The organism is Kitasatospora sp. NPDC094016, assembly GCF_040304045.1.
GTDB lineage: Bacteria > Actinomycetota > Actinomycetes > Streptomycetales > Streptomycetaceae > Kitasatospora.
In genome coordinates this window covers 172,550-221,302 of the sequence record NZ_JBEOUK010000009.1, presented here as the reverse complement: position 1 = coordinate 221,302, position 48,753 = coordinate 172,550, and the positions used below count along the sequence as shown (strand labels likewise).

The 48,753-nt window shown below is 73.1% G+C and carries 47 protein-coding genes and 1 pseudogene (1 of these 48 running past the window's edge); 27 read left to right on the top strand and 21 right to left on the bottom strand.

Going from position 1 to position 48,753, the window contains the following annotated elements:
• Positions 1–475: 475 nt before the first annotated feature.
• Positions 476–1,435 (bottom strand): GlxA family transcriptional regulator, encoded by a 960-nt coding sequence (locus ABT015_RS12350; RefSeq protein WP_350878758.1) that lies wholly within the window; start codon positions 1,433–1,435, stop codon positions 476–478.
• Positions 1,436–1,575: 140 nt separating this feature from the next.
• Between ABT015_RS12350 and ABT015_RS12345 the strand changes: the two genes are divergently transcribed.
• Complete coding sequence (locus ABT015_RS12345; RefSeq protein ID WP_350878757.1) at positions 1,576–2,532, top strand: proline dehydrogenase family protein; 957 nt, start codon at positions 1,576–1,578, stop codon at positions 2,530–2,532.
• 211 nt (positions 2,533–2,743) lie between these two features.
• Here ABT015_RS12345 and ABT015_RS12340 read toward each other — a convergent pair whose 3' ends face one another.
• The gene (locus ABT015_RS12340; RefSeq protein ID WP_350878756.1) at positions 2,744–3,679 is read right to left on the bottom strand and encodes a LysR family transcriptional regulator; all 936 of its coding nucleotides are present in this window, start codon (positions 3,677–3,679) and stop codon (positions 2,744–2,746) included.
• Positions 3,680–3,931: 252 nt separating this feature from the next.
• On the opposite strand from ABT015_RS12340, the gene ABT015_RS12335 reads away from it, so the two are divergent.
• On the top strand, positions 3,932–4,414 hold the full coding sequence (locus ABT015_RS12335; protein WP_350878755.1) for a hypothetical protein: 483 nt from the start codon (positions 3,932–3,934) through the stop codon (positions 4,412–4,414).
• Between the two features lie 67 nt (positions 4,415–4,481).
• Here ABT015_RS12335 and ABT015_RS12330 read toward each other — a convergent pair whose 3' ends face one another.
• From ABT015_RS12330 to ABT015_RS12320, 3 genes are all read right to left on the bottom strand, one after another.
• Positions 4,482–5,207: a dienelactone hydrolase family protein gene (locus tag ABT015_RS12330; RefSeq protein WP_350878754.1), complete on the bottom strand. Its 726-nt coding sequence runs from the start codon at positions 5,205–5,207 to the stop codon at positions 4,482–4,484.
• 153 nt (positions 5,208–5,360) lie between these two features.
• On the bottom strand, positions 5,361–5,891 hold the full coding sequence (locus ABT015_RS12325; protein ID WP_350878753.1) for a hypothetical protein: 531 nt from the start codon (positions 5,889–5,891) through the stop codon (positions 5,361–5,363).
• A 219-nt stretch (positions 5,892–6,110) separates the two neighbouring features.
• Entirely contained in the window at positions 6,111–7,280 is a 1,170-nt protein-coding gene (locus ABT015_RS12320; RefSeq protein ID WP_350878752.1) for an AI-2E family transporter, read from the bottom strand.
• A 504-nt stretch (positions 7,281–7,784) separates the two neighbouring features.
• Between ABT015_RS12320 and ABT015_RS12315 the strand changes: the two genes are divergently transcribed.
• Positions 7,785–8,207: an STAS domain-containing protein gene (locus tag ABT015_RS12315; RefSeq protein WP_350878749.1), complete on the top strand. Its 423-nt coding sequence runs from the start codon at positions 7,785–7,787 to the stop codon at positions 8,205–8,207.
• A 12-nt stretch (positions 8,208–8,219) separates the two neighbouring features.
• Entirely contained in the window at positions 8,220–8,726 is a 507-nt protein-coding gene (locus tag ABT015_RS12310) for an ATP-binding protein (protein ID WP_350878746.1), read from the top strand.
• Between the two features lie 44 nt (positions 8,727–8,770).
• Here the strand turns inward: ABT015_RS12310 and ABT015_RS12305 are convergent, their stop codons facing one another.
• On the bottom strand, positions 8,771–9,019 hold the full coding sequence (locus ABT015_RS12305; protein ID WP_350878745.1) for a hypothetical protein: 249 nt from the start codon (positions 9,017–9,019) through the stop codon (positions 8,771–8,773).
• A 10-nt stretch (positions 9,020–9,029) separates the two neighbouring features.
• The gene (locus ABT015_RS12300) at positions 9,030–9,353 is read right to left on the bottom strand and encodes a plasmid stabilization protein (RefSeq protein WP_350878744.1); all 324 of its coding nucleotides are present in this window, start codon (positions 9,351–9,353) and stop codon (positions 9,030–9,032) included.
• 297 nt (positions 9,354–9,650) lie between these two features.
• On the opposite strand from ABT015_RS12300, the gene ABT015_RS12295 reads away from it, so the two are divergent.
• The 9 genes from ABT015_RS12295 to ABT015_RS12255 all read left to right on the top strand — a co-directional run bounded on the left by ABT015_RS12295 (position 9,651) and on the right by ABT015_RS12255 (position 19,896).
• A complete protein-coding gene (locus ABT015_RS12295) occupies positions 9,651–10,649 on the top strand; it encodes a SigB/SigF/SigG family RNA polymerase sigma factor (RefSeq protein WP_350878743.1) in 999 nt (332 codons plus the stop codon).
• 103 nt (positions 10,650–10,752) lie between these two features.
• The gene (locus tag ABT015_RS12290) at positions 10,753–10,911 is read left to right on the top strand and encodes a hypothetical protein (RefSeq protein ID WP_350878742.1); all 159 of its coding nucleotides are present in this window, start codon (positions 10,753–10,755) and stop codon (positions 10,909–10,911) included.
• Positions 10,908–11,270, top strand: a complete 363-nt coding sequence (locus tag ABT015_RS12285) for an STAS domain-containing protein (RefSeq protein ID WP_350878741.1) — start codon at positions 10,908–10,910, stop codon at positions 11,268–11,270. The genes ABT015_RS12290 and ABT015_RS12285 overlap by 4 nt, the downstream gene beginning before the upstream one ends.
• Before the next feature lie 182 nt (positions 11,271–11,452).
• Complete coding sequence (locus ABT015_RS12280; RefSeq protein ID WP_350878738.1) at positions 11,453–14,719, top strand: hybrid sensor histidine kinase/response regulator; 3,267 nt, start codon at positions 11,453–11,455, stop codon at positions 14,717–14,719.
• Positions 14,716–17,106, top strand: a complete 2,391-nt coding sequence (locus tag ABT015_RS12275; RefSeq protein ID WP_350878736.1) for a PP2C family protein-serine/threonine phosphatase — start codon at positions 14,716–14,718, stop codon at positions 17,104–17,106. The genes ABT015_RS12280 and ABT015_RS12275 overlap by 4 nt, the downstream gene beginning before the upstream one ends.
• A gap of 140 nt (positions 17,107–17,246) precedes the next feature.
• On the top strand, positions 17,247–17,675 hold the full coding sequence (locus ABT015_RS12270) for a hypothetical protein (RefSeq protein ID WP_350878734.1): 429 nt from the start codon (positions 17,247–17,249) through the stop codon (positions 17,673–17,675).
• Positions 17,676–17,776: 101 nt separating this feature from the next.
• Entirely contained in the window at positions 17,777–18,202 is a 426-nt protein-coding gene (locus ABT015_RS12265; protein ID WP_350878731.1) for an ATP-binding protein, read from the top strand.
• A 253-nt stretch (positions 18,203–18,455) separates the two neighbouring features.
• The gene (locus ABT015_RS12260) at positions 18,456–19,316 is read left to right on the top strand and encodes a YhjD/YihY/BrkB family envelope integrity protein (protein WP_350878728.1); all 861 of its coding nucleotides are present in this window, start codon (positions 18,456–18,458) and stop codon (positions 19,314–19,316) included.
• 121 nt (positions 19,317–19,437) lie between these two features.
• Positions 19,438–19,896 (top strand): SRPBCC family protein, encoded by a 459-nt coding sequence (locus tag ABT015_RS12255; protein WP_350878726.1) that lies wholly within the window; start codon positions 19,438–19,440, stop codon positions 19,894–19,896.
• A gap of 122 nt (positions 19,897–20,018) precedes the next feature.
• Here the strand turns inward: ABT015_RS12255 and ABT015_RS12250 are convergent, their stop codons facing one another.
• On the bottom strand, positions 20,019–22,181 hold the full coding sequence (locus tag ABT015_RS12250; protein WP_350878723.1) for a catalase: 2,163 nt from the start codon (positions 22,179–22,181) through the stop codon (positions 20,019–20,021).
• Between the two features lie 292 nt (positions 22,182–22,473).
• On the opposite strand from ABT015_RS12250, the gene ABT015_RS12245 reads away from it, so the two are divergent.
• The 3 genes from ABT015_RS12245 (at position 22,474) to ABT015_RS12235 (ending at position 23,756) form a co-directional block, all read left to right on the top strand.
• Positions 22,474–22,803 (top strand): helix-turn-helix transcriptional regulator, encoded by a 330-nt coding sequence (locus tag ABT015_RS12245; protein WP_350878721.1) that lies wholly within the window; start codon positions 22,474–22,476, stop codon positions 22,801–22,803.
• A gap of 166 nt (positions 22,804–22,969) precedes the next feature.
• Positions 22,970–23,479: an STAS domain-containing protein gene (locus tag ABT015_RS12240; protein WP_350878719.1), complete on the top strand. Its 510-nt coding sequence runs from the start codon at positions 22,970–22,972 to the stop codon at positions 23,477–23,479.
• A gap of 40 nt (positions 23,480–23,519) precedes the next feature.
• Positions 23,520–23,756 carry a DUF6296 family protein gene (locus ABT015_RS12235; RefSeq protein ID WP_350878716.1) on the top strand — a complete coding sequence of 79 codons (237 nt, stop codon included), beginning with the start codon at positions 23,520–23,522 and terminating at the stop codon, positions 23,754–23,756.
• Between the two features lie 239 nt (positions 23,757–23,995).
• On the opposite strand, the gene ABT015_RS12230 is transcribed toward ABT015_RS12235, so the two are convergent.
• Positions 23,996–25,483 (bottom strand): FAD-dependent monooxygenase, encoded by a 1,488-nt coding sequence (locus tag ABT015_RS12230; protein WP_350878714.1) that lies wholly within the window; start codon positions 25,481–25,483, stop codon positions 23,996–23,998.
• A 68-nt stretch (positions 25,484–25,551) separates the two neighbouring features.
• On the opposite strand from ABT015_RS12230, the gene ABT015_RS12225 reads away from it, so the two are divergent.
• Positions 25,552–26,181, top strand: coding sequence for a TetR family transcriptional regulator (locus ABT015_RS12225; protein ID WP_350878712.1), 630 nt, complete (start codon positions 25,552–25,554; stop codon positions 26,179–26,181).
• A gap of 120 nt (positions 26,182–26,301) precedes the next feature.
• Here the strand turns inward: ABT015_RS12225 and ABT015_RS12220 are convergent, their stop codons facing one another.
• A complete protein-coding gene (locus ABT015_RS12220) occupies positions 26,302–26,532 on the bottom strand; it encodes a hypothetical protein (RefSeq protein WP_350878710.1) in 231 nt (76 codons plus the stop codon).
• Between ABT015_RS12220 and ABT015_RS12215 the strand changes: the two genes are divergently transcribed.
• Positions 26,531–27,769: an SMI1/KNR4 family protein gene (locus ABT015_RS12215; RefSeq protein ID WP_350878708.1), complete on the top strand. Its 1,239-nt coding sequence runs from the start codon at positions 26,531–26,533 to the stop codon at positions 27,767–27,769. The two genes, ABT015_RS12220 and ABT015_RS12215, sit on opposite strands and share 2 nt — an antisense overlap.
• A 59-nt stretch (positions 27,770–27,828) precedes the next feature.
• On the opposite strand, the gene ABT015_RS12210 is transcribed toward ABT015_RS12215, so the two are convergent.
• Positions 27,829–28,734 (bottom strand): LysR family transcriptional regulator, encoded by a 906-nt coding sequence (locus ABT015_RS12210; protein ID WP_350878706.1) that lies wholly within the window; start codon positions 28,732–28,734, stop codon positions 27,829–27,831.
• 138 nt (positions 28,735–28,872) lie between these two features.
• On the opposite strand from ABT015_RS12210, the gene ABT015_RS12205 reads away from it, so the two are divergent.
• Both ABT015_RS12205 and ABT015_RS12200 read left to right on the top strand, forming a co-directional pair.
• On the top strand, positions 28,873–29,685 hold the full coding sequence (locus ABT015_RS12205; RefSeq protein WP_350878782.1) for an EamA family transporter: 813 nt from the start codon (positions 28,873–28,875) through the stop codon (positions 29,683–29,685).
• Between the two features lie 132 nt (positions 29,686–29,817).
• A complete protein-coding gene (locus ABT015_RS12200) occupies positions 29,818–30,468 on the top strand; it encodes a dihydrofolate reductase family protein (RefSeq protein WP_350878704.1) in 651 nt (216 codons plus the stop codon).
• Between the two features lie 268 nt (positions 30,469–30,736).
• Here the strand turns inward: ABT015_RS12200 and ABT015_RS12195 are convergent, their stop codons facing one another.
• Complete coding sequence (locus ABT015_RS12195) at positions 30,737–31,297, bottom strand: TetR/AcrR family transcriptional regulator (RefSeq protein ID WP_350878703.1); 561 nt, start codon at positions 31,295–31,297, stop codon at positions 30,737–30,739.
• Positions 31,298–31,494: 197 nt separating this feature from the next.
• Here ABT015_RS12195 and ABT015_RS12190 point away from each other — a divergent pair, with 197 nt between their 5' ends.
• A complete protein-coding gene (locus tag ABT015_RS12190) occupies positions 31,495–34,314 on the top strand; it encodes a helix-turn-helix transcriptional regulator (RefSeq protein WP_350878780.1) in 2,820 nt (939 codons plus the stop codon).
• 204 nt (positions 34,315–34,518) lie between these two features.
• Here the strand turns inward: ABT015_RS12190 and ABT015_RS12185 are convergent, their stop codons facing one another.
• Complete coding sequence (locus tag ABT015_RS12185) at positions 34,519–35,199, bottom strand: hypothetical protein (protein ID WP_350878701.1); 681 nt, start codon at positions 35,197–35,199, stop codon at positions 34,519–34,521.
• A 519-nt stretch (positions 35,200–35,718) separates the two neighbouring features.
• Between ABT015_RS12185 and ABT015_RS12180 the strand changes: the two genes are divergently transcribed.
• Complete coding sequence (locus ABT015_RS12180; protein WP_350878700.1) at positions 35,719–36,348, top strand: alpha/beta fold hydrolase; 630 nt, start codon at positions 35,719–35,721, stop codon at positions 36,346–36,348.
• A 115-nt stretch (positions 36,349–36,463) separates the two neighbouring features.
• Here the strand turns inward: ABT015_RS12180 and ABT015_RS12175 are convergent, their stop codons facing one another.
• Together ABT015_RS12175 and ABT015_RS12170 are read right to left on the bottom strand one after the other, a co-directional pair.
• Entirely contained in the window at positions 36,464–37,027 is a 564-nt protein-coding gene (locus ABT015_RS12175; protein ID WP_350878699.1) for a hypothetical protein, read from the bottom strand.
• Between the two features lie 204 nt (positions 37,028–37,231).
• A complete protein-coding gene (locus ABT015_RS12170) occupies positions 37,232–37,513 on the bottom strand; it encodes an SDR family NAD(P)-dependent oxidoreductase (protein WP_350878778.1) in 282 nt (93 codons plus the stop codon).
• Between the two features lie 34 nt (positions 37,514–37,547).
• On the opposite strand from ABT015_RS12170, the pseudogene ABT015_RS12165 reads away from it, so the two are divergent.
• Together ABT015_RS12165 and ABT015_RS12160 are read left to right on the top strand one after the other, a co-directional pair.
• A pseudogene (locus ABT015_RS12165) lies at positions 37,548–37,712 on the top strand (pirin family protein); the annotation flags it as partial.
• A gap of 232 nt (positions 37,713–37,944) precedes the next feature.
• Positions 37,945–38,136, top strand: coding sequence for an HAD hydrolase-like protein (locus tag ABT015_RS12160; RefSeq protein ID WP_350878698.1), 192 nt, complete (start codon positions 37,945–37,947; stop codon positions 38,134–38,136).
• A gap of 182 nt (positions 38,137–38,318) precedes the next feature.
• On the opposite strand, the gene ABT015_RS12155 is transcribed toward ABT015_RS12160, so the two are convergent.
• The 3 genes from ABT015_RS12155 to ABT015_RS12145 form a co-directional block, all read right to left on the bottom strand.
• Positions 38,319–39,032 (bottom strand): SDR family NAD(P)-dependent oxidoreductase, encoded by a 714-nt coding sequence (locus tag ABT015_RS12155; protein WP_350878697.1) that lies wholly within the window; start codon positions 39,030–39,032, stop codon positions 38,319–38,321.
• A gap of 167 nt (positions 39,033–39,199) precedes the next feature.
• Positions 39,200–40,645, bottom strand: coding sequence for an NADP-dependent phosphogluconate dehydrogenase (gnd, locus tag ABT015_RS12150; protein ID WP_350878696.1), 1,446 nt, complete (start codon positions 40,643–40,645; stop codon positions 39,200–39,202).
• Between the two features lie 83 nt (positions 40,646–40,728).
• On the bottom strand, positions 40,729–40,992 hold the full coding sequence (locus tag ABT015_RS12145) for a co-chaperone GroES (protein ID WP_350878693.1): 264 nt from the start codon (positions 40,990–40,992) through the stop codon (positions 40,729–40,731).
• A 409-nt stretch (positions 40,993–41,401) separates the two neighbouring features.
• Between ABT015_RS12145 and ABT015_RS12140 the strand changes: the two genes are divergently transcribed.
• Positions 41,402–41,971 carry a hypothetical protein gene (locus tag ABT015_RS12140; protein WP_350878692.1) on the top strand — a complete coding sequence of 190 codons (570 nt, stop codon included), beginning with the start codon at positions 41,402–41,404 and terminating at the stop codon, positions 41,969–41,971.
• A gap of 220 nt (positions 41,972–42,191) precedes the next feature.
• Here the strand turns inward: ABT015_RS12140 and ABT015_RS12135 are convergent, their stop codons facing one another.
• A complete protein-coding gene (locus ABT015_RS12135; RefSeq protein ID WP_350878776.1) occupies positions 42,192–42,356 on the bottom strand; it encodes a cold-shock protein in 165 nt (54 codons plus the stop codon).
• A 966-nt stretch (positions 42,357–43,322) separates the two neighbouring features.
• Between ABT015_RS12135 and ABT015_RS12130 the strand changes: the two genes are divergently transcribed.
• Positions 43,323–43,877 carry a hypothetical protein gene (locus ABT015_RS12130; protein WP_350878691.1) on the top strand — a complete coding sequence of 185 codons (555 nt, stop codon included), beginning with the start codon at positions 43,323–43,325 and terminating at the stop codon, positions 43,875–43,877.
• A 293-nt stretch (positions 43,878–44,170) separates the two neighbouring features.
• Positions 44,171–44,518, top strand: coding sequence for a hypothetical protein (locus tag ABT015_RS12125; protein WP_350878690.1), 348 nt, complete (start codon positions 44,171–44,173; stop codon positions 44,516–44,518).
• Between the two features lie 2,549 nt (positions 44,519–47,067).
• On the opposite strand, the gene ABT015_RS12120 is transcribed toward ABT015_RS12125, so the two are convergent.
• Together ABT015_RS12120 and ABT015_RS12115 are read right to left on the bottom strand one after the other, a co-directional pair.
• On the bottom strand, positions 47,068–48,711 hold the full coding sequence (locus tag ABT015_RS12120) for a LamG-like jellyroll fold domain-containing protein (protein ID WP_350878689.1): 1,644 nt from the start codon (positions 48,709–48,711) through the stop codon (positions 47,068–47,070).
• On the bottom strand, positions 48,675–48,753 hold the final stretch of the coding sequence (locus ABT015_RS12115; protein ID WP_350878688.1) for a LamG domain-containing protein. It continues 2,843 nt past the right edge of the window; the window shows 79 of its 2,922 coding nt (coding positions 2,844–2,922); its start codon lies beyond the right edge, outside the window; its stop codon occupies positions 48,675–48,677. The genes ABT015_RS12120 and ABT015_RS12115 overlap by 37 nt, the downstream gene beginning before the upstream one ends.

The following is a 48,753-nucleotide window of genomic DNA, read 5'->3' as shown; positions in this document are numbered from 1 at the left end:
CCCCCCCCGCGCCGGGGGGGGGGGGGGCCCCCCCCCCGGGCGCCCCCCCCCCCCCCCCCCGACGCCGTACGCGGGAACCAACTTCGGTGCCGGGCTCGTGGCTGCGGCCGCCGTCTGGCGGCCCGTCGCATTCGCCGCGGCAGCGAGAACGCCGTCAGTGGTCGGCCCAGGTCTTACGAGACGATGCTGGAACCGGTCACCCAGCCACCCAGCACTGCGCCGGGCAGGATCTCCTCGTCACGGTCGACGCTGTCGGCACGTCCGACGAGATCACCAGGCGCGTGCCCACAGCGTCCCGGGAGCAGAGCTTCTGCTGACCGCGGGTGCGGTGGCGATTCAGCGGGGGTGGCTCTGTTCACGAATCTGGACGGCAAATGTTCAGTACTTCGGGAGGCGCTGGGCGGGTGCTCTGTTCGATGTTCACGAGAATCGACAGCACCTGCGCGAACCCTGTGGAGCTGTGGACTTGGGCGGGTCATCCGCTGGTGGGCGGGGCTCCGAAGGTACGCCGGTAGGCCTGCGGCGTCGTGCCGAGGCGCCGGGCGAAGTGGTGGCGGAGGGTGTCGATGCTGCCGAAGCCCGCGCGGTGGGCGACGACGGTGACCGGCTCGTCCGTGGTCTCCAGGTGATGCTGGGCAAGCAGGACGCGCTGTCCGGTGAGCCATTGCAGCGGGGTGGTCCCGGTCTCCTGCCGGAAGCGTCGGGCGAAGGTCCGCGGGGAGAGGTGGGCTTGGCGGGCCATGGCCTCGACAGTCAGGTCCTGGTCGAGGTTGGCTTCGATCCAGGCCAGGACGGGGGCAAGGGAACCGGTCCCGTGCCGAGGGAGGGGGCGTTCGCGGTACTGGCGCTGGCCGCCGTCGCGGTGCGGGGGCGCGACCATGCGGCGGGCGATCGCGTTGGCGACGGCGCTGCCGTGTTCCTTGCGGATGAGGTGGAGGCAGGTGTCGACGCCGGCGGCGGTGCCGGCGCCGGTGATGACCGGGTCCTCGTCGACGTAGAGCACGTCCGACTCGACCCGGGCGCGCGGGTGGCGGCGGGCGAGTTCGTCGGTGTAGCGCCAGTGGGTGGTGCAGCGCCGCCCGTCCAGCAGCCCGGCCTCGCCGAGTAGGAAGGCCCCGGTGCAGATGCTCAGGACGCGGGCGCCGCGTTCGACGGCGGCCCGTAGTTCCTCCGCCAGGTTGTCCGGCTGCCGCACGTACGGGTCGTAGGCCGGGACGCAGATGAGGTCCGCCGAGGCCAGCCGCTCCAGGCCGTGCCGGGTCCGGACCTCGAAGCCGTGCCGCATCGGCACGCTGTCGCCGGTTCCTGAGACAAGAGCGAAGTCGTAGACGGGGAGCGCATCGTCGCTGCGGTCGATGCCGAAGACCTCGCAGAACACACCCAGTTCGAAGGCGTGGGCGCCTTGAAGGGCCAGGACGGCGACATCGCGAAGCACCGGCTCCCGATCTCCTCTCACGACAGTGGCAGGAACTTCAGCCTATCCGTCGTTTCTGCCACTCCCAGCGGGTGCTCCGTCCTGGAAGGCTCGAAGGCGTTCCCTCTCAACCTCAACCGCGCGAACAGCCAGGAACCCGGATGACCACGCACATTCCCGCCACCAACGCCGCCCTCTTGTCACAGACGGCCCAGATCCTGCGCGCACTCGCGCTCGACGAGGAGCTGAAGTGGCGCATCCCCGGCGACCCCGTCCTGGGCCCCCTGGCCCGCAAGGTCGCCCGGCGGTACCTTGCCGGCGAAACCCTCCCCGACGCCCTGGACCGCGCGCAGCAGATCCTGGCCGCCGGCCACCGCGTGAATGTCGAGTACATGGGCGAGAGCTGCCGCGACCCGCAGCGGGCCGCCGAAGAGACCGACACGTTCCTCGCCGCCGCCCGGCTGCTGCCGCCCGAGTGCTCGATCTCCCTCGACCTCTCCCACATCGGCCTCGCCGTCGACGCAGAGCTCGCGCTGGCCAACGCCACCCGCATCGCCCAGGCCACCGCTGCCACCGGGCGGGAGATGATGATCTCGGCCGAAGGCTCCGACCGTACCGACGCGGTCCTGGCCCTGCACCGCACGCTGTGCGAGCGGTTCGACCACGTGGGCATCACCATCCAGGCGCGCCTGCACCGCACCGCAGACGATCTACCGGAGCTGCTCACCCGTCCCGGTCGCATCCGCCTGGTCAAGGGCGCCTTCCTCGAACCCGAGACCATCGCCCACCGCCGGGAAGGACCGGCCCTGACCACCGCCTACCTGAAGTACGCGCAACAGCTGGCCGACTCGGGTCACCTGTGCTCGTTCGCCACCCACGATTGGGAGCTGATCGACCGTATCGACCACTACGTCGGCAGGAAGAACCAGGGCTCTGCCCCCTGGGAGTTCGAAACCCTCCTCGGCCTCGGGCCCGACCGCCTCGACGCCATGGCCGAGCGTGGCCACCCCACCCGCGAGTACATCGTCTTCGGCACGGAATGGTGGCTCTACATCTGCAACCGACTCGCCGAAGACCCCCAGCGCCTGCTCCAAGCCCTCGTCGACGCGGCCGCATGAACCCCGATCCGGACGAACGCCACCGTGCCCCGGCACGCTGCCGTGCGCACCGCCAGCCAGCCCCCGACGACAAGGGCCATCCCACCCCGGGACGACAACACCCGGGCGTCGTTGCCGCTGCTGTCGAAACTCGTGAACATTTCGAATCAGCTGCCAGTGGCGTCCGCTGCCCAAACCGGTGAACAAACGCTGTCCCTTGTTGTGAACAGAATCAGCGGGGGCGTACCCAGTCCGGTGTCCAGGTGCCCGGGGCGTCGTGGCCCGGCGTGGTGGCGGCGAGGTGGGTGCGGAGGGTGGCGAGGGCTGGGTGGGGGTTGTCGCGGTGCCAGAGGAGTGAGTGGGGGTAGACGGGCGTCGGGTCGGTCACCGGGATGCGGCGCAGGCCGTGGTCGGCGGGCCAGACGAGGCGGGTGTGCTCGCCCATGAAGGTGGCCAGGGCCGGGGTGTCGGCGATGGTGTCGAGGAGCGCGTCGGAGCCGAAGTTGGGGCCGGTCGCCTCGATGGTGAGGCCGAACTCGGCGACGAGGTCGTCGTAGTAGGCGCCCCACTCGGTACCGGGGACGATGCCGGGCATCCAGATCCGGTGCCCGACGAGCTGGGCGACGGTCACCGACCGGGCGCCCGCCAGCGCGTGGGCGGGACCCGTGAGGAGCTGGAGCGGTTCGTCGATCACCCGGACGGACTCGATGTCCTCGGGAAGGGGCCGGCCGGGCGCGACGACGGCGCGGAAGGATGCGTCGATCGCACCGGATCGGATGGCGTTGATGGCCGTCTCGATCTCGAACAGCATCATCACGTCGAGGTCGATCTCGGGGTGCGCGCGGTGGAAGCCGCGCATCAAGCCTGACGCCGAGCCGCGAAAGTTGATCACGTCGACGCGCAGCGGACGGCGGCCCGGGCGCACGGACTCGACCGCGCGCTCGGCGGCGCGCAGCAGCTCGCGCGCGTGGGGCAGGAACGCCTGCCCGTCGATGGTGAGCTCGGCCCCGCGTGCGGTGCGGGTGAACAACCGCACGCCGAGGTTGCGCTCCAGCGCGGCGATGCGCTTGGAGACGGCCTGCTGGGTGACGGCCAGCTCGGCGGCGGCCTCCTGGAACTGCCCCGCGTCGGCGGCGGCGACGAAGGTCCGAACGGTGTCGAGGTCCATGGCGGCACTCTATAGGCACAACTGGTAGTTGTGGCTTGATGGTCGTTTGGTTGTTCGATCCCCGGGGATGAGGCGCGCTTTGATGCTTCTGATCGCCGATCGGTTGTGCAGAGGGGGTCGCCGTCGGTCCGCCGAACCGCCGGGTTCGTGCGGGTCACGGTCATGGGAGCCGGCAACAGGGGTGCCCCGTCGAGGTGGCCGCCGGGGCCGATCAGTACAGTCGGCGTCCTTCGTGAGACCTGGGAGGGGTGCATGGACATCAGCACGATACGTGCGGCGGTCGGGCCGGAGAGTCCGGACGAGGTGACCGGATCGGGCATCTACGTCTGGGTGGACGCGGGGGCGGTCGGTCATCCGGTGCTGTACATCGGCAGGTCGGGCAACGTGGCCAGGCGAACGAGGAACGAGAGGACGTGGACCGAGCAGTTCCGGGACGCGCGGCGCCGTGGAAACACCCTGTGGTACTCGGCCGGATGCGGGCTCTCCCCGGTCCTGGCGGCCGCCGCGGATCCGCAGGTGTTCATGTGGGCCCTCGGGATGGAGGACGCGAGCGCTACCGAGACGGCGCTGATCCGCTTGGCCGCGATGACCGGGGGCACGCCGCCCGCCCAGGGAGCCGGCTGGGGCTGGGGCCGTGGAGACCAGGCGGGGAGTGCGGACCCGGTTCACCGGCTGTTGAGCCGCTGGTTCGAGGGCGATCACCTGGTGCGTCGGATCGCAGAACCCGACGTATGACTCGCCTGACTCGCCTGACTCGCCGGGCAGGTCGGGCAGGTCGGGCAGGTCGGGTCCGCCGACCGGGTCACTCCGTTACGGGCAGGCACTCGGTGAGCAGGGCGACGATGTCGCGCCAGGCGCGCTGAGCGTGCCGGGGGTGGTGGCCGACGCCGGGGAGCACGGCGTGGCCGACCGTCGGGTGGTGGAAGGCGTGCAGGGCGCCGCCGTAGACCATGAGGCGCCAGTCGACGCCTGCGGCCTGCATCTCGGCGGCGAACGCGTCCCGTTGCGCGGGCGGCATGATCGGGTCCTCCGATCCGACCCCGGCCCACACCGGGCAGCGGATGCGCGCGGCCTCGCCCGGCCGGCCCGTGGTCAGGGCGTTGACCGTCCCGATCGCGCGCAGGTCGACGCCGTCGCGCCCGAGTTCCAGTGCGATCGCGCCGCCGGTGCCGTAGCCGATGGCGGCGATCCGGTCGGGGTCGGTCCGCGGTTCGGCGAGCAGCACGTCGAGCGCCGCGTGGCCGATGCCCCGCATCCGGTCGGGGTCGGCGAGTAGGGGAGTGATGCGCGCCAGCATCTCCTGCGGGTCGGTGAACCAGCGCCCGCCGTTGATGTCGAAGGCCATTGCCACGTAGCCGAGTTCGGCGAGGGCGTCGGCCCGGCGGCGCTGGAAGTCGTTCAGCCCCGGCCCCTCGGGCCCGACCAGGACCGCGGGTCGGCGGCCGGTACCGGCCGGGAGCGCGAGGTGCCCGATCATCGTGAGGCCGTCGGCCGGGTACTCGACCGTGCGCGCGGTAACCGTCGTCATGGGACCGGACTGTAGTGAGCGTCGAGCCCGGCCGGGCCGGTTTTTCGCCGGTGGCAGAACGGCGCGAGTGCGCATCGGACGATGCGGCGACGGCAGTGGTGGGACCGGCTCGGGAGCCGGTCCCACCACGGACGGCAGTCGCCGGGAGCCGGGTCAGTATCCGGCCGGGGCGTCCTCGATGTCCGAGATGAGCTTGGTGCTCAGGTCGCTCTGCACGGCCAGCCTGGTGTGCGTGGCGTTGGGGCCGGTGCCCCAGGTGAGCGTGACGGTGGTGAAGAGGTGGCCGGCTCCGGAGTCGTGGTACCGCACCTCCCAGTGGGTGGGCACGTCCTGGGCGCGGAGGACGCCGTCGGCGTGGTTGGCCTGCTCCCAGGCGGCCAGTCGCTGCTGGAGGTCCGCCGTGAGGTAGTGGGCGCGCAGGCCGTCCGACAGGTTGTCGGTGCCGTCGGAGACGGCGTCGATGTAGGCGCCGTAGAAGTCGGCGACCCGGTCGACCGCGGAGTCCGGGCTCCCGTCGCGGACCGGGTCCCCCGGCGCCACCCGCTGCCCGCCCGCCTGCTCGGTACTGGTGGTGGAGGTGGGGTGCTGCGGGCTGGCGGCCGTGGCCTGCGGCGCGGCCGCCGCCAGGATCAGGCCGACCGTGGCGGTCGCTGCCAGCAGTCCGCGTCGAACACTCAGCTTCATCGTCAGTCTCCCTCGTCATGCCGATTGGTCGAGCCCTGGGCGGGTCACCTGGCAATGCGCGGACCGTCCGGGCCGGGTCGCATCGATCACCTGCCCAACGACGCCCGGGCGGGAAGGGAACGGGTCGCGTGCGACTCTGGCGCGAATCCGACCGTTCGGCGGCGACCCCGTAGGTGCAGGGGGTGCCGAGGTGGCGGCGGTGTGGTGCGGTCCGGCCGGTCACCGGGTGTCGCGGCCGGGGGTGGGGCGGTGCGGGTGTCGGTGTTCGGCGGGGTGGTGGGGCGGTTGACCGTGGGGTGCCGTTGGAGGGTTGGTTCGTGGGCCCGGGCGGCGGGGTGGCGGGCCGTGGTCGCGGAGTTCGCAGACCACCGCCCAGGCGACCGACACCACCGGCACGGCCACCACCGCGCCGAGGACACCGGCCAGTACGGCGCCGCCGATCACCGACAGCGCGATCGCCACCGGGTGGATCCGGACGGACCAGCCCATGACCAGCGGGTGCAGCAGGTGGCCCTCGATCTGGCCGATGACCACGATCAGCCCGAGCACCAGCAGCGCGACCAGCGGGCCGCGGGCCGCCAGGGCGACCAGCGCGGCGACGGCCAGCGCGATGGGGGAGCCGATCAGCGGCACGAGCGCCGCGACGAACTCCAGCACGATCAGCGGCAGTACGAGCGGCACCCGCAGGACGGCCAGTGCGACGCCGACCAGCACCGCGTTGGTCGCCGCCACGATCAGCACACCCCGGGTGTAGCCGGCGAAGGTGCGCCACGCGGCGTGCCCCGCACGGTTCCAGGCGGGTCGTGACCGAGCCGGGAGCTGGTGCTGCGCCCAGCACCACATCCGGTCGCCGGAGTGGAGGAAGAACACCGAGCAGAACACCGCGAGTGCCAGGCCGGTGAGCATTTCGACGACCCGGCTCGCCCCGCTGAGCGCGGTGCTGAGCAGCGCCGAGCGGTGGGCGGTGATGAACTCGCTGAGCTTGGCCCGCAGGTCGGTGATGGTGCCGGCGCGCAGATGGAAGGGGGCGCCGGTGAGCAGGTGGTCGATCCGTCCGAGGCCGCCGTGCAGTTCGGTGCCCAGCCGGCCCCACTCGCCGGCGACGGTCGTCCCCACCAGGGCCAGAACGCCGCCCACGACCACGATGGCGCACACGAGGGCCAGCAGGACGGCGATCGAGCGGGGCAGCGCCCGTGCCAGCAGGTCGACGAGCGGCCGCAGGACCGAGGTGATGACCAGCGCCAGGAACACGGCGATGACGGGCAACTGGAGTCGGCCGAGGACGGAGACGGCCAGGTAGGCGGCCACGCCGAGCAGGAGCAGCCGCCAGGTGTACCCGGCGGCGGTCCGCAGCCCGGCCGGCACGCGGCCCTCGGACCCGTCGGACACGACGGGGCGCGCCCGGGGCAGGACCACCCGGGTCGTCGGGTGGCGCCGCCGGGCCGGTCTCGCGCCGTTCACTCGCACGGGCGGCCTCCCTGGCGTCTGCCGGGCTTCGTCCGGCGTCGCGCGGCTACCCGGGCCGACGGGCCGGAAACGGGCGAGGGCACGAAAACGGTGAGGGTGAGGAAACGGGCGGCGGGCCGCGAGCGCTCGCGTTCACAGCCGCGCCGCGAGCGCGACCCGCAGCGCCGCGAGGCCCTGCGGCGCGGGCATGGTGATCGCCTCCTGCTCCCTCACACGTGTAGCCGCCGCGGCTGTGGGCACACGCGGGGCATGGACGAGGAGCGGGTGGTGAGCCCGGGTCTGCCCGGGGCGGCGGTCCTGCCCGGGGCGGTAGCTCTGCCCGGGGTGGCGGTCCGTCCGGCCCGGGCCGTCCGCGCGACCCGACCTGCCGCACGGGATGGTGGTCGCAACCACATGACGCCGCCGCGACCGGACCGGGAGCCCGCCGTGCCACGGCCAGCCGAGCAGCCCAGCGGGGGCGAGGGGGAGCAGCGATCCGGCGGCCTGCGCGTCGCGGTGCGCCGGGAGGGCCGCGCGCGGGTGGGCTCCGTCGAAGGCGAGCTGGACCACGGCAGCGCGAACGGTCTGTGGACGGCGCTCTCCCGGCCGGTGGCCGGGGGCGAGGAACGGATCGTCGTCGATCTCACCGGCCTGCGGTTCTGCGACTCCACGGGGCTGAACCTGCTGCTGCGCGCACGCCTGGACGCCGAGGCGGCCGGTCTGCGGCTGGAACTCGCCGGTCCGAGGCCCGTGGTGGCGAGGCTGTTCGCGATCACGGAGGCCGACACGGTGCTGCGCATCCACCCCGACCTCGACGCCGCTCTGAGGACCGCGGACCCGCCGCAGCGCGGCCGCGACGACGTGGAGTGAGGAGAACCCGGCATGAAGAGCCCCGGGGAAGGAGCGTTGCCGAAGGACTTCGGTCGGAGGAACACGGCTTCCGGCCCGGGGCGGAGCGGCTCCGACCGGACCAGGCGGCTCGTGCTGGCCGGCAGTGAGGGCGCGGTCCAGCGGTCCCGGGACTTCAGCCGTGCGGCGCTGCTCGCCTGGCACTGGCTGCCCGCGCCGGATGTCAGGCGGCTGGCGGCGGCGGAGGACGTCCTGCTGATGGTGTCGGAGCTGGTCACCAACGCGTGCCTGCACGCGCCCGGCGGTCCCCGGGAACTGCGGCTGGGCTGGGACGGCGAGCGGCTGCGGGTGGAGGTCTCGGACGCCAGCCCGGCCGCGCCGCAGCTGCGCCCGTTCGCGGATCCGGGCCGTCCCGGCGGCCACGGCCTGCGGGTGGTAAACCGGCTGGCGCGCGGTTGGGGCTGCCTGCCCGAGGGCGAGGGGAAGCTGGTCTGGCTGGAGGTCGCGGCCCCGGTGGACCCCGGCGCACTCCAGGGCTGAGCGGGGTCCCAGGGCCGAGCGGTGTCTCAGGGCTTAGCGGGGTCTCAGGCCTGACCTGGGTGCGGGACCGGCGGCGGTGCCGGGTCGGGGTCGGAACCGGGGCCCGGGAACGGGTCGGGATCGGGGAAGGGCGGGATCGGCGGCGGTGCCGGGTCGGGGTCCTCGCCCGGCTTCGGGGCGGGGTTCGGGTGGGGGACCGGTTCGGTGTCCGGGCCCGGGGGAGCCGGGACGGTCATCATCACCGGCGTGGTCGTCATCAGAGGTGTGGTCGTCCGCACCGGCGTCGTCCTCATGACACCCTCCTCAACGGCCCAGCGCATGTGACAGCTCGCTCTTGTTCATCTTCGAACGGCCCTTGACGCCGCGCTGCCTGGCCTCGTTGTAGAGCTGGTCGTAGGTCGGGCCCTGGGCCCCCGTGTGCGAGCGCTGCCCGCCGCGGCGGCCGGAGGAGATGTCGTGGATCGAGCTGCGGCTCGCGGTCTTCGACTCGCCGTGCCGGGCGCGTTCCTTGTTCACCGTGCGGGCGGCGATCTCCTCGGCCCGCTTCTCGCTCTCGCCCCGGTCGAGCGCGCTCTCCTTGATGTGCTCGTACTGGCGCTCCCGTTTGGGGCTGGATCCTCGGGGCATGGCGGCGCTCCTTTTCGCGGTGGGAGGGCGTTGCCCGAGCGCGTGTACCCGTGGACAAGGTAATAAACCACCCAAAACATGAATCGGAAGTCGTGTGTCGGGTAGAGAACGCATGACGCGGCCGTGGATCTCAGCCAGTCGCGTCCGCACCCCCGCCGGGTGCCACCGGGACCGTCGCCCGACCAAGCCGGGCTCAGGTCCTCCGGAAAGTCCTCCGGAAAGCAGCCCCGTCGCGTTCGGCGCGAGCCGCTCGCGGCGCCGGGCGTTCGCCCCGATGCCCCAGGAGAGAGAGCCACCGTGTCCACCACGCTGGAAACCGGTCGCCCCACCGACCGTACGGCCGCCCCGCCGTCCGGCCTGCCGCCCGACGTGCCACTGCGCCCGACGGACGCGCAACTGCGCGCGATGGGCAAGTACGAGGCACGCGAACTCAGCGACGCGCTGTTCGAGCGCCTGGCCGCACTCGCCCGCGAAACACACGCGTACAGCTACGTGCGCGGCACGATCATCGAACTCAACATGCCGCTGGTGCGCTTCATCGCCGCCCGCTTCCGGCATCGCGCCGAGGACATGGACGACATCCTCCAGGTCGGCACGATCGGCCTGATCAAGGCCGTCGACGGCTACGATCCGCACCGCGGCGTCGAGTTCGTCACCTACGCCATCCCCACCATCGCCGGTGAGATCAAGCGCTTCTTCCGCGATACCTCCTGGCCGGTCCGGGTCCCGCGCGGCATGCAGGAGCTGTACCTGACCGTCGCCCGCGGATCCGACCGGCTGGAGCAGGAACTCGGCCGCCTCCCGCACCCCGACGAGATCGCCGAGGACCTTCACATCACCGTCGAGGAGGCCACCGAGGGCCTGGTCGCCGGCCGCGTCTACCGGCCCGACTCGCTGGACGCGGCGCGCGAGCAGGACCTCGAAGAGAGCGGCAGCGCCATGCTCGACCGCATGGGGGCCTGCGACCCCGGCATCGAACTCGCGGACTTCCGCACCGCCGTGCGCCCCCTGCTGGCCCGGCTGTCGTGCCGCGATCAGACGGTGCTCAAGCTGCGCTTCTGGGACGGCTGGACCCAGTCCCAGATCGCCGAGCGCATCGGCGTCTCCCAGATGCACGTCTCCCGCCTGCTCACCGCCACCCTCGCCAGCCTGCGCGAGCAGTTGGAGGACCGCGACGCCCCCGGCTGGGCGGACGAACCCGCCGGTCCGGCCGAAGACGGGGGAGCGGACGACGGCGCGGTGAACGACGGCGCGGTGAACGACGAGGAAGCCGCCGCACCCGAGGCGCCGCGCTGATTCACCTCCCTCCCGGGCGTTTCCGGCCCCCCGCAGCGGATAGCCGCGCTGCGGGGGGCCGTCGTGGGCGAAGCGCGATGAAGCGCGATGAAGGAGGAGCACCGTGCTCGACGGCACCCTCGACCCGGCGGGTGGCACCGTCACCTCCGGCGCGGACGGCGCCCCCGGCCACGGGCCTGCGCCTCGCACCCGCCAGGGCGGACGCGTACCGCACGGCGTGAACCGCCCGACCGGCCGCCAACGGAAGGAGCCGACACCATGACCCGCCGACCACCGACCGGCCGTGTCCCGCAGACGGGCGGATTCACGGCACGGGCCCGGCCGTGGGCCGGCGGCACCGTCCTCGCGCTGGACGGCGAACTCGACCTCGACTCGGTCGGCGCCCTGCACACGGCCCTCGACGCGGCCCTGGCCGCGCCGCTGACCGTCATCGTGCTCGACTGCGCGGGCCTGGAGTTCTGCGACTCCACGGGGCTCAACGCGATGTTCCGGGCCCACGCCCGAGCGGCCGCCGAGGGCAGCCGGATCGAACTGGCCCGCCCCCGCCCGCTGGTCCTGCGGATGCTCGAACTGACCGGGGCCGTCGAGGTCTTCGTGCTGCGGGACGCGCCACCGGAGTGAACGCGCGGACGGCGGTCGTGGACGGCCCCCCGGCCCCCCGGCCCGCCGGAGCGACACCTGTCCTGCCTGTCGCCCTTCGCCGTCCGGTGGCACAGTGGGAGCAGGGCGGCGGCCCGCCGCCCCGGGGTCGGGGAGCCCGGTCGGGCATCCCGCCCGTGCGGCGGACCCGGGCGGTGGGACGGATGGACGAGCGGCCGGTACCCGGCGCCGACCCGGCCGAGCAGGCCCTGCGGCACCTGCTCGCCGGGCTGACCGCCGTACGCGACGGGGACTTCGCCACCCGGCTCGCGCCCGAGCAGCCCGGCGTGCTCGGGGAGATCGCGATGGTCTTCAACACCATGGTCGACCAGCTGTCCGCGTTCGCCGGCGAGGTGACCAGGGTCGCCCGCGAGGTCGGCACCGCCGGCAACCTGGGCGGCCAGACCACCGTCAAGGGCGTCAGCGGAGCGTGGAAGGACCTCTCCGACAACGTCAACGTGATGACCTCCAACCTGACCGGCCAGGTCCGCTCGATGTCCGAGGTGGCGACGGCCGTCGCGCGTGGAGACCTGTCCCGGAAGATCACCGTGGAGGCGAAGGGCGAGGTCGCGGCCCTCGCCGACGCGATCAACACCATGGTGGACACCCTGTGCGTCTTCGCCGAAGAGGTGACCAGGGTCGCCCGGGAGGTCGGCACCGAGGGCATCCTCGGCGGCCAGGCCCGCGTCCCCAACGTCGCCGGGACGTGGAAGGACCTCACCGACAGCGTCAACTTCATGGCGCACAACCTCACCAGCCAGGTGCGCAACATCGCCCAGGTCACCACGGCCGTCGCCGGGGGCGACCTCACCCGCAAGATCGACGTGGACGCGCGCGGGGAGATCCTGGAGCTGAAGACGACCGTCAACACGATGGTCGACCAGCTGTCCTCCTTCGCTGCCGAGGTGACCAGGGTCGCCCGGGAGGTCGGCAGCGAAGGCCGGCTCGGCGGCCAGGCCCGGGTGGAGGGCGTCTCCGGCACCTGGAAGCGCCTCACCGAGAACGTCAACGAGCTGGCCGGCAACCTCACCCGGCAGGTCCGCGCGATCGCCGAGGTCACCAGCGCCGTCGCCGCCGGCGACCTCACCCGCTCGATCAGCGTGGACGCCTCCGGCGAGGTCGCCGACCTCAAGGACAACATCAACGCCATGGTCGGCTCCCTGCGCGAGACCACCCGGGCCAACCAGGAGCAGGACTGGCTCAAGACCAACCTCGCCCACTTCTCCGCCGCCATCCAGGGCAGGCGGGGCATCCGGGCCGTCGCCGAGATGATCACCGACGAACTGACACCCCTGGTCGGCGCCCAGTACGGCGCCTTCTACCTCGCCGAGGAGACCGCCGACGGCCCCGCACTCGCCCTGATCAGCGCCTACGGCCGCCCGGTCGGGGACACACCGCCGCAACGGCTGCGCCCGGGCGAATCCCTGCTCGGCCAGGCCGCCCGCACCCGGCGCACCATCGCCGTGGACGACCTGCCACCCGGCTACGCCGTCATCTCCTCCGGCTCCGGTGCCGCCGACGCCCGCTCGCTCGTGATCCTGCCGATCGCCCTGGAGGAATGGCTGCTCGGCGTCCTGGAGTTCGCCTCCGTCCACCCGTTCACCCCGGTCCACCGCGACTTCCTGACGCGGTTCGCCGAGTCCTGCGGCGTCAACATCGGCACGCTGCTCGCCAACGCCCGCACCGACGAACTGCTCGCCGAGTCCCAGCACCTCACCGCCGAACTCCGGGCCCGCTCCGAAGAGCTCCAGGAAGGGCAGGAGGAACTACGGCACTCCAACGCGGAACTCGCGGAGAAGGCCGCCCTGCTCGTCCAGCGCAACCGCGACATCGAGGCCAAGAACCTGGAGATCGAACAGGCCCGCCAGGAACTGGAGGAGCGCGCCCGGCAGTTGAGCCTCAGCTCGATGTACAAGTCGGAGTTCCTGGCCAACATGAGCCACGAACTGCGCACCCCGCTCAACAGCCTGCTCATCCTGGCCCAACTGCTCGCCCAGAACTCCACCGGCAACCTGACCCCCAAACAGGTCGAGTACGCGGGCGTCATCCACTCCGCCGGCACCGACCTGCTCCAGCTCATCAACGACATCCTCGACCTCTCCAAGGTCGAGGCCGGGAAGATGGAGCTGGCCCCCGCGCCCTTCGCCGTCCGCGAGCTGCTGGAGTACGTCGAGTCGACCTTCAAACCGCTCGCCGACCAGAAGGGCCTCGCCTTCGAGGTCGAGGTCGACCACTCGGTGCCGCAGGAACTCGTCACCGACCAGGCCCGACTGCGCCAGGTCCTGCGCAACCTCCTCTCCAACGCCGTCAAGTTCACCGACGTCGGCCGGGTCGGGCTGCGGATCGAGCACGCCGAACGCCCCGACCTGCCGCCCGAGCTCGGCCGCGCGGCCGCAGCGGTGGCGTTCCACGTCGAGGACACCGGCATCGGCATCGACCCCGCCCACCTGGACAGCATCTTCGGCGCCTTCCAACAGGCCGACGGCACCACCAGCCGGCGCTACGGCGGCACCGGCCTCGGGCTGTCGATCAGCCGCGAACTCGCCCGGCTCCTCGGTGGCACCCTCACCGTCCGCTCCTCCGCCGGCCTGGGCAGCCGCTTCACCCTCCACCTGCCACTGGGGCACGTACCGCTGCCGCCGGCCGACCGCCCGCACGTCCTCGTCGTCGAACCCGACCCGCCGGGCCTGCTCACCCTGGTCACCCGCGACGCCACGGACGCGCTGGGCACACCGGAGCAGCCGGTCCGGCTCCACAGCGTCGGGGACGAGGCCGAACTGCGGGCCGCCCTCGGCGCCGGGCGCTACCGCTGCGTCGTCCTCGACCTCGCCCACTCCGGCGAACTGGCGCCCACCCTGCTCGACGTCCTGGCCGACGACACCCCCGTCCTCGGCTACCAGGGCGACGGCCCGAGCGGCCGCTCCGACCCCGCCATCGGCCGGGTCGACCTCATCCACGGCCTGGACGACCTGCGGGAACGCGTGATCCACCTGCTCGGCGGACGGCATCCGGCCGCGCCCGCCGCCGACCCGGACCCGCCCCCCGACGACACGCTCGCCGGGCGCACCGTCCTGATCGTCGACGACGACCTGCGCAACGTCTTCGCCCTGGCCGCCGCCCTCGAACAGCAGGGCCTGACCGTGCTGCACGCCCCCGACGGCCGCGCCGGGCTCGACCTGCTGCGCACCCACCCCGAGACCGACCTCGTGCTGATGGACGTGATGATGCCCGGCCTCGACGGCTACGCCGCGATCGCCGCCATCCGCGCCGACGAGCGCTTCGCCCGCCTGCCGGTCATCGCCGTCACCGCCAAGGCCATGCCGGGGGACCACGACAAGAGCCTCGCCGCCGGCGCCGACGACCACGTCACCAAACCCGTCGACACCCGACACCTGCTCGGCCGGATGCAGCACTGGCTGGACGCGCCATGACCACCGGGCAGGAGCCCCCGGACACCACGGCCCGGGCCCTCGCCGAGACCGTGCGCCGGCTCCAGAGCGCCGCCGCCCGGGTGCGGGCCGACGCCCGCGCCCGCGCCGCCGTCGACCTGGCCACCGGGATCCTGGCCGAGCGCCTCGGCCTGCTGCCCGCCGAAGCCGCCGCCCGCCTCGCCCGGCTGGCCCGGGAGGCCGCCGTGCCCGTGGCGGCCCTGGCCGCCGACATCGCCGGGGTCTCCGGCCAGGCACCCGGGGCGGCCGATCCTGCGCCGCCCGATCCTGCGCCGCCCGACCTCGCGCCGCCCGACCTCGCGCCGCCTGACCACGCGACGCCCGACCACGTGACGCCCGCGCTGGCCGCCGTCTCCGATCTGCAGGGCGTCGCCGAAGCCGTCCTGGAGCAGACGGCGGACGCGCTCGGCGCGCACGCCGTCGTGCTGTGGCTGCGGCTGCCGGGCGGCGCGCTCGCCCTCGCCGCGCACGCCGGGCTGCCCGCCGCCGAGGCCGACGCCTGGAGCCGGGTGCCACCCGGCGTCCCCACCCCGGCCCAGCGCGTGGTGGTCGGCGGCGCGGAGCTGTGGCCCGGTGATCCGGAGGCCGCAGGCCCGTCGGTGGGAGCCGGCTCGGCCCGGGCCGTCCTCCCGCTGATCGACGCAGGCCGCCGCCGGGGCGCGCTGGAGGTCCTGTGGCCCGCACCCGGCCCCGGCCCCGCACCCGGCCCCGGCCCCGAACCCGCCCCCGTACCCGTGCTCGGCGGGCCCCAGCGCCGCCGGCTCCACGCCCTCGCCGACCTCTGCGCGACCCTCCTGGCCGACGCCGACACCGGTGCTTCCGTCCCCGCTTCCGTCCCTGCTCCCGCCCCCGTCCCGCCCGGTGACGACACCGCGCTCCTGGAGGGACTGCCCACCCCCGCCCTGCTGCTGGAGCCGGTCGTCCGCCGAGGAGAGATCGCCGACTTCACGCTCCTGCGCACCAACACGCACTTCCGCGACCCGCTGGGCCGCCCCCGCGACACGCTGGAGGGCGCCTCGCTCCTGGAGGTCTACCCGGCCGCGTGCGCCGGCGGCCTCTTCGAACGGCTGCTCCGGGTGCACGAGACCGGGGCCCCGCTGGCCGGCGAGCGGGTCCGGCTGGTCTTCCAGCAGGGCGGACTCGCGCTTCCCGCCACCGTCCTGCTCGCGGCGGCCCCCGTCGGCGGCCGCGTGCTGGTCGGCTGGCAGAGGGAGACCGCGCGGGCCGGTGAGACCGAGCAGACCGCCCTGGTGCGCCAGGCCCAGCGGCTGGCCCGGGTGGCCGGGTTCGAGGAGTGCCCGGCCGACGGCCGGATCCGCTGGAGCGACGGCCTGCACGAGATCTACGGGCTGGCGCCGGACACCGACCCGGTACCGCTGGCCCAACTCGCCCGGCACGCCCACCCCGACGACGAGCCCGCGATCCGGCGCCTGCTGGACACCGTCCGGCGCCGGCACCGGACCGCCTCCGCCGTCGTCCGCCTGGTCCACCGGGACGGCACCCACCGGTACACCCGGGTGATCGCCGAACCCGTCCTCGACGACGACGGCCGGCTCACCGGTGTGCGCGGCGCCCTCCACGACGTGTCCGCCCAGCACCGTACGGAGGTCGCCCTCGGCGCCACCCGGGCACGCCTGGCCGACAGCGAGCAGGAGACCGCTGACCGCGAGCGACTGGCGCTGCGGCTCCAGCAGGCCATCCTGCCCGCCGCTCCGCCCCCGCTCGGCCCGGCCGGCCTGCGCGCCGCCGTCCGCTACCGCCCCGCCGCCCAGCACGACCGGGTCGGCGGCGACTGGTACGACGTGCTGCTGCTGCCCGACAAGCGGGTGCTGCTCACCGTCGGGGACGTCGCCGGGCACGGCGTCGGCGCGGCCACCGGCATGGTCGCCCTGCGGCACGCGCTGCGCGGCCTCGCCGTCACCGGCGCCGGCCCGGCCCGGATGCTGGAGTGGGCCAACACCGTCGCCCTGCGCGAACCCGGCCAGATCACCGCGACGGCCGTCTGCGTGCTCGTCGACCCGGCCGGCGGCGAACTGCGCTGGGCGCGGGCCGGGCACCTGCCCCCGATCCTGGTCGGAGCGGACGGTGCCCAGGTGCTGCCGCTGCCGCACGGAGTGCTCCTCGGCGCCCTGGACGACGCCCGGTACGAGGAGCACACCGCCCACCTGCCGCCGGGCGACGTCCTGGTCCTCTACACCGACGGGCTGGTCGAACGCCGGGACCGCCCGGTCGAGGAGTCCGTCGACCAGCTGATCCGCGACGCCGGAGCCCCCGGCCCCGACCTGGAGCGCTACCTCGACCGCCTGCTGGACCTCAGCCCCGCCGACACCGACGACGACACCTGCCTGATCGCCGTCCAGAGCCGGTAGCCCCCTCCCCGGTAACGCCCTCACAGTCACCTCGCCCCGAGCGGGAGCGGGCCTGCGAAGCGCGGCGTTAGGCGCGGGCCCGCCCGGGTAGGCGCGACCCTGCGGGGGCGACCGGAACCGAACGACGGAGAGGACTCCCCATGTTGCTGCTAGGACTCGTGCTGATGGCGGCGGCCGGTGCGTTCGCCGGACTGCTGATCGCGGACAACCTCTCCGGCGGGCCCGACTACCAGGCGACGGTGCTGGGCATCCACCTGCCGGCGCTCGACAGCCTGGGCATCTTCCTCGCCGGGCTGGCCCTCGCCCTGCTCTTCTGCCTGGGCCTGGCCCTGATGGTGATGACGGCCCGGCGGTCCCGACGGCACGTCCGGCCGGGCGCGCACCGGGCGGTCCACCAGCGGTCCCAACCGGTGGTGCGGCCGGACCCGCCCGAGCGGTCCCTCCGGCCCGACGAGGGCGAGCAGCCCGCGCCGCCGGAGGAACGCGCCGCCCAGCAGGACGGCCGGGACGTCGGCCTGCCGGTCGAGCCCCCGCGCGGCGGCCGGCGCCGCCACCTGTTCGGCCACTGAGCTGTTCGGCCACTGAGGCGCCGGAGGCGCCGCGACGCCCCCCGCAGCCGATCCCACGACGACCACGGGCCCCCACCGGGCCGGGGAAAGGACGCGACCGCATGACCGGACCACGGCCTTCCCTCGGACACCCGTTCCCCACGAGGCCGTGGGCGCAGCGGCTGCCGCTCCGGGCCCACCCCGGAGCGGCAGCCGACGCCCGGGCCTTCACCGCCGAGTTCCTGGCCGACGTCGGTGACCCGCTGCTGGTCGCCGACGCCGTCCTGCTGGTCTCCGAACTCGTCGGCAACGCCCTGCGCCACGCCGGCGAGCCCGGGACGCTGCTCCTGATCCGCGCCACCGGCCGGCTGCGGATCGAGGTCAGCGACTCCAGCCCGCACCCGCCGCTGCCCCGGGCCCCGCACCCCCCGGACGAGCCGGGAGGCCTCGGCCTGTTCCTGCTGAGCCGGCTCACCCTGCGCTGGGGCTGGCACCCGTCGGGGCCGGGCAAGACGGTGTGGTGTGACCTGCGGCTGCCCGCGGGCTGACGGCCTGTCCGGCGCCTGGCGGGCGGGTGTTCCGCGTCCGGGAGGAGTGGTGTCCGCGCGCGACCACCCGGCGGCACCGGGCGCCGGTCGCGCCGCCGGAGCGCCGGACGCGCCCCTCGCGGTGGCATCCTGACGGGGCAGGTCCGTCCGTGGGCGTCGAGCACAGCGAGGATCCAGTGGCCGTGAACCGACCGTCGCCGTCCCCGTCCCCGTCCCAGTCCCAGTCGTCTCCGCCGTCCCCGCCGTCCCCGCCGTGGCGGTCCCCGTCGCCGCCGTCGCCGTGCGGCGTGCTGGGTTGAGCGGCGTGCGCCGCCACAGCCGGCTGGTGGAGATCGCCCGCAGCTGGTGGCAGGTCCTGCGGGCGGCCGTCGTCGGCGTGTGGGAACACGGCCGCACCATCGAACTGCTCCAGCGCTCGATGGCCTTCGCGGCGCTCTTCTTCGTGACCCTGGTGCCGCTGCTGATCGTCATCGCGGCGGCCTTCCCCGCGCGCGGCAGCGGGATCTCCGAGTGGATCACCGACGGCCTCGGCCTGAGCGGGCCCGGCGCCGATGCCGTCCACCGGCTCTTCGCCTCCCGGGGCCAGGTGCTCAGCACGACCACGGGCTTCGGCCTGGCCGCGCTGGCGGTCTTCGGGGTCTCGTTGATGGCGTCCGTCCAGGGCGTGTACGAGCGGGTGTGGGAACTCGACCGCGGCCCCTGGCACGCCGTCTGGCGCCAGACCCTCGGCCTGGCCGGGCTGATCGGGTACATCGTGCTGGCCGCCTCCAGCGGCATGCCCTGGCACCACTCGTCCGTCCAGCCCTCCTTCCGCATCGCGGTCTCGACCGTCGGCGGCCTCCTGCTGTTCTGGTGGCTCCAGCACCTGCTGCTGGCCGGACGCGTCCCGCCGAGGCAGCTGCTGCCCGGAGCCGTCGCGACCATGGTGGCGCTGGCGGGCCTGCGGCTCTTCTCCCGGCTGGTCTTCGCCCCGCTGCTGGTGTCCAACGCGGTCTCCTACGGGACGGTCGGGACGGTGCTGATCGTCCAGTCCTGGCTGATCGGCGTCGGCTACACCGTCTACGGCGGCGCGCTGGCCGGGCGCGCCGTGGTCCAGGCCCGCCGCACGTCGTAGCGCCGGCGCCGGGCAGGGCGGCCGGTGCCGCGGCGTGCGGGTGGGTTAGGGCGCGGCGCAGCGGGCAGGCGCGCGGGCGGCCGGGAAGGGCTCGGCCACCGCACACGTGAGGAGGCCCCAGATGAGCATGGTGAAGGAGACGGTCGACGTCGACGTGCCGCTGCACGCCGCGTACAACCAGTGGACCCAGTTCGAGGAGTTCCCGCGCTTCATGGAGGGCGTCGACGCGGTGACCCAGCTGGACGAGCGCCACAACCACTGGCGGACCAGCATCGGCGGCGTCACCCGCGAGTTCGACACCGAGATCATCGACCAGCTGCCCGACGAGCGGATCGCCTGGCGCACGACGGACGGCGACGTGCGGCAGAAGGGCGTCGTCACCTTCCAGGAACTGGACGACCGGCACACCCGGATCAACCTGGCCATCAACTTCCAGCCGGAGGGGATGGCCGAGAAGACCGGCGACATGCTGGGCATGGTCGACCGCAGGGTCAAGGGGGACCTCCGGCGCTTCAAGGACTTCATCGAGGACCAGGGCCGGGAGCAGGGCGCCTGGCGAGGCCGGATCACCCCCGGCTGAGCCTCGTCACCTGTTCACGCCCCTGACCACACCCCCTGACCACACCCCCTGACCACACCCCCTGGCGGCGGCCCCGGCCCGGACGTCCGGGCCGGGGCCGCCGTTGCGGTGTCGGCGCGGTGTCAGCGCTCCGGGAAGCGGTGCTGCTCGACCAGCCGGGCGAAGCCGTCCCACAGGGCCGGATCCGTCGACTCCTGCGGGTCGTGGAGCGCGACGCCGGCCAGGCCCCCGGGCGCGTCGTGACCGCCCGCCCGGGCCAGTTCGACGCCGGAGCCGAGCAGCGCCGCCGGCTTGCCGTGGCGCAGCGCCTCGGCGAGGAAGCGGACGGCGTCCGGATCGGCGGCCAGCGCGGGCCCGACGCCGTCCGGAACCACCACCGCGTCGTACAGCACCGAGGCGGTGGTGGGCAGCGGGCGGTCCACCGGCAGAGGGTCACCGCCACGCGCGGCCACGTGACCGCCGTGCGCGGCCAGCGTCTCCACCACGGCGCCCTGCGCGCCCAGCCGCTCGTGCGCGGCCCTCACCTGGCCGCCGTCGACCCCGGGCGCGGCCAGCACGGCGACCTTGCGGGTACGGATGCCGCTGCCGCGCAGATTCTCCAGGCTGAGCGCGGGGGAGACCCGGGGGCCCGCCGCCTCGCCGCCCTTCGCCGCCGCCCGGTCCCCGGGCGTCGGCTCCGGCTCGGGCAGGCCGATGCGCCGGGCGACCTCCGCCGCCAGGCCGGGGTCCACGCGCACCAGGTTGCCGACCATCCGGCGCCGCACCTCCTCGTCGCCCACCTTGCCGAGCTCGAACGCGAACGCGGCGGTGATGTGCCGTTGCTCCCAGCCCGCCATGCTGCGCCAGAACAGCGCGGCCTGGCTGTAGTGGTCGGCGAAACTGGGGCTGCGCCGCCGGATCGCCCTGCCGTTGACCCGTTCCTGGTAGTGCTGGAACACCCCCTCCGGCAGGTGGCCGCCGCCCATGGTGAACGGGCAGCCGCCGCCCACCGAGTTCGGTGCGTAACTCGTCCCCGAGTGGACGGCCTGCTGGCCGTAGCCGTCGCGGTGGTTGGTCCGCACGTCGGCCAGCGGGCGGTTGACGGGCAGCTGGCCGAAGTTGGGGCCGCCCAGGCGGATCAGCTGGGTGTCCAGGTAGGAGAAGTTGCGGCCCTGGAGCAGCGGGTCGTTGGTGAAGTCGATCCCGGGCACCACGTTGGCGGTGTGGAAGGCCACCTGCTCGGTCTCGGCGAAGAAGTTCTGCGGGTTGCGGTCGAGGACCATCCGCCCCACCGGGCGCACCGGCACCAGTTCCTCCGGGATCAGCTTCGTGGGGTCCAGCAGGTCGAAGGGGAAGGCGAACTCGTCCTTCGCCGTGACCAGTTGGACACCGAGCTCCCACTCGGGGAAGTCCCCCGCGGCGATCGCCTCCCACAGGTCCCGGCGGTGGAAGTCCGGATCCCGCCCGGCGGTGATCTGGGCCTCGTCCCACACCTGGGAGCAGACGCCGAGCCGCGGCCGCCAGTGGAACTTGACGAACGTGCCGCGCCCGTCCCGGTTCACCAGGCGGAAGGTGTGCACACCGAAGCCCTGCATCATCCGGTAGCTGCGCGGGATGGCCCGGTCGGACATCACCCACATCAGCATGTGGGTGGACTCGGGCTGGAGCGAGCAGAAGTCCCAGAAGGTGTCGTGCGCGGAGGCGCCGGTGGGGATCTCGTTCTGCGGTTCGGGCTTCACCGCGTGGACGAAGTCCGGGAACTTGACGGCGTCCTGGATGAAGAACACCGGCATGTTGTTGCCCACCAGGTCGTAATTGCCGTGCCGGGTGTAGAACTTGGTGGCGAAGCCGCGGACGTCCCGTACGGTGTCGGCGGAGCCGCGCGGGCCCTGCACGGTCGAGAAACGTACGAACACCGGGGTGCGGCGCCCGGCCTCCTGGAGGAAGTCGGCGCAGGTGAACCCGGCGAGCGACTCGTACGGTTCGAAGAAGCCGTAGGCGCCGGCGCCGCGGGCGTGCACCACGCGTTCGGGGATGCGCTCGTGGTCGAAGTGGGTGAGCTTCTCGCGGAGGTGGAAGTCCTCCAGCAGGGTGGGGCCGCGGTCGCCGACGATGAGCGAGTTGTCGGTGTCGTCGACGCGCACACCCTGGTCGGTGGTGAGCGGGCCGTCCGGGTCGGGGGCGCGGAAGGCGTCGAGTGCGGCGTCCTTGGCGTCCTTGGCGTCGGTGGTGTCGGTGGTGTCCGTGGGGTCGGGTCCGGGGTCGGCGGGCGGCTCGGGCTGGGGGGTTTCGGGGTTGATGGGCATGTCGCGGTCTCCGTCCTGGGAACGGCGCGGGGCGGCCGGGCCGCCGGCCCCTGGCTCGTGTCGGCCGGGCGGCTGCCCGATGGGTGGCGCGGCAAACCGCGTGCGAGTGGCCGTCGGTGCCGTGGCAGGAGGTCAGCGGTGTCGGGCAGAGGCGTGCGACGTTTGAGCGCGGTGTTTGAGCGCGGTGTTTGCGCGCGGTGTTTGACGGAGGGATATCGGGGGACACGCCAGGGTCGGGACGGGAAGCCTCTGAGTGAGGAGAAAAGCGGGAAGGAGCAGGCGAATTCCTCTCATGTCTCAGCCAACGCGACCGCCCTATCCTGAGGGCGTGGAAGAGCAGCAGGCCATCGGGCGCCAGTGGACGTTCCTGACCAATCACGCGCGCGTCCTGGTGCAGATCGCCCGGGACCCGGGCATCAGGGTGCGTGACATCGCGACCAGCTGCCTGCTGACCGAGCGAGCGGTCCAGCGGATCATCGTCGACCTCGAAGAGGCGGGCTACCTCAGCCACCGCCGGGTCGGGCGCTCCAACGTCTACCGCGTCATCGACGGCAAGCAGCTGCGCCACCCCGCCGACAGCGGCCCGACGCTGGCGGAACTGCTGGCCGTCCTGCTGCGCTGACCGCGCCGCCGGTGACATGCCGATGGCCCGCCGATGGCCCGCACGACCGAACCCGATTGCACGCATTGCCATTGACGAATTCCCGTTCACGTATCGGTTGACGTGAGAAGGGATTCGGCAGACGCTGGAGACGTCGTCCCGTGGCTCACAGGCAGGAGAAGAGACCATGCGCGGTAAGCCGCCCGTGGCGCGCCCCGCCGCCCCGACCCCGACTCCTCCACCCCCCACGTCGCCCCCGGAGCCCCCGGCCGGCGGGATCCTGCCCGCGGACCTGCACGTCGCCGAGGGCCTGCTGGTCCGGCTCGCCGTGGAAGGGGACCGGGTCCGTGCGACGGTCCGCGGCGAGATCGACCTCGACGTCGTCGGCAGTCTGGACGAGACGCTCGGACGCGCGCTGCGAGCCAGCGGTACCGGGCTCGACGTCGACCTGTCCGCCGTCCCCTTCTGCGACAGCTCCGGCCTCAACCTCCTGCTGGGCCTGCGCAGCACCGCGCACCGCACCGGCCGCACCCTCGCGATCGCCGCGGCCAGCACCCAGGTCGAGCGCCTGCTCGCGATGACCGAGACGACCGGCCTCTTCACCCCCGTCGTCACTGAACGCCCCGCAGCCACCGAACGCCCCGCAGCCACCGAACGCCCCGCCGACCCCCCGCACACCGAGAACGCAGCTCCCTGACCGCACGCGGGCCACCCCGCACCACCGCAAGCCGAGAACCATGGACCCCGTCCGCCGCTACGCCATCGCCCTGCCCGGCGCGCCCGGCGCCCACGCCGCAGCGCATACCGTCATCGTGCACCTCACCGACCAACTGGGCCCCGCGCGCGAGCCCGTCTACGAGGACGCCACCGGCCTGTTCCGCGTCCAGATCCGGGGCACCACCGCGGAAGTCCTCGCCGCGCCGGCCGAGTACGGAACCGTCCACCCCTGCCTGGAAGCCGTCCCCATGCCCTGACCGCACTCCGGGCCGTCGGCCATCCCGGCGGGCGTGGGGGTGTCCGTCGCGCCTGAAACCGTCCCGCCGCAGGCCGGTCCACCCGTGCCGCTGCCGCGCGCCGGGGCTGGGAGGACACGTTCTTCCAGGGGAAAACAAGAACAGTTCCATGGCGCGGCTCACCGCCGCCTCGGTGTCGAACAACGGCGGGTTCGTCGGTGCACCGTGAGCTACAACGTACCGACGAACCCGCCGGGGCCTCAGCCGAACCAGCGGGCGAGGGCCGTGTCGAGCGGGGTGCCGTCGGTGTCGGTCCAGGCGAGGTAGCCGTCGGGGCGGACCAGGAGGGCGCCGGCGCCGTCCACGTCCTCGTCGGTCTTCGCCATGACGTGCTCGACCCGGTCGGACCGGTCGCCGACCGACCGCCGCTTGCCGTCGAGGGTGAGCAGCAGGCCCCGGCCGGAGTGCATCAGCCGGCTCGCCCGGGTCGGGCCGTCCTCGGTGGTCAGGTCCAGGTCGATCAGCCGGGGGCCGACGCCGGGGTACCGGAGGTCCAGGCCGGACATCATGCCCGAGACGTACCGGTTGGTGTCGGGCAGGCCCAGCAGCTCGGTCACGAGCTCGCGGACCGTGCCGAGCTCCTCGTCCCCGCCGGGATTCATGATCACGGCCTGGGCCCGGGTGTGGCGCAGCACGCGTGCGGCGACGGGGTGCCGCTCCTCGTGGTAGCTGTCGAGCAGACCCTCGGGCGCCCAGCCGCGGATCGTGCCGGCGAGCTTCCAGCCCAGGTTGACCGCGTCCTGAAGGCCCAGGTTCACGCCCTGGCCGCCGATCGGCATGTGGATGTGCGCCGCGTCCCCGGCGAAGAACACCCGGCCCTCGCGGTAGCGCTCGACCTGGCGGACGGCGTCGCCGAACCGGGAGGCGGCGCGCAGTTCGCCCAGTTCGGTGTCGGGGCCGTACACGGCGTGCAGCGCCTCGCGGACCTCGTCGGCCGAGACCGGCGTCTCGCGGTCCGGGCCCTGTCCGGAGAGCCTGCCGAACAGCATCCGGTACAGGTCCGGGCCGATGGGGTGCAGGATCGAGTGGAAGCCGCCGCCCACGCGGGTGTACTGGCTGAAGTGCTTGCGCTCGGTGGGGACCGCCTCGGACCGGGAGGCGAGGGTGAGGTCGGCCGCGACGGCGGACATCCGGCGCTCCCGGCCGGGGAAGGGGACGCCCAGCAGCCGGCGGACCGTGCTGTGCCCGCCGTCGCACGCGACGAGGTAGCGGCCGCGGATCTCACCGTCGCGGCCCTGAACCTCACCGTCGCCGGGGGCGCCGTCCGCGTGCCACGAGACCGTGACCCCCTCCGCGTCCTGCGTGACCGCCGTCACCTCGTGGCCGCGGAGCACGGGCACGCCCTGCTCGCCGAGGAACCGTTCGAGGTGGGCCTCCAGCCGGACCTGCGGAACGTTGACCGGGTGGGGGTACCGGGTGCGCCAGGGCCGGCAGTCCAGCTCGACCGGCAGGGTGGCGAAGTGCCCGCCGGTGGTCTTGTCCGACGGACCCTGCGCGAGCAGCGGCTCCAGCAGCCCGCGCAGGTCGAGCACTTCGGCGGTGCGCGGCTGGAGCCCGCCGGCCCGGGACTGGGTGTTGGGGGTGCGCTGCTTCTCGACGACGACGGCCGGCACCCCGGCCAGCGTCAGCTCGTAGGCCAGCATCAGCCCGGTCGGGCCCGCCCCCACCACGATGACCTCGGTTCGCACGATGACCTCCCGAAAGACGAAACTGAGTGCAAATCTGCACTCAGTCTACCACAAGGTAGACTGAGTGCATGAATCAGCAGATGGGCCTGCGGGAACGCAAGAAGGAACGCACTCGGGAGACGATCGCGGCGACGGCGATCCGCCTCTTCCTCGACCGGGGCTTCGACCAGGTCTCGATCACCGAGATCGCGGAGGCGGCGGAGGTCTCCCGGCGGACCCTCTTCGCGTACTTCCCGACGAAGGAAGACCTCGTACTCCAGCGGTTCGCCGACCACGAGAGCGAAGCGGCCCGGACGGTGCGCGCCCGGCCGGCCGGCCAGCCGCCGCTGGAGGCGCTGCGCGCGGCCGTGCTCGACGCCCTGGCGCGCCGCGACCCGAACACCGGCCTGTGCGACGACCCGGAGGTGATGGCCTTCCTCCGCATGATCGTCCAGACCGAGAGCCTGGCGGCACGGATCGTCCGCTACGCGGCACGCGGCAGCGACGAGCTGGCCGAGGCACTGCTGGAGGCCGGCGTCGACCCGCTCGACGCCCGTCTCGTCGCCACCCAGGTGATCGTGGTGCAGCGGGAACTGGCGGTCATGAACCAGGAACGCCTGGCCGACGGCACGTCCGCCGACGACCACTACCCGGAGGCCGTCCGCGCCGCCGAGCGGGCCTTCGCCCTGCTGCGCGACGGACTGGGGCGGCAGGGGTAGGGCCTGCGTGCGGTGGCCAGGCGCTTTCGGCGTCCGGCGTGGTCCGGCCGTTCCCGCCGACGGGGCCGGCCGGGCCGGGTGGGCTGTCGGCGGGGGGCGTCATAATCGCCACTGCCGTGATCACCGGATCTGCTGGAGGCCCTCGTTGCTCTCGTCGTCGTCGTCGTCGTCCTCGTCGCCCCCGTCGTCCTCGCTGCACGACTTCGCGACCTGGGAGCCCCTGCTGCGGCTCCTGCGGACGGACCACGCGCAGGCGCTCGCCGTGCCGGGCGGCGAGGTGTCGGGGCTGATCGGTCGGCAGGGGTGGAGCGTGCCGGTGAGGATGCGGTTCCCGGGGCCCGGTCGCGCCATGCTGGTGTCCGACAACCAGGAGGCGCACGACGCGATCGACCGCGTCCGGGCCGCGCTCACCGAGGCCGGGATCGGCGATGTCGCCTTCGCCGCGGAGATCCCGCCGAGCGGGAAGGCGGTGCTCCACCTGTTCGACCATGGCCCGGCCGTCGACCCGGGCATCGGCAACGCCCACCCGGGCGCGCTCACCCTGATCGAGGGCGCGGTGCCCGAGCCGTGGCGGCGCCTGCCCGAGCCGGTGCCCGGGGCGAGGCCGGCCCCGTCCGTGGACCTGGAGGTGCTGGAGCGGACGCTGCGCGAGCGGGCACCCGACGAGACCGGTGCCACCGAGGAGGAGATCGCCGCCGCGGAGGCCCGCCTGGGTGTGGCGCTGCCCGAGGAGATCAAGGTGCTCTACCGGGTGACCGCCGCGCGGTGGTGGGAGCACTCGGAGCACGACGACACCGTCGAGGAGCGCTTCCAGGCGTCGGAGCGCGTCGGCGACGCGCTCGGCTTCGACCTGAACTCCCTGGACGGGCTCGTCACCGACGACCGCGCGCGCTCCTCGTTCCGTTGGGAGCACGCGGCGACGGAGGCGTGCGTCACCTCGCCCGACGCCGCCGTGCAGGACCTGGTCGGTTCGCCCGGGTGGGTCGTCATCGGTGACACCGGCGGCGGGGACCTGGTGGTCGTCGACCTGACCCCCGGCCCCGGCGGCCACCTCGGGCAGCTCATCGTCCTCGACCACGAGCGGAGCGTCGGCGCATGCCTGTTCGCCGAGTCCCTCACCGACCTGGTGCGGGACCCGGACCGGACCTGGTACTCCGGCCGGGGCCGGGACCTGACGTCGGTGGTGGCGAGGCTCCACGGCGAGGTCCCCGACAGCGTCGAGGCGGCGGCCCACCCCGACCTGGAGGTCCTGACCCTCGGAGGGTGGCGCGGCGAACCGGTCAGTCTGACCCCTCTCGTCGGGCTGCCCCGGCTCCGCACCCTCCGCGCCGGCCCCGGCGCGCTCGCCGACCCCCGGGAGGTCGCCCGGCTGACCGGACTGGAGTTCCTGGAGCTGACCCCGGAGGACTGGCGCTGCCTCCTCGACGCCGGCGCCGTCCCGCGCGGCCTGTCGGCCGCCGCCATCGAGGCCCCGAGCGACCACGACCTGTGCCCGATCATGGCCCTCGCGAACGAACTCCTCGCCCTCTGGGAGCGCCCCCTGATCACGGAGACCGTCATCGGGGGCGACCTCGGCCCCCTGCCGTAGCCGCGCCGCGGATCTCGTGTGCCCGGGAGAGCGAGGCGCCCCTGCTCGGATCGCCGCTGTCACTTCCGCGGGGGCGGCGGGGAGTCGGGCTTCTCGCGGTAGAGGTCGATGGCGAGGGCGACTGCGGCGTGGGTGGCGGGGTGGGGGTCCTGGCGGCGCCAGATGAGGTGGACGGGGACGGAGGCGGCGTTGCGCAGGGGGCGGTAGACGATGCCGTCGCGGCGGTACTGGGCGGCGGTGGCCTGGGGGGTGACGCCGATGCAGCGGCTGGTGGCGATGGCGGCGAGCCAGTCGTCGATGTCGTGGGTGTAGATGACGGCGGGCCGCTGGTCCTCGGGCCACAGGTTCAGGGCGGTGGTGCCGGTCCGGCGGTCGATGGCGAGGGTGCGGGAGGGGATCTCGTCGAGGCGGATGCTGCGCCGGCGGGCCCACGGGTCGTCGGAGGCGAGCGCGACGATGCGGTGTTCGTGGCCGATCAGGGCGTGTGACCAGGGCTTCAGGTCGAGCGGGGCGCGGACGACGGCGAGATCGCACATGCCTTCGGCCAGTCCGCCGGTGGGGGAGTTGTGGCGGACGAGGCGGAGCTCGACCTCGGGGTGGCGCTCGTGCCAGCGGCGCTGGAAGTCGGTGGTGTGGCGGCCGAAGGCGGACCAGGCGTGGCCGAGGTGGAGCCGGGCGTGGCCGGCGGTCGCTTCCGCGACCAGGTCGTCGGCGCCGGCGAGCAGGACGCGGGCGCGGGCGAGGACCCGTACGCCGGCCGGCGTGGGTGCGATCGTGCGGCTGGTGCGGTGCAGCAGCCGCACCCCGAGGAACTGTTCCAGGGCGTGCAGGTTGCGGGAGACGGCGGCCTGGGAGAGGCCCAGCTCGGGGCCGGCGTCGGTGAAGCTGCCGGTGTCGATGATGGCGACCAGGCAGCGCAGGTGCTTCAGTTCCAGATCGGCGGAACCTTGCCGTCGCTCATCCATACGCCCAGCGTATCAATGGGCCGGTGAATGCATTTTGCGTATGGCTGCGCCGGCTCCACTGTGGAGGACATGGTGCTAAAGGGTTCTCATGACGGCGTCACCGCCCAGGGCGACGGGCGCCTGGCCGGGGTGGCGCTGATGCTGGGCTCCGGCCTGTCCAACCAGACCGGAGCCTCGATGGCGGCGCTCGCCTTCCCGGTGATCGGCCCCGCGGGTGTGGTGGCCGTCCGCCAGTGGGTGGCCGCCGGGGTGCTGTGGGCGGTCGGCAGGCCGCGGCCGCGGTCGTTCACGGCGGCGCAGTGGCGTCCGGTCCTCGGGCTCGCGGTGGTGTTCGCCGTGATGAACCTGTCCCTCTACACGGCCATCGACCGCATCGGGCTCGGGCTGGCCGTCACCCTGGAGTTCCTCGGCCCGCTCGCGGTGGCCCTGGCCGGCTCGCGCCGGCGCCTCGACGCGCTGTGCGCGGTGGCCGCCGCGGCCGCGGTGGTCGTCCTGGCCCGGCCCTCGCCCTCCACCGACTACCCGGGCATCGCCCTGGCCCTGCTCGCGGCGGTGTGCTGGGCCGGCTACATCCTGCTCAACCGGGTCGTCGGCCGCCGCCTGCCCGGACTGGAGGGCTCGGCCGCCGCCGCCGCGCTCTCGGGGGCGCTCTACGTTCCCGTGGGCATCGTGGTGCTGTGGCTCCGTCCCCCGACCGCCGCCGCCCTGGCCTGCGCGCTGGCCGCCGGCGTGCTGTCCTCGGCCGTGCCCTTCCTGGCCGACCTGCTGGCGCTGAGGCGGGTGCCCACGCAGTTCTTCGGCGTGTTCATGAGCGTCAACCCGGTCTTCGCCGCGCTGATCGGCCTCGTCGTGCTCGGCCAGCACCTCGACGCGGCGGCTTGGCTCGCCATTCTTGTGATCGTCGGAGCGAACGCGCTCGCCGTCACCACCGCCCCCACCGACCCCGAGTGACGAGCAGGGCCCCGGAAAAAGACCGAGAAAAAGATTCGGGCCGATGTCGATTCGGCAGGGTCCGCTGCGACGTCATGATGTGCGGCGCCCTGCCGCGCGGTGACGCGACGACGAGACCTGACGAGGGAACACGTGGACCAACTGCTCAGAGTCATGAACTTCAACGTCTCCAGCGACGGCGTCGGCGCCGGTGCCAGTGAGCACCAGAGCTTCGAGCGGCCGTTCGGGTGCGACCACCCCGAGAAGCTGTTCGCCTGGGCCGGGGCCACGGCGAGCTGGCCCATGCGGACGGCCCCCGGGGGGAGCCGGGGTCTCGACGACTACTTCACGCGGGACTTCGCGCGCAACATCGGCGCCGAGATCATGGGCCGCAACAAGTTCGGGCCCCAGCGCGGGCCCTGGCAGGACGACGAGTGGCGCGGCTGGTGGGGTGACGAACCCCCCTTCCACACGCCGGTGTTCGTCATGACCCACCACGAGCGTCCGTCGTTCACGCTCTCCGACACCACGTTCCACTTCGTCGACGGCGACCCGGCCACGGTCCTCGCCCGGGCGCGGGAGGCCGCGGCGGGCAAGGACGTCAGGCTCGGCGGTGGGGTCGGCACCATCCGGCAGTTCCTCGCCGCCGACCTCGTCGACACCCTGCACGTGGCGGTGTCGCCGGTGGAGCTCGGCTCCGGGCTACGGCTCTGGGAGTCCCCCGACGAGCTGCTGGACCGGTTCCACCTGGAGGTGGTGCCCAGTCCGAGCGGAGTGACGCACCACCTGTTCTGGCGGAGGTGACGTGAGGGCCCGCCCGGGCGTCGGCTTCCCAGGGCGGGCTCAGGAGTGGCTCAGGAGTGGCTCAGGAGTGGCTCAGGAGTGGCTTAGGAGTGAGCGCTCACGGTCGCGGTGAGGGGCACGGGGCCGAGGGTGGCCGCCGCCGTCGCGCGGGGGCGGCTGCCCGGGACCGGGTCCACGTGCCCTCGCCACGCGCATGCTCCCGTGTTCGGACGAGCGGCGACCAGCGCCCTTTCCCCGACGGGCGGCAGGTCGAGCCGAGCCCTCCAGGTCAGTCCGTCAGCACGGCGACCACCCGGCGGACGGTCTCGCGGCGCTGCTCACGATCGCCGACGTCCGCCACCACCAGAATCTCGGGGTTGCTCGCCGGCCACAGCGTGGCGAGGTGGACCATCAGGGCGAACAGGACCCGGGCCTCGAACCGGGCCGACACCGTGCCCCTGGCCTGGGCGTCGGCGATCGCGGCACTCCTGTTCCGGACCTCGGCGACCGCGAACTCGTCGGGCGGTTCGTCGCCGCGCTCCAGGCGCTGCCAGGTGATCAGCCGGGGAAGCTCGGGGTACTCGGCGTAGACGTCGCTCAGATGGGCCGCGAACCCGGGGAGGTCGTCCACGTCGAGCGGCACGTTTCCGACGATCTGCTCGACGACGCCGCTCCAGACCGCCTCGAACAGCCCCACCTTGCTCTTGAAGTAGTGGTAGATCTGCGCCTTGTTGCACTGCGCGGCGTCGGCGATCCGGTCGACGCGGGCGCCGTTCAGCCCGTAGGCGGCGAACTCGGCCCGCCCTGCCGCGATGAGTCGTTGCTTGGTGGCTTCCGCGTCGCGCTGCATTCCCCGAGCCTAGCGCACTGCTAACTAACCGTTTACTTGACACGATCCTTACTGACGGGTTGTAATCAACTAACCAGGTAGTTGAATGCGGCTTCGGCGCGTCACCCGGGTCCCGCTCCCCGTGACCCGCAGGGCTGCGACGGTCGTGAACCTGTGGGTCGGTGGGGAAGGAGCGGGTCGTGGAGTCCTCCATGGCGATGGTCGGCCGGGACGGTGAGCGGGCACAGCTGTCCGCGTTCGTACGGGCAGCGGAGGGGCAGCCCCTGGTCCTCAGAGGAGAGACCGGAGTCGGCAAGAGCGCACTGCTCGACTACGCGGCGGAGCTGGCGTCCAGGGAGGGCCACCTCGTGGTCCGGGCCACCGGAGTCGAAGCGGAGTCGCAGCTGCCCTACGCCGGGCTGCACCAGCTCCTCTGCCCGCTGCTCCCCGACGCGGCCGAACCGGACGGCGGCGCCCGCGCAATGCTCGACGCCGTGTTCGGCCAGGCCAAAGGCACGCCGCCGTCGGTCGTGGCCCTCGGCATCGCGGTGCTCGGCCTGCTGTCGTCGGCCGCCGCGAAGCAGCCGCTGCTCCTGGTCCTCGACGACGGCCAGTGGCTGGACGACTCCAGCGCGGCGGTCTGCGGATTCGTGGGCCGCCGACTGGCAGGCAGCCCGGTGAAGTTCCTGCTGGCGATCCGCGCCGACATCGCCTCGTGCTTCGACACCGCCGCGCTGCCGGAGGCGCCGGTCGAGGCCCTCGCGGACGAGGACGCCGCCCGGCTGCTGGACCGGCACCACCCGGCGCTGGGCAAACAGCTGCGCCGGCTCGTGCTGGAGCAGGCCCAGGGCAACCCGCTGGCCCTGCTGGAGCTGCCCGCCCACGCCGCGGCCCACGCCGGCGAGCGGACGCCGGACGACCTGTACGTCCCGCGCGGCGCGTCGCCGTCCCGGCGGCTCCAGTACGTCTACGGGGCCCGCATCGCCGACCTGGGCGACACCGTCCGGGCGGAGCTGCTCAAGGGCGCCCTCGACGGTGCGGCGGCCGGGCCCGGCGACGGCGCGGCCCTGACCGCGCGGTACCGGATGCGCGACGTCGACGAGGCGGTGGCCTGCGGCCTGCTGGTGGTCGAGCCGACCACCGGCGACTTCGCCTTCCGGCACCCGCTCGTCCGCTCCAGCGTCGTGCAGCTGGCCACGCCCAACCAGCGGCGCGCCGCCCACCAGGCACTGGCGCACATCCACCGGGGGAACCTCGAACGCCGCGCCACGCACCTGGCGGTGGCCACCATCGATCCCGACGAGGAGGTGGCCCGCGTCCTGGAGGCCGCGGCCGAGTCGGCGACCCGGCGCGGCGGCGCCCTCACGGCGGTGGCCTGGCTGACCCGCGCCGCCGAGCTGAGCGAGCACCACACCGACCGGTCCAGGCGGCTCGGCGACGCGGCGTTCGTCGCCGGGCACGCGGCCCGCCTCGGCCACGCGTGCCGGCTCGTGCTGGCCGACTCCACGCCGGGCTCCCACGAATCCCCGGCCTCCGTCCTGGCCGCCGGATACCAGGGGCTGTACCACGACGGCGACGTGCGCTCCACACACCGTCAGATCGCCGCAGCGGTCGAGAAGCTGCGCGACGGCGGGACCGACCGGTCCGGTGAGGTGCTCGACCGGCTGGTGGCCCTCCTGCTCGCCGTCAGCCAGTACGCTGCGGACCGCACCCTGTGGGAACGCGCCCACACGCTGCTCGCCTCACTCGGCGACACCGTCAGCGAGCGGGCGCGCATCTACAGCGGCACCTGGAGCGACGTCGTGCGGCACGGCGCCGGCTGGTCCCGGCCGGTGGAGCGAGCGGCGACGGACCTGCGGGACCAGGAGCCCTGGGACGTCGCACGCCTGGCCGTGTCGGCCTACCACCTCGACGTCCTGAGCCCGCTGCGCCCCTACCTCCAGCGCGTCGTGACCCGTGAGCTGGAGACCGGCGCCGTGTCCACCGGCATGGTGATGCTGCACCTGATCATGCTCGACCAGATGGCGGTCGGGGAGTGGGAGGCCGCGGAGCGCACCGGGCAGCGCGCGATGCGCCGGACGGCCGAGCACGGGCACGAACTGTTCGCCCACCAGACGCAGGCCTACCTCGCCCAGCTCGCGGCGATGCGCGGACGGACGGACACCGCGCGCCAGCTCCAGGCGGTGGTCGACGCCTGGGCCCGCCCGCGCGGCATCGGGTTCCTGACCCAGCTCGCCGACTCGGCGGGGGCGACGGCCGCGCTCAGCGACGGCGACTACGAGACCGCGTACCTCCACGCCATCGGCATCACCTCCCCGGGAACCTTCCGGCCCTACGCCTACCAGGCCTCGCGAACCCTGCTCGACCTCGTCGAGGCGGCCCTGCACACCGGGCGCGCGGAACAGGCCCGGGCGCACGCGCTCGCCGCACGGGAGGCGGGTCTTCCCGACCTCTCCCCGCGGCTGGCCCTGATCACCCACGGGGTCCTGGCGATGACGGCCACCGACGAGCGGGAGGCCGCCGAGGCGTTCGAGTGCGCGGAGTCCCAGCCGGCCGCGGCGCGGTTCCCGTTCGAGCTGGCGAGGATCCGGCTGGCGCACGGCATCCGGGTGCGACGCGCCCAGGGCGGTGCGATGGCCCGGCCGTTCCTCGCCCAGGCGGCAGACGCGTTCGACCGGCTCGGTGCGGTCGCGTGGGCCGAGCGGGCCCGGGCCGAGCTGAGGGCGGCCGGCGTCTCGTCCCGCGCGTCGACGCGCACCCTGGTCCCGCTGACGTGGCAGGAGCGCCGGATCGCCGGGCTGGCCGCGGGAGGCCTGACGAACAAGGAGATCGGCGAGCAGATGCGGCTGTCCCCGCGTACCGTCGGCGCCCACCTGTACCGCATCTTCCCCAAGCTGGGCATCACGACGCGGGTCGCCCTCAGGGACGCCCTGAACCGGCTGGAGGAGCGTGCCCCTGCCGCGTCCGAGACGGCACGGGCGACGGGCGGGCAGCGTCCGCTCCGGCGCGAGGGGGCGGTGACGGCCGGTCCGCGATGAGGGCGGGGCGGCGGAGAGCGCCCGCCCCAAAGGCGCGGCTGGAGCGCCGTCCGTCCGGATCACTCACACGTATGACAGTCACGTGACCGCGTGGGCGAGACACGTGACTGTCATACGTGAGGCCGTTGGACACACCTACGCGTTCCTGGGCGTCGAACGAGGAGCCCGGGATCGGGGGCCTCCCGTACTCAACGGCATGTGAGGTCAAGGCTGTTGAGCGTCCTCCTGCGCCGCGAGCGCGTGCCGGCCGGACTCGGCGAGGGTGTACAGCACGGACCGCTGCTGCTTGTGGCGCTGGATGTTCCCCTTGGCCACGAGCGACTCCAGGGTGTTGCGCACGACCTGCGGGGTGGGGGCGCGGTCCGGGTGCTTCGCCAGCAGTTCCTCCCGCAGCTCCTTCGCCAGGCGCGGTTCGTCGTGACCGCTGAGCAGGGACAACAGGAGCTCTCCGAGCAGGGGTTGCCGCGACGTCCCGGCCGCGGCTGCCCGTGCCGGCTTCCCCGTTCGCTCCGTCCGTTCCGTTCGCGCCGTGGTCCCCGTCTTCCTCGTCTTCCCCGTCTTCCCCGCCTTCCCCGTCCGTGCCGGACGCGGCGAACGCGGCGAGCGCGGCGCGGGTGTGCGGGCGGGGGCCGAAGCGGACGCCCGGCGTCGCTTCGCCCCGGTGAGCACGGGCTCGTCCTGTGCCTGCTCGGGCAAGGGCGCGGGCTCCGACAGGCCCTCGTACCGTTCGGCGAGGCGGAGGATGTCGACCAGGAGGGCTTCCTCCTGCTTCAGCATCCTGACCTCCTCGGCCAGTTCCTGCTGACGCCGACGGTTCTCTTCCAGATCCGATGCGGCCTGATCGACGAGCCGCGTACGGAGCGTGCTGGCTGGTTGGCTGGTCACAACCGTTCACTCCCTAGTAGTGGATGACGTTGCGCATGGTACTCACGCCGGAGCTTCCGTGGAGGAGGGTGCCGGCAGTGTGCGGCATTCCCCCGGGGCCGTGCAGTACCATTCCCGACCATCCCCCACGGTCGGACAGGGAGCGCCGACACGGCGGAGCGGCGCCGACAGGACATCGCGCGGCCGGCGACATGGCCGGGGGCATTGTTCGGTGATGTTAAGTCATTCGACTGTTCCGCCGTGGGCACCGATGGACGACCCTGGTCCCTTCCGCTCCCGCACACACCTGTGCCGGGTACCCGCCGACGCCCCGCGGAGGGACTGTTCCGTGACCCGAACCCCCGTCGTCCTCATCCACGGTGCCTGGCTGCACGCGTTGTCCTGGCAATCGTGGATCGACCGCTTCACCAGCCGGGGTTTCGACGTCGTCGCCCCGGGGTGGCCGGGAGAGCCTCCCACCGTCGGGGAGGCGCGCCGCCCCTCCGCGACCCCGCGACCCCGCGGCGCCTCGGGCTCGACATGCTCACGGAGCACTACGCGCGGATCGTGCGGTCCTTCGACACCCCGCCCGTGATCATCGGCCACTCGGTCGGCGGGCTCGTCGCCCAGCACCTCCTGGGCACCGGGCTGGGCCGGGCCGCGGTCGCCATCGCTCCGGCGCCCATCGCGGGAGCCCCCGCCGCCCCGGCGCTCACCGAGCGGGCCGCGAGCTCCTCGCCGGCCGGCTCCCCGCAGGAGCGGGCGTCGGCCGTGTCACTGAGCGCCGAACAGTTCCGCGAGTGCTTCGCCAACACGGTTGCGGCGCAGGAGTCCTCGTGCCTGTTCCGGACCTACGCCATCCCCTCCCCGCGTCACCTGCTGTCCGACCTGGGAGGCGCGGACGGCGCGGCCCACCCGCGCCGGAGGGTGGACACCGGGAACGCGCGGCGGGGCCCCCTGCTGCTCATCTCCGGCCAGGAGGACCGCATGGTGCCCGACAGCGTCACCCGCTCGGTGTACAAGCTGTACGGCGACTCGACGGCGACGAGCGACCTCAAGCACTTCCCCGACCGTGCGCACTCGCTGACCGTCGACAGCGGCTGGCGCTCCGTCGCCGACCACGTGCTGCGGTGGCTCGCGCTCCAGGACATCCACGGGCCCGACGCGTAGGCGCGGACGGCCGCCGGCCGGTACGCCGGTCGACCGTCACGGCACCGGCCCGCGCCGCTGCCGCCGTTCGGGCGGCGGGGGCACGGGCCGGTCGCGTGACCGTCCGGGGTGGGGGTCAGCTCGGGAAGGGCCAGGTCGGGCACCACGGCCAGGTGACCTGGCCCGGGTAGGGCGGGCCCCACGGCGGGCACTTGGGCAGGGTCGGCGTCGACGGGGCACTGGTCCACAGGATCTTGCCGTTCAGCTGGACGGCGATCGCGCCCTCGTTGTAGACCGCCAGTTCGGCGCCGGGGTTGCCGCCGGTGTTGCTGGCCCACAGCGGGGTGTTGGCGGCGGAGTACACGACGAGGTTGCCGTCGCCCTGCATGACCAGGACGTTGCCGTTGGGGATGGCCCCCTTGGCGACCCAGATCGGGGTGGTGTCGCGGTACAGGACGACGTTGCCGTCGCCCTGCATGGCCAGCATGATGTGGCCGTTCGGCGAGTACCAGGCCTGGTCGCGGTTCAGCAGGCTGTTCATCGGGATGTGGGTGGGCTCGGACGGCGCGGCGGTCACGGCGGCCGGAGCCGCGGCGGGGGCGGCGGCCTGGGCGGCGTCGGCGGTACCCGTGGTGAGGGCGCCGAACCCGATCGTGGCGAGGGCGGCCAGGGCGGCGACCCGGGAGCGGAGTCTGGACATGGGTGGGCTTGAAGTCCTTCCGGGGACAACGGAGTTGACGAGCCAGCGGGGGGTTCCTGCGGCGCCCGCCCCGCTGCGTCCGGCGCCGCACCGAACGTTAGGTCCGCGTCGCGCCGCCGAGCGGCAGATCCACCGGCAGCTTCCCGCCTTCCCGCCTGCCCGCCGGCCGGCCCCGGCTCTCTGGATGGGGCCCGCGCGGGGTGCTCAGAACGTCCCGCCGTCCAGTCGGAGGGTGCGGCCGGTCATGTAGGCGGCGTCGTCGGAGGCGAGGAAGGCGTAGCCCGCCGCCACCTCCTCGGGCCGGGCCAGCCGCCGCAGTGCGGTCAGCGTGCCGAGCAGCCGCGCCAGGTCCTGCGTGCCGGCCAGGTCGGGGTGCACGTAGCGCGGCGCGCTCTCGGCGGCCATGTCCGTGTCGGTCCCGCCCGGGGCGATGGCGTTGACGGTGATGCCCCGCGTGCCCAGCTCGGCGGACAGGTTCAGGACCATCGACTCCACGGCGGCCTTGCTGGCCGCGTACAGGGTGTGGTGGAACTTCATCGGCCGATCCGGTGAGGAGATCGTACAGGCACGAAACGACTGGGAGAAGGGTTCCCGGTTCGGTGAAGTGCACGGCTGTGACGGCGCCCGCCTGCCCGCCCCGGAGTTGCCGTCGATCCCGTTGAAGTCGCGCGGACGGGTGCGCTGACCTGGTGAAACGTGCGGTTGGACGGGTTGCTCTCCTGCTGGCGGCCGCCGTGCCGCGACGGCCGATCCGCTGTCGGTCCAATGCCCGTGGCCCCGGGGGATTGTCGAGCTCGGGGAGGGCCCGCCGAATCTCACGTTCGGGCGGGTGCGACAGGGTTCAATCGGATCAATGCCGACCTCTTGCCGACTGTCCTGACGATATGTCAGGCGGGTCGCGCTGACTACTTCTACCGTTGTTCATCGGGGACTCGCTCGAAGATGTGCGGACCGAGGCGGAAGGCGGAGCCGCCGTGATCGCCGTCGCCTCCGGCACCACCACCGGCGACCAGCTCGCCGAAGCCGGCGCGGACCTCGTCCTCGACAGTCTGCGAGACCCGCAGGCGGTGCTCTACGCCGTCGCGGAACTCGCCACCCACCGGCAGTAGTTCGGCCGAGTCGACCACCGCTCCGACCCAGACTGCCGGCGTCGCCACCATCACGCTGTCCGCAGCAGACGGCCACGCGGTGGATTCGACGGGAGCTGGTCGACCAGGTCCTCGAACGGGACGATCCCGGACCTGCGCGTCGACCACCACCTGGCTGATCGCCCGGCGACGCCGGGCGCTGCTCACCAGTCGAGCGGCTCACGTTCGTAGAAGAGGCCGCCGGTGGGGCCGTCATCGGGGAGGGTGGCGAGCCAGAACGGGGTGTCGGCCGCCTCCTCCGGAGTTCGGTCGGTCTCGCCGTAGGCCATGCGGGTGTTGGTACGGCCGGGGGATGCGGCGTTGACGAGGATGCCGGTGTCGGCGAGTTCGGCGGCGAGGATCTGGGTGAGAGCGTTGAGGCCGGCCTTGGAGACGCGGTAGCTGACGTTGCCGGTGCCCATGTTGTTCCGGGAGCCGAGATGGCTGGTGATGTTGACGATCCGGCCGTAGCCGTTCTTGCGCATCTCCGGTAGGGCGGCGGCTGCGAGTCGCCAGGCGCCGAGCAGGTTGGTGTCGATGGTCGCGCGGACCCGTTCGAAGTCGGGAGCAGCGGCGCCTTGGCCGCGGTCGACGGCGACGGCAGCGTTGTTGACCAGGACGTCGAGGCGTCCGAACGGGGCGGCGGTGTCGGCGACGGCGCGGGCGACGCTCGCCGGGTCTGTGACGTCCAGCTGGTGGGAGTGGACGAAGAGCCCCTTGTCGGCAAGGGCGGTCTCCGCCTCGCGGCCGGCGAGGCGGTCGCGCACGCCGATGACGACGTGCATGCCGTGCTCGGCGAGCCGGGCGGCGATGGCGAGGCCGACGCCGCGGTTCGCACCTGATACGAGGGCGACGCGCTGTTCGGGGTGTGTGGTCATGCGGACAGTGTGGCGAGAAGCTGGTCGAGGCGCTCGGCTTTCGGGTCCTTCCTGTCCATCGGTAGCTCGGCTCGTGCCGCGAACGCTCGGGCCGTGTTGCGATGGGACGGGGCGATGGCAGCCAACTCGGCGGCAGTTTCCAGGAGATGGACGGCTTGGTCGGCGTTTCAGCGCTGTTCCTCCGGGCGGCCCTCGACCTCCCAGCGGGTGTGGAAGGTCCCGTCCCGGTCGACGCGGTGGTAGGTGTGCGCGCCGAAGAAGTCCCGTTGGCCCTGCACCAGGGCGGCCGGGAGGCGTCCAGCCCGCAGGCCGTCGTAGTAGGCGAGCGCGGTCGCGAAGCCGGGGGCGGGTACCCCGAGTTCGACCGCCGCCGAGACGACCCGTCGCCAGGCCGACTGCGCGGAGTCGAGTGCCTCCCGGAAGTGTGCGTCGGTCAGCAGGGTGGGACGCTCCCGGTCGGCCTCGTACGCGGCCCTGATCCGGTCCAGGAACCGGGCCCTGATGATGCAGCCGCCGCGCCAGATCGCGGCCATCTCACCGGGGTCGATCTGCCAGGAGTACTCCGCGCTGCCGGCCTGGATCTGGTTGAAGCCCTGGGCGTAGGCCACCATCTTGGAGGCGTACAGCGCCTGCTCGACGTCGTCCGCGAACCGGTCCGCCGCCGCGCTGTCGAGCCAGGTCTCGGTGGGGCCGGGCAACCCTCGCCCGGCCTGCCGGAGCGGCACGCTGCCGGACAGTGCCCGGGCGAAGACCGCCTCGGCGATCCCGCTCACGGGCACGCCGAGCTCCAGCGCGCTCTGGACCGTCCAGCGGCCGGTGCCCTTCTGCTCGGCCTGGTCCAGCACGACGTCGACGAAGGGCTTCCCGGTCGCCCCGTCGGTGTGGGCGAGGATTTCGGCGGTGATCTCGATCAGGTAGGACTCCAGGCGTCCGCCGTTCCAGGTCCGGAAGACCTCGGCGATCGCGTCGGGTTGCAGTCCGGCGCCGTGCCGCAGCAGGTCGTACGCCTCGGCGATGAGCTGCATGTCGGCGTACTCGATGCCGTTGTGGACCATCTTGACGAAGTGGCCGGCGCCGTCCGGTCCGACGTGGGTGCAGCAGGGCTTGCCGTCGACCTTGGCCGCGATGTCCTCCAGCAGCGGCCCCAGGACCCGGTAGGCCTCCGGGGTGCCGCCGGGCATGATGCTCGGCCCCTCCAGGGCGCCCTGCTCACCGCCGGAGATGCCGCTGCCCACGAAGTGCAGGCCGCGTTCGCGCAGGGCCGCCTCCCGCCTCCTGGTGTCGAGGAAGTGCGCGTTCCCGCCGTCCACCACCACGTCGCCCTCGTCGAGCAGCGGCACCAGTTCGTCGATGACCGCGTCGGTCGGCGCCCCGGCCTTGACCATGATCACGATCAGGCGGGGGCGTTCCAGGGCCGCGACGAACTTCTCCGTGGTCTCGGCGGCCACGAACTCGCCCTCGTGCCCGAACTCCTCCAGCAGTGCCGTGGTCCGCGCCAGCGTGCGGTTGTGCACGGCCACCCGGTAGCCGTGGCGGGCGAAGTTCCTGGCCAGGTTGCGGCCCATCACGGCCAATCCGGTGACGCCGATCCGGGCCGGTGCCTGCTCGGTCATGGCGGGAATCTCCAAGGGGTTTCAGGGTTTCGGGACTATCAGGACGATGAGGGCCGCCATCGGGGCTGCCAGGGCTGTCGGGGTTACTCCGCGGAGAGCGCGAGGATCTCGTCCTCGGGAAGCTCGACGTACTCCTCGCCCTCCACCCGGATCTCCGAACCGGAGAGCCGGTTGAAGAGGATCTTCTCGCCGACCTTGACGTCCACCGGGTGCGGCTTGCCGCTCCCCAGCTGCCGGCCGGGCCCCACCGCCACCACCTCGCCCGTCCACGTCTCCGGGTCCTGCGGGGTCGAAACCCCGAGCGGCTTGACGATCAGGTGGTCGTGCTTCGGGTGGAAGTCGGGCATGGCGTGGTCCTCTCACGTGGGCGCGCCTGCGGGCGCAGCCGGGGCCGCCCCCCACATCGATTCTGCCGAGGTTCGGGGTTCCCGCACCCGAACGGAAGCGGGCGCGGGAGAACGGGAGCGGCCACGGGTCGCGGGCCAGGACGAGCGGGCCGGCGTGTCGATGCCGATCCGCGTCCGTGGCACGGGTCGGGCGCCGCCGGTGGTGGGGCGGCCGAGCCGCCGGGCAGGGCGTACTCCGTTCGGGTCGCAGACGGGCCGGGGTCCGCCGGATGCCCGGTACCGAGTGCGGGGCCGAGGGTGAGGCCGCAGCGTGGCCGGTAGGCCCCTTCCCCTCGCCCCTGCATTCCCGCGACGGGTGCTTGCGGCCCAGTCCTTCCCGTACTCCTTCGCACACATCTGGAGCACCCGCATGACCACTGTCCTCACGCGCGTCCGGCGTCCGGCGCAGTACCTGGCCGCGGCGGCCCTGGCCGCCGCGGCCGTCACCGTCCCGGGCACCGCCCAGGCCGGCACCGCCAAGCCCGCCGCCGCACCCGCCGTGGACGCGTCCTGTCCCACCGGCAACGCCACCGTCGACCTCAGCCCGGGAGCGACCCTGGAGCAGCGGCAGACCGCGATCTCGCTGCGGGGCAACGCAGGGCCCTGCATCTCCAGCGACCCCGCCATCACCGCGATCAGCTCCTTCAGCGGGACCGGGCAGGGGATGGTCAGCTGCCTCGACGCCGCCTACACCTTCACCGCCACCGTCGTGTGGAACACCGGCGAGGTCAGTACCGTCGCCGCCTCCTCGACGCTCAACCTGGGGCCGTTGGGCGACGCGGTCGCCGTCATCAGCGGACCGGTCACCTCCGGCAAGTTCGCCGGTGACACGGTCGAAGTGCAGATCGCGTTGCTGCCCGACAGCTTCGTCGGATGCGTCACCCCGCAGGGCGTCACGCAGCTCCAAGGCACCGTCATCGCCACCTTCGCCCACCTGTAGCCCACCCGGCCCGAGGAGTTCGAAGCGCTGATCGGCCCGCCCCGTCGGCCGCCGCCCCGCCGGCCGACCGCGGGCCGCTCCGTGCGCGGCGTGGGTGCGTCCATCGCCAACTCCGCGCTGACGGCCGACGCCGCCTTCGGCTGACCCCCGGTCGGGCGGGGGAGTCCTCCGGGCGAAGGGGGCGCGCGCAGGGTGTGCCGTCGCCGGGGGCCTCGACCCCTCAACGGGATCGTCCGGTCATGAAGGTCACCCTCTGATCGGCTAGCAGGCTGGTGTGGCCCGTTGCCGTGATGGCCTCGAAGTGGACGAAGACGTCGGCGGTCGAGTCGGGTGGGGTGATGAAGCCGAAGCCCTTCTCGTCGTGGAACCACTTCACGGTCCCGATGGCCGTCGGCTCCCGGAGGTGCTGTGCCTGGGGTTGGGCCTGGGGCTGGGCCTGTGCCCGTGCCTGGGACTCGGCGTCGGCGGTGAGGGTGGGGAAGACGGCCTGGGCGCCGGGTGCGGAGCAGGTGAGGGGCAGGGTGCCGGTCTCCAGGACCGGGCTCTGGAACGGGGCGCTCTCGTCGGCGGTGATGGTGCCGGTGCCGGCGGCGGGGCAGGCGAATCCGCCGGTCACCGCCAGGTTCCCGCCGCCCTGGTCCGGGGCCGCGCTGTCCAGGGTCACCTCGCCGACCCGGTCGTCGAGCAGCACGATCTGATCGCTGCCCAGGGAGTTGCCGAACAGGTCGGTCAGGGCCATGGTCACCGTGATGTCGTCGCCCCAACTGCCGCTCAGGCCCAGGAGCCCGTTGTCGACCTGCCCGCTGATCGGCTGGCCGACCGCACCGCCGAGGCAGACGAGGGGGATGATCTCCGATCCGGCGCCGCCGGCGGTGTCCGTGGCGGTGACCGTGAGCTCGGCGCCGACCCTTGAGTCCTCGCATGAGTAACTGCCCGACCAGGACAGGAGACTGCCGGAGTAGCTCGCGGTGGCGATCTCCACCCCGTCGCTGGCCGGCTCCGCCGCGAAGGCCGGACCTGCCAGCGCCACCACCAGGGCAACCGCCCCGACCGGCACCATGGCACGCCGCACCAGCGGACGTGAAAACGTCGAACGAAGCGTCACGTAGCCGTAGTCGACCATCACGCCTCCATTCCTCTGTCCGGTTGATACGACCAGCGTCACAGCCGCTCACCCCCACTGCACCCCCCGCGCAGCAAACGGGCACCGTGCGTCGGCTCGGGCGGCAGACGCGCCGGGGACGGTGGGACGGAAGGCGCCGACCGTGCCGCTGCGCGCCGTCGCCCGGGGCAACGTTCCGTGTCATCGTGAGTGCACGAAGCAGATCGCAGCCACCCCTTCGGAGGTCCGATGAACACCGTGCGGTCCCGATTCCCGCTCTCCAGCCTGGCCGGTCCGGCCGGGGCCGTGGCGCTCGTCGGCGGGCTCGTCCTGGTCCCGGCGAGCGCACCGGCCCACGCCCAAGGCGTGGTTGACGTGCAGTGCGAGGGCACGTTCACCAGCGAGTTCACCCCCGCCCTGACCGACCAGCCGCAGAACATCAGCATCTCCAACCAGAACTCCTACGCGACGTGCGTGACGGGCCTTCCCGGGGCGAGCACGGTCACGAACAGCGAGACGGGCGAGAGCTGCGTCAACCTCCTCCACGTCCTCACCCCGTTCGACGAGACCATCACCTGGAGCGACCAGAGCACCAGCACCGTGCGGTGGACCAGCGTGGAGGACACCGGCGGCGCCGGAACCTTCACCGGCACCGTCACTGCCGGCCGGTACACGGGTGACACCGCTGTGAAGGTCTCGGAAGCCGTCGACATCACCGGGACCAACCCGGAACTGTGCCCGGTCGGGGACGGCACCATCTCCAGCGCCAGCGGCCCCATCACCCTCACCTTCACCTCTGTGTGACCAGGCCGAAGCAGCCGTGAACCCGAACGGTCGTGAACCCGAACGGTCGTGAACCCGAACGGTCGTGAACCCGAACGGTCGTGAACCCGAACGACCCCGGCGACACCCGCCGCCGGGCCCCGACCCCGCCCCGATCCGCCGGCTGCCGTGCTCCACGGCCGGCCGGTACCGCCCCCGTGCGGTGGCGCGCGATGAATGCGGCGCCGATCCTGCGAACGGGATACGGGATTCCGTCGCCCTCCCGGGCGCCCTCGTCATTCCTCCCCCCCGACCAACAGGCCAGGAGGCCCAGCATGTTCCCCTTCTCCGCCCACCGCCAGGCCCGGCGGGCCGTCGTCGTCACCGGGGCCGCCGTCGTGGCGGGCGCCGCGATGCTCTCCCTCGCCACCGCCCCCGCCCACGCCGCCACGCCCTCCTACACCTGCGACAACGTGACCGCCGTCGGCGCCCTGGGGACGGGGCAGCTCAACTGCGTCGCGTCCGGCGGGGCTCCCGCTTCCGGGCTCATCACCACGGCCTTCACCATCGTGCGCCGCTCCGACCAGGTCACCCTCTCCTGCGTCCCGGTCGCCGGCCTGGCGGGCGAGGCCGTCTCCTCCGACCTGATCACCGGCCTGTCCTGTACCGAGTCGCAGGGGTAGCCGCAGCCGTCGTCGACGCCGGCCGGACCGACGGTACGTCGGTCCGGCCAGCGTCTTGTCGTGCGGAAGGTGATCCGGCCTCCGGTGGTTCCGCGTGGAGGCGGATCTGTCCGTGCGGCTCAGCTCAGGGGTGAGGGGGTGAGGGGGGGAGGGGACGAGGCTGGGGGCGGGGACGGGGTGGATCAGGCGCCCCGGCGGCGTGGGGAGGGCATCCCTTCAGGTTTCGGTCCCACACCGGCCGAGGTCCCCGCACCGGGCCGGTCAGGCGATGCCGTAGTAGTCGGCGAAGAACTCGGTGACCGTGTCGGTGTGGCCGCTCAGAGCGGGCAGGTGGAGGGAGATCGCCGTCTCCACCTGGGTGGCGAGCTCGTCGCGGTTGGTCACGGACGGGTCGACGTAGGGTTCGAGGCGGCGGAGCAGTTCGTAGTTGCTGCTGATGTCCACGCTGCGCATGGCCTTCTCCAGGTCGGTGCCGGGGGCGGCGAGGTCGCTGGGGAGCTTGCGGCTGACGAAGGTGACCCGGTGCAGGACCCGCCAGCACGGCGGTTTCTGGGCGGCCTGGTTGGCCTGGCTGAGGGCCAGGGCGTTGGGGTCGGAGCTCGCCAGCCACTGCGGGTCGACGACCTTGCCGTAGAAGTCCTCGAAGTTGGCCTTGTCGCTGTCGAGGTAGAAGGTCATGAAGCGGTAGGCGTCGACCCGGCCCGGCACCTCGACCGGGGTGCCGTCGTCGTTGAAGACCGGCTCGGACTGGTCGTTGTACTTCTGCATGTCGCCGGGTGTCTCGACGCGGACGTCGAGGCTGAAGGCCCGGGTCGACTCCTTCGACTTGGACCGGGAGTTGGAGAATCCGCCGCCGAGCGCGGCGTCCAGTTGGAAGCCGGCGCCGATGCCGAAGGCCTTGAACCCGAAGTCGATGCTGGCCGTGGCGGCGCCGTTGAAGCGGTAGGAGCCGGAGGTGGTCTCGGTCACCGTGTCGGTCGTCGCGGTGGTCTCGGCGAAGAAGCCGCCGTCGGCCGTCCAGACGTAGGTGTTGACGATGTCGCGGCGGGAGAAGCCCTCCGCGTCCTTCTGCTGGTCGCCGTTCTCCGGGCCGGGGCCGGGCACTGGCCCGGTGAAGCGGCTGACGAGTTCCTGCGCCCGGGCCTGGGCCGGGTGGGCGGCGGCGTCGTGGGTCTCGTTCGAGACGCCCGCGTAGAACGCCTGGCGGCGCTGCATGTCCTCGGTGATGCGGCGCTTGAGCGCGTAGGCCTCGGTCGGCTTGAAGTAGCTGTACTCGCCGTAGTCGGGGGCGTTGGGGGAGGCGGAACCGGGGATCCTGCCCTTCGTCGGGGAGTAGCCGGCCATGCCGTCCAGCACACCCTGCTTGACGTAGCGCGGGTTGATGGCGAACGGCAGCAGGTTCCAGTCTCGCGGGATGTCCGGGTTGGGCAGCATCCGGTAGGCGACCACGGAGCCCGAGTGCGCGACCCGCAGGGCGAAGACGTCGGCGGTCTCGGACTGCACCAGTGCGTACCCGGTGTTGGCGGGCAGGAAGCGCCGCCCGCCCTCCGGGTTGACCTGCTGGTCCGCCTTCACGCTCTCCCAGCGCCCGCTCAGTCCGACCGTGGTGGAGCGTGCGGTGTCCAGGGTCTCGGAGACGTCCGTCTGGTGGCCCCAGCCGTTGGAGTACTCCAGCGTCGTGCCGAGACCCGCGTTGACGTCGAAGTCGATGACGGGCTTGGCGATGCCGAAGCCGAGCGGCGCCGTGATCAGCAGGGTGTCGGCGTCGGCGTTGTTGGAGAACTGCATGGCCAGCGAGGCGTCCACGGTCTTCTCACCGCCCGAGGTCAGCGTCTGCACCACCTGGTCGGCCTGCTGGAACTCCACCGAGGTGGTGTTGATGTAGCTGAGCGAGCTGGGCCGCCGGGTCGCGATCAGGTTCTCGGCCGGGACCGGTGGCGCGCCCTCGATGTAGCCGACGAGCTGCGGCGCGAACTGCACCTGTCCGAGCCACTCGGTCGTCAGGTCCCCGAGCTTGTGCCCCGTGATCAGGTTCCAGCTGCCGTTCTGGAGGTAGGCGTAGGCCCGCTTGAGGACCCCTCGGGTCGAGCGGTCCCTCAGCCGCTGCAGATCGGCGTACTCGCTCACGGCCGGGGTACCCGCGATCGTCTGGACGAAGCGCGGCTGACCGGTGGCGAAGGCCGGCCGTACCTCGGGCGTCTCGGAGGAGATCGGCGCCGTGGACATCAGCGGCTGAGGGCGCGTGGCGGCGTCGGTGCCCAGCGGCAGGTGCAGGCGACGCGGGCCGTGGTCGCGCAGCTCGGTCGCGTCCGTCTCGGTCGACTCGTCGTCGAAGGTGTAGTACGCCAGCAGATCGATGCTGTCACCGGTCAGCCGACCGAACAGGTTGTCGAGGATCTGTTCCTCGCTGCGCGCCGAGCGCCAGACCCGCACCTCCTCCAGCACGCCCAGGTAGCCGTCCTCGGTCGGGATGTCGACGAGTTGCGGTACGTCGGGGAGGTCGGTCTTCGTCGGGGTGCCGCCGATCTGCGGCAGGCTGGGGAGGTCGATCACCGTCGGGGTGCCGATGCGGCCGCCCAGGGTGAACTGGGCCGATCCGTAGGCGCCCTGGGAGGGTGCCTGGGCCGCTTCGAGGGGTGTCGCCTGAGTGGTCCGCCCGTCGACGTACAGCCGGAAGCGGCTGCCCTTGGGGTCGGGGTTCTTGGTCCACCGTGCGCCGTGCAGCCGGGCCTGGTGGCTTCCCGACTCGTCCTGCGCCGCGTTGCCCACGTTCTCCTCGAACCGCCAGTGGGCGACCAGGCCCTGTGGCGTGATCCGGGAGTCCACGCCGCCGTCCGCCGGGGCCTGGGCGGTGCCGGGCAGGTCGACACCGAGGTCGTCTGCCTGGCGGGCGGTGTTCCACACCCGCACCTCGCTGATGACGCCGGTGAACGAGTCCTCCGCCGCGCCGCGCTGGGCCCGGCCGATGTCCAGGGCTCCGGTGTGCCCGAGGTCGGGGCGTCGGCGTAGCGGATGTTGCCCGACTCGGCGCCGTCGATGTAGAAGGTGATGTCGGACCACTGGCGGATCACCAGGGACTCGATCGCGTTCACGATGAGTTGGGCGGGCTTGCCCTGGGCGTCCGTGACGGACAGCGTGCGCTGGCCCGTCTTCTCCTCGCGGATGTCGCCGAGCTTGCGCACCACCGCGACCCGCTGGAACTTCCCGGCCTCGACCGCGCCCGTCGAGGTCAGCCGGACCTCCTTGCCGTCGCGGCCCTCGAAGGAGAAGACGAGCTTGCCGTCGGCGGCGATGCCGAGCTGGTACGGGACCCGGCGTCCGCGGCCGTCGTCGACACGGCCCCTGGAGAGCAGGCCCTGCGCGCTGCCGAGCGCGTCGGTCTGGAGGAAGACCTCCAGGGTGAGGTCACGGCCGATGTTGAGGTCGTCGGCGTGCGGGGCCTGCGCGTACACCCCGTTGGCGAAGCGCAGCGCCCACGACTGCTCGAAGGCGCCGGCCACATGCGTCCAGCGGTCGACCGGGATGGTCGCGCGGGAGGTGACGAAGCGGTTGCCGACGCCCATGACCAGCGGGCGTTCACCGCCGGCCCGCCGGTCGACGCTCGGGCCGAGCGCGAGCACGTACTGCGAATCGTCGGCCGCCGCACCGGTGTTGGCGTGCAGCACGCGCGGGGTGTCGGTCGCGGTGGTGCCCGCGACCGGCTTCAGCCACGCCTCGATGGTCAGGTCGTCGGCGTGCCGCGCCGACGCCAGCCGCGCGCCCTCCAGGGTGGGCGCCGCGGTGGTGGCGGCGAAGGACAGCGCCCGGCCCGGCAGGTCGCCCCACCAACGCGGCGGGCGGGCCTGGCCGCTGACGGCGGCCTCGCCATCGGTGACGGACCCGGTGGTGGCGCCCGCCGTGCTGACGACGGACGCGCTCACGTACCGGGAGCCGTACACGGCGCTGGCGCCGGGCCGGGTGTGGGTGACCAGCCGCGGGTCGTACGACAGGCGCTCGACGGCGGTCCCGGCGGCGATCGCGGCCGAGGCCGGGCCGTACGTCAGCCGCAGCTCCGTGTCCTGCTCCTCGACGGCCTCGGCCAGCACGTAGACGCTGCCGCCGACGCCGACCAGCTCTCCCGCGGCGAGCGCCGCGGGCGCGCCCGGAGCGGCGAGGGTCAGCACACCGTCCTTGAAGCCCGCGACCGAGCCCACGGCAGGGGGGTGTCCCGCATCCCGTTGATCGAGGCGGCGAAG

What these genes read in the sequence shown, in the direction of transcription:
- ABT015_RS12140 (WP_350878692.1), top strand. Translation starts at nt 41,402, where the DNA reads ATGACCACTGTCCTCACGCGCGTCCGGCGTCCGGCGCAGTACCTGGCC.
- ABT015_RS12270 (WP_350878734.1), top strand. Translation starts at nt 17,247, where the DNA reads ATGTTGCTGCTAGGACTCGTGCTGATGGCGGCGGCCGGTGCGTTCGCC.
- ABT015_RS12210 (WP_350878706.1), bottom strand. Translation starts at nt 28,734, where the DNA reads ATGGATGAGCGACGGCAAGGTTCCGCCGATCTGGAACTGAAGCACCTG.
- ABT015_RS12245 (WP_350878721.1), top strand. Translation starts at nt 22,474, where the DNA reads ATGTCTCAGCCAACGCGACCGCCCTATCCTGAGGGCGTGGAAGAGCAG.
- ABT015_RS12170 (WP_350878778.1), bottom strand. Translation starts at nt 37,513, where the DNA reads ATGGTCCTGAACCTGTCCGCCGAGCTGGGCACGCGGGGCATCACCGTC.
- ABT015_RS12325 (WP_350878753.1), bottom strand. Translation starts at nt 5,891, where the DNA reads ATGAAGCTGAGTGTTCGACGCGGACTGCTGGCAGCGACCGCCACGGTC.
- ABT015_RS12250 (WP_350878723.1), bottom strand. Translation starts at nt 22,181, where the DNA reads ATGCCCATCAACCCCGAAACCCCCCAGCCCGAGCCGCCCGCCGACCCC.
- ABT015_RS12195 (WP_350878703.1), bottom strand. Translation starts at nt 31,297, where the DNA reads ATGCAGCGCGACGCGGAAGCCACCAAGCAACGACTCATCGCGGCAGGG.
- ABT015_RS12275 (WP_350878736.1), top strand. Translation starts at nt 14,716, where the DNA reads ATGACCACCGGGCAGGAGCCCCCGGACACCACGGCCCGGGCCCTCGCC.
- ABT015_RS12215 (WP_350878708.1), top strand. Translation starts at nt 26,531, where the DNA reads ATGCTGGTGTCCGACAACCAGGAGGCGCACGACGCGATCGACCGCGTC.
- ABT015_RS12125 (WP_350878690.1), top strand. Translation starts at nt 44,171, where the DNA reads ATGTTCCCCTTCTCCGCCCACCGCCAGGCCCGGCGGGCCGTCGTCGTC.
- ABT015_RS12345 (WP_350878757.1), top strand. Translation starts at nt 1,576, where the DNA reads ATGACCACGCACATTCCCGCCACCAACGCCGCCCTCTTGTCACAGACG.
- ABT015_RS12225 (WP_350878712.1), top strand. Translation starts at nt 25,552, where the DNA reads ATGAATCAGCAGATGGGCCTGCGGGAACGCAAGAAGGAACGCACTCGG.
- gnd (WP_350878696.1), bottom strand. Translation starts at nt 40,645, where the DNA reads ATGACCGAGCAGGCACCGGCCCGGATCGGCGTCACCGGATTGGCCGTG.
- ABT015_RS12280 (WP_350878738.1), top strand. Translation starts at nt 11,453, where the DNA reads ATGGACGAGCGGCCGGTACCCGGCGCCGACCCGGCCGAGCAGGCCCTG.
- ABT015_RS12335 (WP_350878755.1), top strand. Translation starts at nt 3,932, where the DNA reads ATGGACATCAGCACGATACGTGCGGCGGTCGGGCCGGAGAGTCCGGAC.
- ABT015_RS12265 (WP_350878731.1), top strand. Translation starts at nt 17,777, where the DNA reads ATGACCGGACCACGGCCTTCCCTCGGACACCCGTTCCCCACGAGGCCG.
- ABT015_RS12235 (WP_350878716.1), top strand. Translation starts at nt 23,520, where the DNA reads ATGGACCCCGTCCGCCGCTACGCCATCGCCCTGCCCGGCGCGCCCGGC.
- ABT015_RS12255 (WP_350878726.1), top strand. Translation starts at nt 19,438, where the DNA reads ATGAGCATGGTGAAGGAGACGGTCGACGTCGACGTGCCGCTGCACGCC.
- ABT015_RS12330 (WP_350878754.1), bottom strand. Translation starts at nt 5,207, where the DNA reads ATGACGACGGTTACCGCGCGCACGGTCGAGTACCCGGCCGACGGCCTC.
- ABT015_RS12190 (WP_350878780.1), top strand. Translation starts at nt 31,495, where the DNA reads ATGGTCGGCCGGGACGGTGAGCGGGCACAGCTGTCCGCGTTCGTACGG.
- ABT015_RS12310 (WP_350878746.1), top strand. Translation starts at nt 8,220, where the DNA reads ATGAAGAGCCCCGGGGAAGGAGCGTTGCCGAAGGACTTCGGTCGGAGG.
- ABT015_RS12300 (WP_350878744.1), bottom strand. Translation starts at nt 9,353, where the DNA reads ATGCCCCGAGGATCCAGCCCCAAACGGGAGCGCCAGTACGAGCACATC.
- ABT015_RS12145 (WP_350878693.1), bottom strand. Translation starts at nt 40,992, where the DNA reads ATGCCCGACTTCCACCCGAAGCACGACCACCTGATCGTCAAGCCGCTC.
- ABT015_RS12305 (WP_350878745.1), bottom strand. Translation starts at nt 9,019, where the DNA reads ATGAGGACGACGCCGGTGCGGACGACCACACCTCTGATGACGACCACG.
- ABT015_RS12130 (WP_350878691.1), top strand. Translation starts at nt 43,323, where the DNA reads ATGAACACCGTGCGGTCCCGATTCCCGCTCTCCAGCCTGGCCGGTCCG.
- ABT015_RS12175 (WP_350878699.1), bottom strand. Translation starts at nt 37,027, where the DNA reads ATGTCCAGACTCCGCTCCCGGGTCGCCGCCCTGGCCGCCCTCGCCACG.
- ABT015_RS12155 (WP_350878697.1), bottom strand. Translation starts at nt 39,032, where the DNA reads ATGACCACACACCCCGAACAGCGCGTCGCCCTCGTATCAGGTGCGAAC.
- ABT015_RS12220 (WP_350878710.1), bottom strand. Translation starts at nt 26,532, where the DNA reads ATGGCGCGACCGGGCCCCGGGAACCGCATCCTCACCGGCACGCTCCAC.
- ABT015_RS12180 (WP_350878700.1), top strand. Translation starts at nt 35,719, where the DNA reads ATGCTCACGGAGCACTACGCGCGGATCGTGCGGTCCTTCGACACCCCG.
- ABT015_RS12205 (WP_350878782.1), top strand. Translation starts at nt 28,873, where the DNA reads ATGCTGGGCTCCGGCCTGTCCAACCAGACCGGAGCCTCGATGGCGGCG.
- ABT015_RS12340 (WP_350878756.1), bottom strand. Translation starts at nt 3,679, where the DNA reads ATGGACCTCGACACCGTTCGGACCTTCGTCGCCGCCGCCGACGCGGGG.
- ABT015_RS12285 (WP_350878741.1), top strand. Translation starts at nt 10,908, where the DNA reads ATGACCCGCCGACCACCGACCGGCCGTGTCCCGCAGACGGGCGGATTC.
- ABT015_RS12240 (WP_350878719.1), top strand. Translation starts at nt 22,970, where the DNA reads ATGCGCGGTAAGCCGCCCGTGGCGCGCCCCGCCGCCCCGACCCCGACT.